This window comes from Streptomyces sp. NPDC030991 (genome assembly GCF_055571235.1).
Genome location: NZ_JBVIFR010000016.1, coordinates 1 through 55,103, shown reverse-complemented (window position 1 = coordinate 55,103; position 55,103 = coordinate 1). Strand labels below are relative to the sequence as shown.

General features: G+C 71.6%; 53 protein-coding genes (1 of these 53 running past the window's edge). 21 read left to right on the top strand and 32 right to left on the bottom strand.

Annotated elements, in window-relative coordinates; translation table 11 throughout:
- From ACZ45E_RS27385 to ACZ45E_RS27370, 4 genes are all read left to right on the top strand, one after another.
- Positions 1 to 331 carry the 3' end of an urease accessory protein UreF gene (locus ACZ45E_RS27385; protein ID WP_468225222.1) on the top strand. It extends 344 nt beyond the left edge of the window, so only the last 331 of its 675 coding nucleotides appear in the window; the start codon falls outside the window, past its left edge; its stop codon occupies positions 329 to 331.
- A gap of 61 nt (positions 332 to 392) precedes the next feature.
- A complete protein-coding gene (gene ureG / locus ACZ45E_RS27380) occupies positions 393 to 1,082 on the top strand; it encodes an urease accessory protein UreG (RefSeq protein ID WP_468225219.1) in 690 nt (229 codons plus the stop codon).
- On the top strand, positions 1,070 to 1,858 hold the full coding sequence (locus tag ACZ45E_RS27375) for an urease accessory protein UreD (RefSeq protein ID WP_468225218.1): 789 nt from the start codon (positions 1,070 to 1,072) through the stop codon (positions 1,856 to 1,858). Before ureG ends, ACZ45E_RS27375 begins: the two co-directional genes overlap by 13 nt.
- Positions 1,859 to 2,024: 166 nt before the next feature.
- Entirely contained in the window at positions 2,025 to 3,641 is a 1,617-nt protein-coding gene (locus tag ACZ45E_RS27370; protein WP_468225216.1) for an alpha/beta hydrolase, read from the top strand.
- 66 nt (positions 3,642 to 3,707) lie between these two features.
- Here ACZ45E_RS27370 and ACZ45E_RS27365 read toward each other — a convergent pair whose 3' ends face one another.
- From ACZ45E_RS27365 to ACZ45E_RS27335, 7 genes are all read right to left on the bottom strand, one after another.
- Positions 3,708 to 4,730, bottom strand: a complete 1,023-nt coding sequence (locus tag ACZ45E_RS27365) for an NAD-dependent epimerase/dehydratase family protein (protein WP_468225536.1) — start codon at positions 4,728 to 4,730, stop codon at positions 3,708 to 3,710.
- A 73-nt stretch (positions 4,731 to 4,803) separates the two neighbouring features.
- Entirely contained in the window at positions 4,804 to 5,520 is a 717-nt protein-coding gene (locus tag ACZ45E_RS27360; protein WP_468225215.1) for a lysophospholipid acyltransferase family protein, read from the bottom strand.
- A 136-nt stretch (positions 5,521 to 5,656) separates the two neighbouring features.
- Positions 5,657 to 5,815, bottom strand: coding sequence for a hypothetical protein (locus tag ACZ45E_RS27355; protein ID WP_468225212.1), 159 nt, complete (start codon positions 5,813 to 5,815; stop codon positions 5,657 to 5,659).
- Positions 5,816 to 5,912: 97 nt separating this feature from the next.
- On the bottom strand, positions 5,913 to 6,866 hold the full coding sequence (locus tag ACZ45E_RS27350; RefSeq protein ID WP_468225210.1) for a cytochrome c oxidase assembly protein: 954 nt from the start codon (positions 6,864 to 6,866) through the stop codon (positions 5,913 to 5,915).
- Between the two features lie 118 nt (positions 6,867 to 6,984).
- On the bottom strand, positions 6,985 to 8,010 hold the full coding sequence (locus ACZ45E_RS27345) for a 6-phosphofructokinase (RefSeq protein ID WP_468225208.1): 1,026 nt from the start codon (positions 8,008 to 8,010) through the stop codon (positions 6,985 to 6,987).
- Positions 8,011 to 8,171: 161 nt separating this feature from the next.
- Positions 8,172 to 8,903 (bottom strand): type 1 glutamine amidotransferase, encoded by a 732-nt coding sequence (locus ACZ45E_RS27340; RefSeq protein WP_468225206.1) that lies wholly within the window; start codon positions 8,901 to 8,903, stop codon positions 8,172 to 8,174.
- A 36-nt stretch (positions 8,904 to 8,939) separates the two neighbouring features.
- A complete protein-coding gene (locus ACZ45E_RS27335) occupies positions 8,940 to 10,178 on the bottom strand; it encodes a MurT ligase domain-containing protein (protein ID WP_468225204.1) in 1,239 nt (412 codons plus the stop codon).
- Between the two features lie 139 nt (positions 10,179 to 10,317).
- On the opposite strand from ACZ45E_RS27335, the gene def reads away from it, so the two are divergent.
- Positions 10,318 to 10,872: a peptide deformylase gene (def, locus tag ACZ45E_RS27330; RefSeq protein WP_468225203.1), complete on the top strand. Its 555-nt coding sequence runs from the start codon at positions 10,318 to 10,320 to the stop codon at positions 10,870 to 10,872.
- A 43-nt stretch (positions 10,873 to 10,915) separates the two neighbouring features.
- Here the strand turns inward: def and ACZ45E_RS27325 are convergent, their stop codons facing one another.
- Complete coding sequence (locus ACZ45E_RS27325; RefSeq protein ID WP_468225202.1) at positions 10,916 to 11,569, bottom strand: TetR/AcrR family transcriptional regulator; 654 nt, start codon at positions 11,567 to 11,569, stop codon at positions 10,916 to 10,918.
- Between the two features lie 163 nt (positions 11,570 to 11,732).
- On the opposite strand from ACZ45E_RS27325, the gene ACZ45E_RS27320 reads away from it, so the two are divergent.
- A complete protein-coding gene (locus ACZ45E_RS27320; protein ID WP_399065640.1) occupies positions 11,733 to 12,959 on the top strand; it encodes an acyl-CoA dehydrogenase family protein in 1,227 nt (408 codons plus the stop codon).
- A 17-nt stretch (positions 12,960 to 12,976) separates the two neighbouring features.
- Here the strand turns inward: ACZ45E_RS27320 and ACZ45E_RS27315 are convergent, their stop codons facing one another.
- Positions 12,977 to 14,347 (bottom strand): SWF or SNF family helicase, encoded by a 1,371-nt coding sequence (locus tag ACZ45E_RS27315; RefSeq protein WP_468225199.1) that lies wholly within the window; start codon positions 14,345 to 14,347, stop codon positions 12,977 to 12,979.
- Positions 14,344 to 17,211, bottom strand: a complete 2,868-nt coding sequence (locus ACZ45E_RS27310) for a DEAD/DEAH box helicase (RefSeq protein ID WP_468225535.1) — start codon at positions 17,209 to 17,211, stop codon at positions 14,344 to 14,346. The genes ACZ45E_RS27315 and ACZ45E_RS27310 overlap by 4 nt, the downstream gene beginning before the upstream one ends.
- Positions 17,212 to 17,485: 274 nt before the next feature.
- On the opposite strand from ACZ45E_RS27310, the gene ACZ45E_RS27305 reads away from it, so the two are divergent.
- Together ACZ45E_RS27305 and ACZ45E_RS27300 are read left to right on the top strand one after the other, a co-directional pair.
- On the top strand, positions 17,486 to 18,553 hold the full coding sequence (locus tag ACZ45E_RS27305) for a fatty acid desaturase family protein (RefSeq protein ID WP_468225197.1): 1,068 nt from the start codon (positions 17,486 to 17,488) through the stop codon (positions 18,551 to 18,553).
- A 170-nt stretch (positions 18,554 to 18,723) separates the two neighbouring features.
- Entirely contained in the window at positions 18,724 to 18,906 is a 183-nt protein-coding gene (locus tag ACZ45E_RS27300; RefSeq protein WP_468225195.1) for a hypothetical protein, read from the top strand.
- Positions 18,907 to 19,032: 126 nt separating this feature from the next.
- Here ACZ45E_RS27300 and ACZ45E_RS27295 read toward each other — a convergent pair whose 3' ends face one another.
- The 3 genes from ACZ45E_RS27295 to ACZ45E_RS27285 form a co-directional block, all read right to left on the bottom strand.
- Positions 19,033 to 19,908, bottom strand: a complete 876-nt coding sequence (locus ACZ45E_RS27295; protein WP_468225192.1) for a hypothetical protein — start codon at positions 19,906 to 19,908, stop codon at positions 19,033 to 19,035.
- A gap of 220 nt (positions 19,909 to 20,128) precedes the next feature.
- Entirely contained in the window at positions 20,129 to 20,377 is a 249-nt protein-coding gene (locus ACZ45E_RS27290) for a hypothetical protein (protein WP_468225189.1), read from the bottom strand.
- Between the two features lie 213 nt (positions 20,378 to 20,590).
- Entirely contained in the window at positions 20,591 to 21,124 is a 534-nt protein-coding gene (locus ACZ45E_RS27285; RefSeq protein ID WP_468225187.1) for a PadR family transcriptional regulator, read from the bottom strand.
- 115 nt (positions 21,125 to 21,239) lie between these two features.
- On the opposite strand from ACZ45E_RS27285, the gene ACZ45E_RS27280 reads away from it, so the two are divergent.
- On the top strand, positions 21,240 to 21,992 hold the full coding sequence (locus ACZ45E_RS27280) for an alpha/beta fold hydrolase (RefSeq protein WP_468225184.1): 753 nt from the start codon (positions 21,240 to 21,242) through the stop codon (positions 21,990 to 21,992).
- A gap of 9 nt (positions 21,993 to 22,001) precedes the next feature.
- Here ACZ45E_RS27280 and ACZ45E_RS27275 read toward each other — a convergent pair whose 3' ends face one another.
- The gene (locus tag ACZ45E_RS27275; protein ID WP_468225183.1) at positions 22,002 to 22,601 is read right to left on the bottom strand and encodes a class I SAM-dependent methyltransferase; all 600 of its coding nucleotides are present in this window, start codon (positions 22,599 to 22,601) and stop codon (positions 22,002 to 22,004) included.
- 216 nt (positions 22,602 to 22,817) lie between these two features.
- Between ACZ45E_RS27275 and ACZ45E_RS27270 the strand changes: the two genes are divergently transcribed.
- From ACZ45E_RS27270 to ACZ45E_RS27250, 5 genes are read left to right on the top strand one after another with little or no spacing between them, the layout of a single operon-like run.
- Positions 22,818 to 23,591, top strand: coding sequence for an MHYT domain-containing protein (locus ACZ45E_RS27270; protein WP_468225181.1), 774 nt, complete (start codon positions 22,818 to 22,820; stop codon positions 23,589 to 23,591).
- 41 nt (positions 23,592 to 23,632) lie between these two features.
- A complete protein-coding gene (locus ACZ45E_RS27265) occupies positions 23,633 to 26,140 on the top strand; it encodes a sensor histidine kinase (RefSeq protein ID WP_468225178.1) in 2,508 nt (835 codons plus the stop codon).
- Positions 26,137 to 26,574 carry a roadblock/LC7 domain-containing protein gene (locus ACZ45E_RS27260; RefSeq protein WP_468225176.1) on the top strand — a complete coding sequence of 146 codons (438 nt, stop codon included), beginning with the start codon at positions 26,137 to 26,139 and terminating at the stop codon, positions 26,572 to 26,574. Before ACZ45E_RS27265 ends, ACZ45E_RS27260 begins: the two co-directional genes overlap by 4 nt.
- A gap of 29 nt (positions 26,575 to 26,603) precedes the next feature.
- On the top strand, positions 26,604 to 27,068 hold the full coding sequence (locus ACZ45E_RS27255; RefSeq protein ID WP_468225532.1) for a DUF742 domain-containing protein: 465 nt from the start codon (positions 26,604 to 26,606) through the stop codon (positions 27,066 to 27,068).
- Positions 27,049 to 27,657, top strand: coding sequence for a GTP-binding protein (locus tag ACZ45E_RS27250; RefSeq protein ID WP_468225174.1), 609 nt, complete (start codon positions 27,049 to 27,051; stop codon positions 27,655 to 27,657). The genes ACZ45E_RS27255 and ACZ45E_RS27250 overlap by 20 nt, the downstream gene beginning before the upstream one ends.
- A 12-nt stretch (positions 27,658 to 27,669) precedes the next feature.
- Here ACZ45E_RS27250 and ACZ45E_RS27245 read toward each other — a convergent pair whose 3' ends face one another.
- A complete protein-coding gene (locus tag ACZ45E_RS27245; protein WP_468225172.1) occupies positions 27,670 to 28,098 on the bottom strand; it encodes a PPOX class F420-dependent oxidoreductase in 429 nt (142 codons plus the stop codon).
- Between the two features lie 120 nt (positions 28,099 to 28,218).
- Between ACZ45E_RS27245 and ACZ45E_RS27240 the strand changes: the two genes are divergently transcribed.
- Both ACZ45E_RS27240 and ACZ45E_RS27235 read left to right on the top strand, forming a co-directional pair.
- Positions 28,219 to 28,641: a roadblock/LC7 domain-containing protein gene (locus ACZ45E_RS27240; protein ID WP_468225170.1), complete on the top strand. Its 423-nt coding sequence runs from the start codon at positions 28,219 to 28,221 to the stop codon at positions 28,639 to 28,641.
- A 145-nt stretch (positions 28,642 to 28,786) separates the two neighbouring features.
- Positions 28,787 to 29,659, top strand: a complete 873-nt coding sequence (locus tag ACZ45E_RS27235) for a DUF6397 family protein (protein ID WP_468225168.1) — start codon at positions 28,787 to 28,789, stop codon at positions 29,657 to 29,659.
- Here the strand turns inward: ACZ45E_RS27235 and ACZ45E_RS27230 are convergent.
- The 3 genes from ACZ45E_RS27230 to ACZ45E_RS27220 all read right to left on the bottom strand — a co-directional run bounded on the left by ACZ45E_RS27230 (position 29,639) and on the right by ACZ45E_RS27220 (position 33,652).
- The gene (locus tag ACZ45E_RS27230) at positions 29,639 to 30,187 is read right to left on the bottom strand and encodes a tetratricopeptide repeat protein (RefSeq protein ID WP_468225166.1); all 549 of its coding nucleotides are present in this window, start codon (positions 30,185 to 30,187) and stop codon (positions 29,639 to 29,641) included. The two genes, ACZ45E_RS27235 and ACZ45E_RS27230, sit on opposite strands and share 21 nt — an antisense overlap.
- Complete coding sequence (locus tag ACZ45E_RS27225) at positions 30,184 to 31,056, bottom strand: acyl-CoA thioesterase (RefSeq protein ID WP_468225164.1); 873 nt, start codon at positions 31,054 to 31,056, stop codon at positions 30,184 to 30,186. Before ACZ45E_RS27225 ends, ACZ45E_RS27230 begins: the two co-directional genes overlap by 4 nt.
- 82 nt (positions 31,057 to 31,138) lie before the next feature.
- Positions 31,139 to 33,652 (bottom strand): DEAD/DEAH box helicase, encoded by a 2,514-nt coding sequence (locus tag ACZ45E_RS27220; protein WP_468225162.1) that lies wholly within the window; start codon positions 33,650 to 33,652, stop codon positions 31,139 to 31,141.
- A 157-nt stretch (positions 33,653 to 33,809) separates the two neighbouring features.
- On the opposite strand from ACZ45E_RS27220, the gene ACZ45E_RS27215 reads away from it, so the two are divergent.
- The gene (locus ACZ45E_RS27215) at positions 33,810 to 34,604 is read left to right on the top strand and encodes a metal-dependent hydrolase (RefSeq protein WP_468225160.1); all 795 of its coding nucleotides are present in this window, start codon (positions 33,810 to 33,812) and stop codon (positions 34,602 to 34,604) included.
- Between the two features lie 173 nt (positions 34,605 to 34,777).
- Here ACZ45E_RS27215 and ACZ45E_RS27210 read toward each other — a convergent pair whose 3' ends face one another.
- Together ACZ45E_RS27210 and ACZ45E_RS27205 are read right to left on the bottom strand one after the other, a co-directional pair.
- Positions 34,778 to 36,571 carry an ABC transporter ATP-binding protein gene (locus ACZ45E_RS27210; protein WP_468225158.1) on the bottom strand — a complete coding sequence of 598 codons (1,794 nt, stop codon included), beginning with the start codon at positions 36,569 to 36,571 and terminating at the stop codon, positions 34,778 to 34,780.
- Entirely contained in the window at positions 36,568 to 38,460 is a 1,893-nt protein-coding gene (locus ACZ45E_RS27205; protein ID WP_468225530.1) for an ABC transporter transmembrane domain-containing protein, read from the bottom strand. Before ACZ45E_RS27205 ends, ACZ45E_RS27210 begins: the two co-directional genes overlap by 4 nt.
- 190 nt (positions 38,461 to 38,650) lie before the next feature.
- Here ACZ45E_RS27205 and ACZ45E_RS27200 point away from each other — a divergent pair, with 190 nt between their 5' ends.
- On the top strand, positions 38,651 to 39,400 hold the full coding sequence (locus ACZ45E_RS27200) for a L,D-transpeptidase family protein (protein ID WP_468225156.1): 750 nt from the start codon (positions 38,651 to 38,653) through the stop codon (positions 39,398 to 39,400).
- Here ACZ45E_RS27200 and ACZ45E_RS27195 read toward each other — a convergent pair.
- The 4 genes from ACZ45E_RS27195 to ACZ45E_RS27180 all read right to left on the bottom strand — a co-directional run bounded on the left by ACZ45E_RS27195 (position 39,390) and on the right by ACZ45E_RS27180 (position 44,849).
- Entirely contained in the window at positions 39,390 to 39,596 is a 207-nt protein-coding gene (locus ACZ45E_RS27195; protein WP_468225153.1) for a hypothetical protein, read from the bottom strand. The genes ACZ45E_RS27200 and ACZ45E_RS27195 overlap by 11 nt on opposite strands.
- A 105-nt stretch (positions 39,597 to 39,701) precedes the next feature.
- Positions 39,702 to 41,159, bottom strand: a complete 1,458-nt coding sequence (locus tag ACZ45E_RS27190) for a Gfo/Idh/MocA family oxidoreductase (protein ID WP_468225150.1) — start codon at positions 41,157 to 41,159, stop codon at positions 39,702 to 39,704.
- 164 nt (positions 41,160 to 41,323) lie between these two features.
- Positions 41,324 to 44,245 (bottom strand): FAD-binding and (Fe-S)-binding domain-containing protein, encoded by a 2,922-nt coding sequence (locus ACZ45E_RS27185; protein WP_468225148.1) that lies wholly within the window; start codon positions 44,243 to 44,245, stop codon positions 41,324 to 41,326.
- Between the two features lie 136 nt (positions 44,246 to 44,381).
- Complete coding sequence (locus ACZ45E_RS27180; RefSeq protein ID WP_468225146.1) at positions 44,382 to 44,849, bottom strand: MarR family winged helix-turn-helix transcriptional regulator; 468 nt, start codon at positions 44,847 to 44,849, stop codon at positions 44,382 to 44,384.
- A gap of 114 nt (positions 44,850 to 44,963) precedes the next feature.
- Between ACZ45E_RS27180 and ACZ45E_RS27175 the strand changes: the two genes are divergently transcribed.
- The gene (locus ACZ45E_RS27175; protein WP_468225144.1) at positions 44,964 to 46,775 is read left to right on the top strand and encodes an ABC transporter ATP-binding protein; all 1,812 of its coding nucleotides are present in this window, start codon (positions 44,964 to 44,966) and stop codon (positions 46,773 to 46,775) included.
- Positions 46,776 to 46,842: 67 nt separating this feature from the next.
- On the top strand, positions 46,843 to 47,673 hold the full coding sequence (gene mltG, locus ACZ45E_RS27170; protein WP_468225142.1) for an endolytic transglycosylase MltG: 831 nt from the start codon (positions 46,843 to 46,845) through the stop codon (positions 47,671 to 47,673).
- A gap of 66 nt (positions 47,674 to 47,739) precedes the next feature.
- Here mltG and ACZ45E_RS27165 read toward each other — a convergent pair whose 3' ends face one another.
- The 6 genes from ACZ45E_RS27165 to ACZ45E_RS27140 all read right to left on the bottom strand — a co-directional run bounded on the left by ACZ45E_RS27165 (position 47,740) and on the right by ACZ45E_RS27140 (position 53,046).
- On the bottom strand, positions 47,740 to 48,852 hold the full coding sequence (locus tag ACZ45E_RS27165) for an NAD(P)-binding domain-containing protein (RefSeq protein ID WP_468225139.1): 1,113 nt from the start codon (positions 48,850 to 48,852) through the stop codon (positions 47,740 to 47,742).
- Between the two features lie 59 nt (positions 48,853 to 48,911).
- A complete protein-coding gene (locus tag ACZ45E_RS27160) occupies positions 48,912 to 50,075 on the bottom strand; it encodes an LLM class flavin-dependent oxidoreductase (RefSeq protein WP_468225137.1) in 1,164 nt (387 codons plus the stop codon).
- A 4-nt stretch (positions 50,076 to 50,079) separates the two neighbouring features.
- Complete coding sequence (locus ACZ45E_RS27155) at positions 50,080 to 51,138, bottom strand: ABC transporter substrate-binding protein (RefSeq protein WP_468225134.1); 1,059 nt, start codon at positions 51,136 to 51,138, stop codon at positions 50,080 to 50,082.
- Between the two features lie 29 nt (positions 51,139 to 51,167).
- Positions 51,168 to 51,974: an ABC transporter ATP-binding protein gene (locus ACZ45E_RS27150; protein WP_468225132.1), complete on the bottom strand. Its 807-nt coding sequence runs from the start codon at positions 51,972 to 51,974 to the stop codon at positions 51,168 to 51,170.
- A complete protein-coding gene (locus ACZ45E_RS27145) occupies positions 51,947 to 52,861 on the bottom strand; it encodes an ABC transporter permease (protein WP_468225131.1) in 915 nt (304 codons plus the stop codon). The genes ACZ45E_RS27150 and ACZ45E_RS27145 overlap by 28 nt, the downstream gene beginning before the upstream one ends.
- Positions 52,862 to 52,977: 116 nt before the next feature.
- Positions 52,978 to 53,046 carry a putative leader peptide gene (locus ACZ45E_RS27140; protein ID WP_351286961.1) on the bottom strand — a complete coding sequence of 23 codons (69 nt, stop codon included), beginning with the start codon at positions 53,044 to 53,046 and terminating at the stop codon, positions 52,978 to 52,980.
- Between the two features lie 279 nt (positions 53,047 to 53,325).
- Here ACZ45E_RS27140 and ACZ45E_RS27135 point away from each other — a divergent pair, with 279 nt between their 5' ends.
- A complete protein-coding gene (locus tag ACZ45E_RS27135; RefSeq protein WP_468225128.1) occupies positions 53,326 to 53,748 on the top strand; it encodes a secondary thiamine-phosphate synthase enzyme YjbQ in 423 nt (140 codons plus the stop codon).
- 33 nt (positions 53,749 to 53,781) lie between these two features.
- Here ACZ45E_RS27135 and ACZ45E_RS27130 read toward each other — a convergent pair whose 3' ends face one another.
- Entirely contained in the window at positions 53,782 to 54,213 is a 432-nt protein-coding gene (locus ACZ45E_RS27130) for an ANTAR domain-containing protein (protein WP_468225126.1), read from the bottom strand.
- A gap of 55 nt (positions 54,214 to 54,268) precedes the next feature.
- Positions 54,269 to 54,946, bottom strand: a complete 678-nt coding sequence (locus ACZ45E_RS27125; RefSeq protein ID WP_468225124.1) for a helix-turn-helix transcriptional regulator — start codon at positions 54,944 to 54,946, stop codon at positions 54,269 to 54,271.
- Positions 54,947 to 55,103 lie beyond the last annotated feature (157 nt).

The following is a 55,103-nucleotide window of genomic DNA, read 5'->3' as shown; positions in this document are numbered from 1 at the left end:
CCCCAAGGGCGCGCACCAGCCGGTGGTCCTCGGCCTCACCGCCCGCGCGGCCGGACTCGGACCCGAGGACGCCGCGTACTGCTCCGCGTACGAAGGTGTCAGCGGGCCCGCGACCGCCGTCGTACGCCTGCTGAGCCTCGACCCGTTCGACGCGACCCGGGCCCTCGCGCGGCTCGCGCCCGAACTGGACCTCGCCGTGCGGGCCGCCGTGGACGCGGCGAGACGCGCCGTCGACGAGGGGACCGACGCGCTGCCCGCCGGGTCCGCGCCGCTGCTGGAGATCGCCGCGGAGGCGCACGCCGCCTGGCCGGTCCGGCTGTTCGCGTCGTAGGACCCGGTCCTTTCCCGAGCCCCACCGGCTCACCCCGCTCACGAACCTGGAGCCGCAGACCATGCACCTCGACCACAGCCACGACGGCCCCGCCGCCGTCTCCGCCGACGCCCACCGCCCCGACGGCACCCGCCGCGCCCTGCGCATCGGCCTCGGCGGGCCCGTCGGATCCGGCAAGACCGCCACCGTCGCCGCGCTCTGCCGCGCCCTGCGCGACGAGCTCTCCCTCGCCGTCGTCACCAACGACATCTACACGCGGGAGGACGCCGAGTTCCTGCTGCGCGAAGCCGTGCTGCCGCCCGAGCGGATCACCGCCGTGGAGACCGGCGCCTGCCCGCACACCGCGATCCGCGACGACATCTCCGCCAACCTCGAAGCCGTCGAGGACCTGGAGACCGAGCTGGCCACCGGCGCCGGGCCGCTCGACCTGATCCTCGTCGAGTCCGGCGGCGACAACCTCACCGCGACCTTCTCCAAGGGCCTCGTCGACGCGCAGATCTTCGTCATCGACGTCGCGGGCGGCGACGACATCCCGCGCAAGGGCGGGCCCGGCGTCACCACCGCCGACCTGCTCGTCATCAACAAGACCGACCTGGCCCCGTACGTCGGCTCCGACCTGGCGCGGATGGCGGCCGACGCGAAGCAGGCGCGGGCCGAACTCCCCGTCGTGCTCCAGTCGTTGCGCTCCGATGCCGGGGTCGGGGAGGTCGCCTCCTGGGTGCGGGCACAGTTCACGGCATGGACCGCGTGAGCGTCCCCGACGAGGCGCGGGCGGGCGTTCGTTCCACCGCCCGTGTCACCGCGCGCGACGACGGCCGCGGCGGCACCGCCCTGCCCGTCCTGGAGAGTGAGGGTTCGGTCGCGCTCCGACGCGTCCGGGCCACCGGCCCGGAGGCCGCCGTCATGCTCGTCGGCGCCATGAGCGGCCCGCTCGGCGGCGACCACTTCACCGTCGAGGCGCGCGTGGAGCCGGGGGCCCGGCTGCGGATCGGTTCGGCCGCGGCCACGCTCGCCCTGCCCGGACAGGCCAAGGGCGAGGCCCGCTACGACGTCCGCCTCACCGTCGCCGACGGAGCCCGCCTCGACTGGCTGCCCGAGCAGCTGATCTCGGTGGACGGCAGCGATCTGCGCGTCACCACCCGCGCCGATCTCGCCGAGGGCGCCCGCCTCGTGCTGCGCGAGGAACAGGTGCTCGGCCGCGTGGGGGAGCAGCCGGGCCGGCTCTCCAGCCGACTGACGCTGTATCGCGCGGGCCGCCCGCTGCTCGACCAGGAGGTCGCCTGCGGTCCGGGCGCACCCGGCGGCTGGGACGGCCCCGCGGTCCTGGCCGGTCACCGGGCCCTGGGCCAACTCGTCGTCGTACGACCGGAGTTCGAGGACGATCAGCCGTCCGCCGCCGTGTTCGACGCGGACGGCACCGCCGCGCTGACCCCCTTGGCGGGGCCCGCCGTGCTGGTCACCGCGGTCGCGCCCGACGCGCTGCGCCTGCGCCGAACGCTGGACGCCGCCCTGGCTCGGCTGATCTGACCACCGAGACGGTCCTGACCGCTGAACGGGACGAGTCATACCGTTTATCGGATTGGTAAAGAACGTCCGCCATCCCTGTTGTCAGGGACCCTCCACACGACAGGATCCGCGTACCGATCGGCAACACGATCGGCGGAACGTCCGAACCGATGTGCGGAGGCCTCACTTGAGAGAGACTCGACAGACGAGTCGCGGCAGCCGGAAGGTGGTGATCGGCTCCGCCGGTGCGTTCGCAGCGGCGGCGCTGATAGCGGGCGCGATCGCCGCCCCTGCCGCCAACGCCGAGCAGCGCACGACCGGCGGCCACAGCCAGGACCGTGAGGCCAAGGGCGCCGCCGTCGCCGCGGCCCGGGCCGAGAAGAAGGGCGTCGACTGGCAGGACTGCCCCGCCGACTGGGGCTTCGCCAAGCCCATCCAGTGCGGCTGGGTCACCGTCCCGCTCGACTACGCGAAGCCCTACGGCAAGCAGATCAAGCTCGCCGTCGACCGCGCAGTCTCCACGGGCACCACGAGCGAGCGCCAGGGCTCCCTCGTCTACAACCCGGGCGGCCCCGGTGGCTCCGGCATGCGCTTCCCGACCCGGGTCACCACCAAGAACCCGCTGTGGACGAAGACCTCGAAGGCGTACGACTTCGTCGGCTTCGACCCCCGCGGCGTGGGCCACTCGGCGCCGATCTCCTGCATCGACCCGCAGGAGTTCGTCAAGGCTCCCAAGGCCGACCCGGTCCCGGACGACGAGGCGGACAAGCGCGCCCAGCGCAAGCTCGCCGAGGAGTACGCGGACGGCTGCTACGAGCGCAGCGGCGAGATGCTGCCGCACATGACGACGCCGAACACCGCGCGCGACCTCGACGTCATCCGCGCCGCCCTCGGTGACAAGAAGCTCAACTACCTGGGCGTCTCCTACGGCACGTACCTGGGAGCCGTCTACGGCACGCTCTTCCCGGGCCACGTCCGCCGCATAGTCGTGGACAGCGTCGTCAATCCCGCCAAGGACAACATCTGGTACGAGGCCAACCTCAACCAGGACATCGCCTTCGAGGGGCGCTGGAAGGACTGGCAGGACTGGGTCGCCAAGAACGACGCCACCTTCCACCTCGGCGACACGCGCGCCAAGGTGCAGCAGCAGTGGCTCACCTTGCGCGCCGCCGCGAAGAAGAGCCCCATCGGCGGGATCGTCGGCCCGGCCGAGCTGATCAGCTTCTTCCAGAGCGCCCCGTACTACGACTCCTCCTGGGCGCCCGTCGCCCAGACGTGGAGCAAGTACGTCGCCGGTGACACGCAGGCCCTGGTCGACGCCATCGCGCCCGACCTGTCGGACACCGCGGGCAACGCGGCCTCGGAGAACAGCAACGCGGTCTACACCGCCGTCGAGTGCGCCGACGCCAAGTGGCCCACCAGCTGGAAGAAGTGGGACAAGGACAACACGCGGCTCCACAAGGACTACCCGTTCATGACGTGGGCCAACGCGTGGATGAACCTGCCCTGTGCCACCTGGAGCACCAAGCAGCAGACGCCGATCGACGTCAAGACCGGCAAGGGCCTGCCGTCGGTCCTGATCGTGCAGTCCACGCGTGACGCCGCCACCCCCTACGAGGGCGCCGTCGAGCTGCACAAGCGCTTCAAGGGCTCCCGCCTGATCACCGAGAAGGACGCGGGCTCCCACGGTGTCACCGGTCTGACCAACCCCTGCATCAACGACCGTGTCGACACCTACCTGCTCACCGGAGAGACCGACAGCAAGGACGTGACGTGCGCCCCGCACGCCACCCCGAAGCCGTGACATCCGTCTGAGCGCACCAGCGAGGCCCGGCCCCTCCTCCGTGAGGGCCGGGCCTCGCTCACGTGGTCAGCCGCGTGAGGCCAGCCACGCGTCCTCGGCCGCGTAGTCGAAGAGACCGGGCGTGTAGTTCGCGACCATCTTCGGGAAGCCGTCCACCCAGTCCTGCTGCCGCAGTCGCTCGGCCAGCCACTCGACCGTCTCCGGCAGCGCGTCGGCGTACGTCGTGACGGGCCGGTACCCGAGCTCCCGCTCCGCGGCGGACATGTCGGCGACGACCGGGTACGGCAGCGACCACGGAGTGTCCCCGACCGTCGGCGCCGGAGGCTCCCCGTCGACCAGGACCGTCTCCACCTCGACACCCATCAACGCGTCGATCATGGCGCCGATCTCCGAGACCGTGGGGCTGTCGGGATCCGCGCCGTTGAGCACCCGCGAGCCCGGCCGGGCCGCCGCGAGTCGCACCAGCTCCGCCAGGTTCCCGACGCTCGTCGGATGGAGGCGGCTCCGCCCGCCGTACGCGAGCACGCGCGTGCGCCGCCCGTCGAGGTTGCGCTTCACGAAGTACAGCTCGCGCGGGGTGCGGCAGTGCGGTCCGTGCACCGCGCCCGCCCGCAGCAGCGTCGTCGGCAGCTTCTCGCCGAGCGCCAGCAGATCCCGCTCCAGCTGTATCTTCCGCGTCCCGTACGTCGCGTCACCCGCCGCGACCGTCCGCCAGGTCTCCGGCACCGGCACCGGGAAGCGCGGCTTCCCGTCCGGCTCCTCCTGCGTGTCGAAGCTGCGCCCCCGCTCGTCCTCGTACACGGCGACGCTGGATATCGCGACCGCCGAACCGATCCGGTCGGCGAACCGCGCGAGCTGCCGCCCGTGCGGCCGGGCGAACGCCACCATGTCCACGACGAGGTCGACACCGTCCCCGACCAGCGCCGCGAGTGCCGCGTCGTCCTCCCGGTCGAGCCGTACCGAGCGCACCTCGTCGGGCCAGGACGCGTCCCGGTGCCCGCCCCGCGAAGCCGCCGTCACCGTCCAGCCGTCCTCCGCGAGCGCCCGTACCGAAGGGCGCCCGATCTGCCCCGCTCCACCGATCACCAATGCCGTCTTCATGCCACGGACCGTACGTCCGTCCACGGGGCGGGTCCGGCGGATTCTGCTCAGCGCAGAGCGGTCAGCTCAGCGGCAACCTCGGGAACTTTCTCGCCTTCGCCCGCTCGGCCTCCGCCTTCACGAGCGCCGCGTACGCGTCGACGTACTCCTGCCCGGACAGTTCGAGGATCGCGTACATGATCTCGTCGGTGACGGCACGCAGGATCGCCTTCTCGTCGTCCATCCCCGCGTACCGCGAGAACTCCAGCGGCTTGCCGAACCGGATCGTCACCCGCCGCATGTTCGGGATCTTCTGGCCCGGGGGCTGCGCCTCGAACGTCCCGATCATCGCGCACGGGACGACCGGCGCCTGCGCCTTCAGCGCCATCGCGGCGACGCCGACCTTGCCCTTGTAGAGCCGCCCGTCGTGCGAGCGCGTGCCCTCCGGATAGATGCCGAGCAACTCGCCCCGGCCCAGCACCCCGAGACCCTCGCGGATCGCGGCCCGCCCGGCCTCCTTTCCCGAACGGTCGACCGGGATCTGTCCCGCGCTGCGGAAGAAGGCGGCCGTCAGCCGGCCCTTGATGCCGGGCCCGGTGAAGTACTCGGCCTTCGCCAGGAACGTGATCCGTCGCTTGATGATCGCCGGCATCAGGAAGTGATCGGAGAACGACAGATGATTGCCCGCGACGATCGCCGCGCCCTCGTCCGGGATGTGTTCGAGCCCCTCGATCCGGGGCCGGAACATCAGCCGCAGCAGCGGCCCGAGGATCACGTATTTGAGCAGTCGGTAGAACATGCCGGTCAGCCTTCCCCCATGCAGCGCCCATCGAAGCGCGCGGAGCCCGTGAACCGCGTCAACGGCCTGAACGCGATGCGTGCGCACAGTAATCAATCGCTCGCTCGCTCGCGCGTGAGCGAACGATCGGGCCGCGTCAGGCGCCGCGAGAGGCCACCATCCCCACCGTGAGCAGTCCGAGCACCACCCAGCCGAACCAGAGCCAGCCATTGCTGCCGAGCGCCACCGTGTAGGCGGTGACGGCCACCAGGCCGCCGACGGTGAACACACCCATCGTCTTCGTGGATCCGGGCATCACGCACGCTCCTCCCGGCAGCCGGACGGCGTACAGCGATGTACGGCGCCCGAACCGCGACCAGAAGGCCATAGTCACCCGTGAGGGGCCGGTGGCGCTACTGTCCGCGCGCGTTCAGCGAGGCCAGGTAGGCGTTGTAGGCCGCCAGCTCCTTGTCGCCGTCCCGGTCCGCGGCCCGGTCCTGGCGGCGCGCCTGGCGGTCGTCGGACTTCTTCCACTGGAAGAGCAGCGCGAGCAGCACCAGGACCGACGGCACCTCGCTGAAGGCCCACGCGATGCCGCCCGCCGCCGTCTGGTCGGAGAGCGGATCGATACCGAGCGAAGCCGGCGGATTGTCGAACGTACCGACCATCGAGGTGCTCGCCATCATCAACGCGATCCCGAAGAACGCGTGGAACGGCATGCCCGCGAACAGTTCCAGCATCCGCATCACATAGCCGGGACGGTGCGGACCCGGGTCCACACCCATGATCGGCCAGAAGAACACCACGCCCACGGCGAGGAAGTGCACCATCATCGCGATGTGCCCGACCTTCGACCCCATGAGGAAGTCGAACAGCGGCGTGAAGTAGAGCGCGTACAGGCTCGCGATGAACAGGGGGATCGTGAACGCCGGGTGCGTGATGATCCGCATGTAGTGGCTGTGCAGCAGCATCAGCAGCAGTTCGCGCGGCCCCTTGTCGCCACGCTGGGCCGTCACCGGCAGCGCCCGCAGGGCGAGCGTGACCGGGGCGCCCATGAGCAGCAGGATCGGCGACAGCATGCTGATGACCATGTGCTGCACCATGTGCACGCTGAACATGACCATCCCGTAGTCGTTCAGCTTGGTGCACATCACGAGACCCACGGTCAGCACACCCACCACGAACGCGATGGTGCGCGTCACCGGCCAGGAGTCGCCGCGCCGTGCGAGCCGGACCACGCCCCACCCGTAGAGCGCGAGCGCCAGGATGCAGCCGACGAGGAAGAAGGGGTCGGCCGACCATTCGAGGCCGCGCCCCAGCGTGAACGGCGGCAGATCCATGTTCATGCCGTGCCCGCTGTGATCCATCCGCCGGCTCCTGTTGCTCGTTTCGTACGGATTGTGCGCCCCCAGACTAGAGCTGCCCCCGGCCGAGGTGTCGGCCGGGGGCAGCTCTCGGGAAAGAGCGTCTGAAAGGCGCGGGCCGCTACAGGACGCACTCCGCCTCGGCGTAGCGCTCCGCCGGCACCGTCTTCAGCGTCTCGACGGCCTCGGCCAGCGACACCATCACGATGTCGGTGCCGCGCAGCGCGGTCATCCTGCCGAACTCGCCCCGGTGCACGGCCTCCACGGCGTGCCAGCCGAACCGCGTCGCCAGCACCCGGTCGTACGCGGTCGGGGTGCCGCCGCGCTGCACATGGCCGAGGATCACCGGGCGCGCCTCCTTGCCGAGGCGCTGCTCCAGCTCGATGGAGAGCTGCCGCGCGATGCCGGCGAAGCGCTCGTGGCCGTAGACGTCCTTGCCGCCCTCGTCGTACTCCATCGAGCCGGCCCGGGGCTTGGCGCCCTCGGCGACGACGACGATGGCGAACTTCTTGCCGGCCTCGAACCGCTCGCCGACCTTCGTGGCCAGCTCCTCGATGTCGAAGGGGCGCTCGGGCACGACGACCGCGTGCGCGCCCGCCGCCATGCCGGAGTGCAGCGCGATCCAGCCGGTGTGCCGCCCCATGACCTCGACGATCAGCACCCGCTGGTGCGACTCGGCGGTCGTCTTCAGCCGGTCGAGCGCCTCGGTGGCGACCCCGACGGCCGTATCGAAGCCGAAGGTCACGTCGGTGACGGCGATGTCGTTGTCGATGGTCTTCGGTACGCCGACGATCGGCAGGCCGCTGTCGGAGAGCAGACGGGCCGCCTTCAGCGTGCCCTCACCGCCGATCGGGATGATCGCGTCGAGGCCGAGGTCGGCCACGTGCCCCTTGGCCCGCTCGACGCCGTCCCGCAGATGCGCGGGCTGCACCCGGGACGAGCCGAGGATGGTGCCGCCGCGGGCCAGGATGCCGCCCACCGCGTCCAGGTCCAGCTTGCGGTAGTCGCACTCGAGCAGGCCCCTCCACCCGTCGTGGAAGCCGATGACCTCGTCGCCGTGGTCGACGACGGCACGGTGCACGACCGAACGGATCACCGCGTTCAGACCGGGACAGTCACCGCCGGAGGTGAGGACACCAATACGCATAAGCCCGGAATACCTTTGCAAACGTGGGCCGGTGGCCGGACCACGTCGTCCGGCTGAATTGCCCGTACCCTATCGGCGCCCGGGGGGCCCACCGTAAGGGCCGTCCGCCAGGTGGACAGCCCCGCTCACATGGGCGCGAGAGCGCCCGAAAGGGACAGGTCCTAGGCGGGCTGCGAGGTCGCGGCAGCAATCCGCTCGTTGCGGAGGGCTTCGTACCACCGGTCGTCCACCGGGGGCAGCGCATTGACGTCCAGCGCAAGCTTCAGCAGCAGATCGGCGATCAGCGGGTTACGTGCCAGCACGGGTCCGTGCATGTACGTGCCGAACACGGTGTCGTTGAAGGCGCCTTCGGTGCCGTCCCCCGTGCCGTTGCCCTTGCCGATCCGGGTGCGGGCGAACGGCCGCGCCGACGGACCGAGGTGCGTGACGCCCTGGTGGTTCTCGAACCCGGTCAGCGGCGGCAGCCCCAAGTGCGGGTCGATGTCGCCCAGTACGTCACCGACGCACCGCTCGCCCTCGCCGCGGGTGGAGACGACGTCGAGCAGGCCGAGCCCGGGCTCGCGCTCGCCGAGGTCGTTGATGAACTCGTGGCCGAGGATCTGGTACCCGGCGCACACGGAGAAGACGATCGCGCCGTTGGCCACGGCGCGCTGCAGACCGCCGTCGCGGCGCAGCCGCTCGGCCGCGAGGCGCTGCGGCCGGTCCTCGCCGCCGCCGATCAGGTAGATGTCGCCCGAGGTGGGCACCGGCTGGTCGCTGCGCACGTCGTGGCGCTCGACCTGGAGGCGGCGCTGGCGGGCCCGGCGCTCCACCACGAGGGCGTTGCCCTGGTCGCCGTAGGTGCTCAGCAGGTCGGGGTAGACCCACACCAGACGCAGGCTGTTGTCGCTCATGCTCATGATCCTTAGCTGGTCCTCGTGCGGATCCGGTCAGTTGCCCACGCGGCGGCGGACGTCCTGGAACGCGGTGTAGTTGGCGATGAGCTCGATCCGTCCCTGCGGGGACATCTGCACCGCTTCGTCGAGCGTCTCGCAGACACGGAAGTCCAGGTTGGCGACCTCCAGGCGGACCGCGAGGTCGAGCTTGCGGTCACCGATCACACAGATCGGGTGCCCGGCGAGCCGCGTGTAGTCGACGTCCCACAGCCAGGAGGTGTCGGTGCCGTCGGCGCCTCGCGCGTTCACCGAGAGAATCACGGGGGTGGGCGGCGGGTCGATCAGAGTAAACGTTTCGAGCCAGCCCGCCGGGTTCTTGGCGAGCAGCAGCCGCAGGTCCCGGTTCTGGAACTGCACGACGTCGTAGCGACCGGCCACGGCCTGCACCTGGTACATGCGCTCCAGGGCGACCTGCGGCGGCACGCCGAAGCAGGCGGCGACGGCGGCCGACGAGGCCGCGTTCGCCTTGTTGGCGCGGCCGGGCAGCTGGAGGTGGATGGGCCAGGCGGAGCCGTGCGGGTCCAGGACGTAGTCACCCTGGAGCGCCCAGCTGGCGGTGGGGCGCCGGAAGCCGCACTCGCCGCAGAACCAGTCGTCGCCGGGGCGCTGCATCACGCCGCCGCACGCCGGGCAGGACCAGGCGTCGTCCTTCCACTCCTGGCCGGCGGCGACCCACACCACGTTCGGCGAGGAGGAGGCGGCCCACACCACGAGCGGGTCGTCGGCGTTGGCGATCACGATGGCCTTCGAGCCGGCGAGCCCCTCCCGCCACTTCTCGGCGAGCATGCGCGTCTCGGCGGCGCGGTCGAGCTGGTCGCGCGACAGGTTGAGCAGGGCGATCGCCTTGGGGGCGGTGTCCCGGGCGACCCCGGCCAGGTACTTCTCGTCGACCTCGATGACACCGAACTTGGCGTCGGAGCCGCCGGCCAGCGCGGAGGTGATACCCGCCGGCATGTTCGCGCCCAGCGCGTTCGACACGACCGGGCCGCTGGCCCGCAGGGCCTCGGCGATCAGGCGCGTGGTCGTCGTCTTGCCGTTCGTGGCCGAGACGAGCACCACGTCGAGGTGCTGGGCGAGCCGTCCGAGCAGCTCGGGGTCGAACTTGAGCGCGACCTTGCCGCCGATCACCGATCCGCTGCCGCGGCCCGCGGCCCGCGACACCGCGGCCGCGGCCTTTCCGGCCGTCACGGCCAGCTTGGCCCGCGGAGTCATCGACTCCGAGTTGCCTGACATTGTTGGGTCCTCCTTGCGTACGGCGCCGCGCCTGCCCGGGCATCGCTCTCCGGCCTCAGCCTATCGAGATCCTCCGACAAGCCCGAACCGCGGCACCACCAGCGGATCGGGGTACTGCTCGGACCGTACCCTTACGGCCATGCGACACGGCTCGATCCCGGGCGCCTCCGGGCGCGTACGACCCCTGACCCTGCTCGGTGATCCCGCGCTGCACCAACCCTGCGCGGACGTCACGGATTTCGGCCCCGCGCTCGCGCGCCTGGTGCAGGACATGTTCGCCACGATGTACGCGGCCCGGGGCGTCGGCCTCGCCGCCAACCAGGTCGGTGAAGCGCTGCGGGTCTTCGTCTATGACTGCGAGGACGACGACGATGTGCGCCACGTCGGCCATGTCGTCAACCCCCGGCTGGTCGAGGCGGACGGCGTCGTGGTCCGGGGCCCCGAGGGCTGTCTGTCGTTGCCCGGCCTGGAGGCGGGCACGCCGCGCTTCGACCACGCGCGCGTGGAGGGCCTCGACCTGACGGGCGCTCCGGTGGTGATCCACGGCACGGGCTGGTTCGCGCGGTGTCTCCAGCACGAATGCGACCACTTGGAGGGCCGTACCTACACGGACCGGGTCACGGGCTGGCGGCGGCGCAGGGTGCTCCGCCAGGCGGCGCGGGCGCCGTGGTCGCACGCCGCGCCGGCTCGCTAGTACAGGTCCTGGGGCAGGCACTGGACGGCCCTTGGGACGGTGTTCAGAACCCGGGGCCGCCCGCCTTGTCGCCCGCCGCGGCGAGCCGCCCCCACAGGAGGTCGGCGAGGCACCGCACCAATTCGGCCCGGGTGCACGGCCGGTCGCCCAGCCACCAGTCGCCGGCGGCGTGCATCATGCCGACGATCCCGTGGCCCCACACGCGGGCGAGCTGCTGACTGCCCGGTCCGAGGTCCACCCGCTCCTCGATGACCTCGGCCAGCTCCTCGCCCATGCGCCGCAGCAGCGGGGCGGAGTGGCGTCCCACGTCGAACCCGGTGTCGGCGGGGGAGACCTCCGCCGGATGCATCAGGAACCGGTAGACCTGGGGCCGGGCCTCGATCGCCGCCAAGTAGGTGTCCAGCGTCGCCTCCACGCGCTCACGGCGCTCGGCGGGCGCGTCGAGGGCGGCCCGCAACGAGGCGAGCAGGGCGTCCGTGTGGCGCGTGGCGAGCGCCGCGTAGAGCCCGCCCTTGTCGCCGAAGTGCCGGTAGAGGATCGGCTTGGTGATCCCGGCCTCGGCCGCGATCGCGTTCATCGAGGCGCCGGGGCCGTCCCTGAGCACCACGCGGTCCGCGGCCTCGAGCAGCTCGCGTCGGCGCCGCTCGGCGGCGGACTGCTGTTCCGCGCGCTGCTCGGTCCGCTGTGTGGTCTCCATGAGGATCTCCCCGCCCGTGCCATTGCTTGACGCACGCGAAAGGTAACACCCGTCGGCTGCCCGGTATCGAACGCGTACTCGGAGGTTGACATGGGCTACTGGTCGGTAACAGACTCTCGTTACCGTAAGTAACATATGCAGTGTACGCAGCCCTGGAGGGGTCATGGCCGAGTTCACGATGGATCTCAACGACGAACAGAAGGAAGTACGTGACTGGCTTCACGGCTTCGCCGCCGATGTGATCCGCCCCGCGGCCGCCGAATGGGACGAGCGCGAGGAGACGCCCTGGCCGGTCATCCAGGAAGCGTCCAAGCTCGGAATCTACTCCCTCGACTTCTACGCGCAGCAGTTCTTCGACCCGACCGGCCTCGGCATCCCGATGACCATGGAGGAGCTGTTCTGGGGCGACGCGGGCATCGCCCTGTCGATCGTGGGCACGGGCCTCGCGGCGGTGGGCGTCCTCGCCAACGGCACCGAGGAGCAGATCGGCACCTGGATCCCGCAGATGTACGGCGACGTGAACGACGTGAAGGTGGCCGCCTTCTGCTCCTCCGAGCCGGACGCGGGCTCCGACGTCGCCTCCATGCGCACCCGGGCCGTCTACGACGAGGCCAAGGACGAGTGGGTCCTGAACGGCACCAAGACGTGGGCGACCAACGGCGGCATCGCCAACGTCCACGTGGTCGTCGCCTCCATCGACCCCGAACTCGGCTCGAAGGGCCACGCCTCCTTCATCGTCCCGCCGAACACGCCGGGCCTCTCCCAGGGCCAGAAGTTCAAGAAGCACGGCATCCGCGCCTCGCACACCGCCGAGGTCGTCCTCGAGAACGTCCGGGTGCCAGGCTCCTGCCTGCTCGGCGGCAAGGAGAAGCTCGACGAGCGCCTCGCCCGCGCGCGTGAGAAGGCCAGGAAGGGCGGCGAGCGCGTGAAGAACGCCGCCATGGCCACCTTCGAGGCATCCCGCCCGGCCGTCGGCGCCATGGCGGTCGGCACCGCCCGCGCCGCCTACGAGGAGGCGCTGGAGTACGCGAAGACGCGCGAGCAGTTCGGCCGCCCCATCATCGACAACCAGGGCGTGGCCTTCCAGCTGGCCGACATGCGTACGCAGATCGACGCCGCGCGGCTGCTGGTGTGGCGTGCCTCCTGGATGGGGACCACGGGCAAGAAGTTCGAGAACGCCGAAGGTTCCATGTCGAAGCTGTTCGCGAGCGAGACCGCCAAGAAGGTCACCGCGCAGGCGATCCAGATCCTGGGCGGCAACGGCTACACGCGGGAGTACCCCGTGGAGCGCATGCACCGCGACGCGGCGATCTACACGATCTTCGAGGGCACGAGCGAGATCCAGCGCCTGGTCATCGCCCGCACCCTGTCCGGAATGCCGATCCGCTAGCGGTACCGACCTCCAGGTCAGCGGCGGGGATCTTGTTCCTCGCCGCTCTCCAGAGCTGCGGCCAGGGCGGACGCCGGGTCGGAGGCGGCCGGCCCCGCCGGGGCCCAACGGCCCCGCTCCTTACGGTAGGGCCACCAGCGGCCGTCGCGTCCCAGGCGCAGCTGCGCGGCGGTCGCGGCGACGGTCCAGCGGGCGCGGGAGGCCCGCAGCGCGGGCCGCTCGTCCGGCTCCCAGGCCGCCGACAGCGCCGCACGCGCGCGTGCCGCGGATTCCGGGTCCGGGACCCACTCCTCCTCCAGGACGGCGAGGGCGCTCGCGCCCCCGTGCTCCCAGGCGCGCACGACCAGCGTCAGACCTTCGCGGTCCCGGCCCGACCCCTGCGCGAGCCGTTCGGCGATGTGCCGCTCCGGCAGGGCGGCCGCCAGCCGTACGGCGTCCTGCGACGCGGTCGACTCCGGCCACGGGGCGCGCTGTTCGTGTCCCGAGGCAAGCGCGTCCGCGAGGAGCCGGTGCGCCTCCGCGGCGGCCTGCGTGCCCAGAAAGGCCAGCGCGGCGACGTCGACACCACCGGGCGGCGGTGTCTCCGTGTCCAACGACGGCGGCAACCCCGGCTCCGGCGGCAGTCCGGGCGGGTCCGGCAGCGGCGGCAGCACGAGTGCGGACGCGTACGCCTCCGCCGCGTCCACGCTCTCGGCCTCCCGGGGCGGCACGGCCTCCGGCTCGGCGTGAGCGGCGCTGCGCACCTGGAGCTCGTCGAGCAGCGCCCGCTCGCCCCGCCCACGCAACAGGAGCAGCACGAACGGATCCCGGTCGAGCAGCCGCGCCAGCTGATAGCTCAGCGCGGCCGTGTGCGCGCAGTGGTCCCAGGCGCCACAGTCGCAGTGCGGCTCCAAGTCGCCCAGTCCGGGCAGGAGTTCCACACCGGCGGCGGCCGCGTCCTCCACCAGATGCGGCGGCATGTCACGGTCCAGGAGGGCCGCGATGTGCCCGGCCCGTTCGACGGCCATGCCCAGGAAGCGGTCCCAGTCGTCCTCGCCGAGACACTGCAGCAGCACGTCCGCGCGGTGCAGGGTGCCCCCGCGGTCCCCCACAAGGGCGGTGACGCGCCCCGGCCGGACCGAGACGGCGCCGACCGCTCCGGCGCGCGCCAGCTTGCGCCCCGCTTTGAGCTGCGCGAGGTCGAGCGCCGTGTCCTCCAGCGCCTTCAGCCAGGCCTGCCCCCACCAGGTCCCGGCGAAGCCCCGGCCGGGCGCGGCCGGTAGCGCCGCGAACGTGCGCTCCTCCGTGGCCGCGCCCGTTCCCGCGGAGAGACCCGGGTCTGTGCCCGTCCCCGGTTCCGGGTCCGGCTCCTCGGCATACGGGTCGTGCTCGTCGTACCTGTCACTCATCGGGCGCCCCCTCGCAGCTCGACCAGATCGGCCAGTTCGGCATCGGTCAGTTCGGTCAGTGCCGCCTCGCCCGCGCCGAGCACGGCGTCCGCCAACTCCTTCTTGCGCAGCAGCATCTCGGCGATGCGGTCCTCGACGGTGCCCTCGGCGATCAACCGGTGCACCTGTACCGGCCGGGTCTGCCCGATGCGGTACGCGCGGTCGGTGGCCTGCGCCTCCACTGCCGGGTTCCACCAGCGGTCGTAGTGCACCACGTGCTCCGCGCGCGTGAGGTTGAGCCCGGTGCCCGCGGCCTTCAAGGAGAGCAGAAAGACCGGCACCTCACCGTCCTGGAAGCGCCGCACCATGGTTTCGCGCCCCGCGACTGACGTGCCCCCGTGCAGGAACTGCGACGGAACGCCCCGGCGCGCCAGATGCCGCTCGACCAGACGCGCCATCTGTACGTACTGGGTGAAGACCAGCACGCTCGCGCCCTCGGCGAGGATCGTGTCCAGGAGTTCGTCGAGGAGTTCCAGCTTCCCCGAGCGGCCGGCGATGCGCGGCTTGTCCTCCTTCAGGTACTGCGCCGGGTGGTTGCAGATCTGCTTGAGGGCCGTCAGCAGTTTGACGATCAGGCCGCGCCGCTCGAAACCGTCCGCCCCGGAGATCTCCGCGAGCGTCTCCCGCACCACGGCTTCGTAGAGGGCCGCCTGCTCCTTGGTGAGCGTCACGGCCCGGTCGGTCTCGGTCTTCGGCGGCAGTTCGGGGGCGATGCCCGGGTCCGCCTTGCGGCGGCGTAGCAGGAAGGGGCGCACGAGCTTGGCCAGACGCTCCGCGGCAGCCGGGTCCTTGCCGCTCTCGACGGCCTTCGCGTAGCGGGTACGGAAGGTGCCGAGCCGGCCCAGGAGGCCGGGGGTGGTCCAGTCGAGGATCGCCCACAGCTCGGACAGGTTGTTCTCCACGGGGGTGCCGGTGAGCGCCACGCGCGCGCGGGCGCCGATGGTGCGCAGTTCCCTGGCCGTGGCCGAGTGCGGGTTCTTCACGTGCTGCGCCTCGTCGGTGACCACCAACCCCCAGTCCGCTCCGGCCAGTTGGGCCGCGCCCAGGCGCATGGTGCCGTAGGTGGTGAGCACGAACTCCCCGTCCACCAGGGCCTCCAGGGAGCGGCGGCCGCCGTGGAAGCGCCGCACCGGAGTGCCGGGTGCGAACTTCTCGATCTCGCGCTGCCAGTTGCCCATGAGCGACGTCGGGCAGATCACGAGAGTGGGGCCCGCGCTCTCCCGGGCGGTCTGCCGGTGCAGGTGCAGCGCGATCAGCGTGATCGTCTTGCCGAGGCCCATGTCGTCGGCGAGGCAGGCGCCGAGACCGAGCGAGGTCATGCGGGCCAGCCAGTTCAGGCCGCGCAGTTGGTAGTCGCGCAGTTCCGCCGCGAGCGCGGCCGGCTGCCCGACCGGATCCATCCCCTCGGGGTCCGCGAGGCGATCCCTGAGCCCCGCCAGCCAGCCGGTGGGACGCACCTCGATCCGGCGGCCGTCGACCTCGGCGGAGCCCGTCAGAACGGCGCTCAGCGCGTCGACCGGCGTCACCTTGCGGTCCTGGTGGGCGCGGGCGCGACGGACCTGCTCGGGATCGACGAGCACCCACTGGTCGCGCAGCCGCACCACGGGCCGGTTCGCCTCGGCGAGCCGGTCCAGTTCCGCGCGGCTCACCTCCTGGTCGCCGACGGCGAACGACCAGTCGAACGCCAGCAGCGCGTCGGGGGACAGGAAGGACGGGGTGTCCGAGGAGAGCGCGTCCGGGCCGTCACTTGGCGGTGGGCCGATCACCGCACGCGCCGTCAGCCTGCGGGCCATCTCCCTGGGCCAGTGCACCTCGACCCCGGCCGCGGACAGCGCTCGCGCCCCCTCCCCGAGCAGTTCGGCGACATCGTCGTCGGCCAGCTCGACCGCGTCCGGGACGGTCGCGGACAACAGTGGGGTCAGCGGCGCCCACGCGCGCGCGGCGCGGCGCAGCGCCAGGAGGGCGTCCATCCGGGCCTGGGCCCCGAACGCCTTGCCGGACGTACCGCTGCCGGCCCACACCTCGGCCGCGTCCGCGACCAGTGCGGGGTCGCTGACATTGTGCATCTGCAGCACGGCGTGGAACGGCAGGCGGGTCTCGCCGTCCGTGACCCGGGCGAGGCCGGGCACCTCCACGCGCAGCGAGATCCGCACACCCGCGTCGTGCCCGGCCGCCGCCTCCGCCGCCCAGGCGCGCAGCTCGGGCGCGCGGTGGGGGGCCCGAGCCGCGAATGCCCGGCCGCCCGCCGCGAGCGCGGCGGCGGGGGAGCGGGGCAGGGTGTCGGCCACCGCGTCGAGGAAGGCGCGCAGCAGCCGCTCGGGAGCGTGCAGCCGGGGCGGCTCGTGACCGTCCAGCGGGACCGCGTGCGCCTCGGGAGGCATCGCGGCGGCCAGCTCCCGCACCCGCTCCAGGTCCTGGTGGCGCAGCGGCCCGGCGCGCCAGGCGTCGTGGTCGTCGGCGCTCAGGCCGGGCAGGAGGAGCCCCCGGGCGGCGAGTTGCAAGGCGAGCAGTGCGGCCGCGCCCCAGAAAGCGATCGTCGAGTCCGCCTGGGCGGCGCCACGCGCGCGGGTGAGGACCGGCAGCGCGGCCCGCACGGGCAGCGCCACCGCGGCGACCGTCACCACCTCGACGCCGTCGTCCCCGGGCAGCGCCAGCGGCAGCTCGGCGCGGGCTCCCGCGTCCACACGAGGCGGTTCGCCGCCGTCGGGCCGCCAGAAGGCGACGGTCGAGGTACGTGCCGGGTCACCCGGCAGGAACGTGGCGCGACAACGGGCGAGTTCGACGGTCTCGGCGGGAGTGGGCGCGGGATGCGTGTACTCGGAGATGGCGGCTTCCTCGTATTCCTCAATTTTGACTACTCGCCCTGGAGTCGGCGAGGGTACACGGCCGCCGGTGCCGGACGGACCTCCTCCGGACGTGGCCCAGGTCACCCGACCCCTAAGGGTGTGGCTAGCCCCCGTTCCAACGCGGGCTGGCCCCCTGCGGTGCTCGGGTGGTGGCGCCATGGCCGGACAAGGTCGCTGATCCATAGGTTTTCAAGGCCGGGCCGAGGACGCGGCCCGCCGTAGCGAAAACCCTTACAGAGACCGGAGAACTGCCATGGCCCTGGCTGTCGGAACCCTCCCGGAACACGCCACAGGAGCCGCGGCGCGGCAGTCCTCCCCCGAAACGGCAAGCGAGTTCACGCCACTGCTGCGCGACATCAAGGGGAAGGGTCTGCTCGACCGGCGCACCGGCTGGTACGTGCGCACCATTGTGGTCAACGCCCTCGGCCTGGCGGCCGTCGTCACCGGCATGGCGCTGGTCGGCGCCTCATGGTGGGTCCTCGCCCTGGCACCCGCCCTGGCGGCCTTGTGCGCGCGCACGGCGTTCATCGGCCACGACGCGGGCCATGCCCAGATCACCGGCAACCGATCCGTGAGCCGGGCCATCGGACTGGTTCACGGCAATCTGCTGCTCGGCATGAGTTACGCGTGGTGGAACGACAAGCACAACAGGCACCACGCCAACCCGAACCACATCGAGAAGGACCCCGACGTCGCCGCCGACGTCCTGGTCTTCACCAGCAAGCAGGCCGCGACCCGCGTGGGCTTCCGCGGCTGGCTCACCCGTCACCAGGCCTGGCTCTTCTTCCCGCTCACCCTGCTCGAAGGTCTCGCGCTGAAACTGTCGGGCTTCCAGGACCTGCGTCGGCAGAGCGGACGGGAACGCGTGGTGGAGGGCGCGCTCCTTGTCGCTCACATCGCCGGCTACGTGACACTGCTGCTGACCACCATGCCGCTCGGCCACGCCCTCGCCTTCGCCGCACTGCACCAGGCCCTCTTCGGGCTGCACCTGGGAATGGCCTTCGCCCCCAACCACAAGGGCATGGAGATGCCCGACCCCGAGGGTGACAAGTGGGGTCATCTGCGGCGCCAGGTCCTCACCTCGCGCAACATCAAGGGCGGCATCGTGACCGACTGGTTCCTCGGCGGCCTCAACTACCAGATAGAACACCACCTGTTCCCGAGCATGCCCCGCCCCCATCTGCGTCTCGCACAGCCCATGGTGAAGGCCCACTGCCGCACGCTCGGCGTCCCCTTCGCCGAGACCGGCCTCATCGACTCCTATCGCCAGGCCCTGCGCCACATGTATGAAGTGGGAGAGCCGCTGCGTGCCGACTTCTGACGCACGTCCCGCCGATGGCACGCCGACCCCGGAGTTCCTCCGAGGCGCGGGATCAGGGTCATCTCAGGGTCGGGCGCCGGAACCGTGGACGGCGCAGGCCCGTTTCTCAGAGCAGAGGCGAACTCGCCCCACCCAGCCGAGGGCGAGCCGCCCCGAAGGAGGCCACACACATGTCGAGGAACGCGAAGATCGCCGCGGGAGGCGTGGCTGCCGGGATCATCCTGCTGATCTGGCTGCCATGGTGGGCGGCCCTGCTCATCATGCTCGGAGTGCCCACCGCGGCGTACCTGATGCTCGATCCCTCGCAGCGGCGCAGGCTCCGCCGCGCATCGCGCAAGGAGCTCGGCCGTTAAGGAGCCCGCACCGGGCACGAGTTGACGACGTCACCGCCCGCGGGCCGTTCGACGGCCCGGTCCGCGGGTGGCTCCGTCGCGCTCCGCACCCACCGGGTCAGCGTGTCGAACGCGTCCCGGCCGCGGTCAGGCCGGCCGCACGGCCATCTTGTCGAGCGCTTCGAGCAGGCCGGGCAGTTCCGCGCCCCGGCCGACCGGCAGCACCTCGCCCGGCTCGTCGTCGAGCAGGACGAAGGCGATGTCGTCCGTGCGCGCCACCATCGACCAGCCGGGCCCGTCGGCGCGCAGCGTACGCGCGTCGCCCGACGCGAACGCGGACCGCACCCGCCCCAGCGGCGGGGGAGCGTCCACATAGGCGCGCGCCTCGGCCAGCACACGCCGGATGCCGTCGTGCGAACTGCCCGACGAACCCGACGAACCCGACGAACCCGACGCACCCGCCGCACCGCCTGCGCCGGAGCCGTCCTCGCGCTCCTCGGAGCGCGATCGCGTGGCGAAGTCGGCATCGTCGAGCTGCCCGCGCCATGCCGCCCACTGGAGCGCTATCTCGTCCGCCCCGAGCCGTCGTTGCGCCGGCCCCCAGGCCTCCGTGTCCGGCGGGCGGAGCACCGGCAGGTCGGCGCTCTCCGGATCGGGCTCGGGGTCGTGCGGCGCGGGCACGCCCGGTGCCGCCACCGCCAGCGCGAGCGGCCAGCCCGCCAGCGCGGCCACCATGCTGTTCTCGTCGGGCGAGAGCTCGTACTCCATGCCGCAGTCCCAGGACGCGATGGCCACGGCGACCAGGGACACGTCGTCGACGACCACCGTCCAGCGGGCACCCTGCGCGTCCTGGCCGAGAACCAGGCCGTAGCCGTCGGCCGCCGGCGCGAGCCCCAGCGCGGCGCAGGCCTCGGGGTAGTCGTCGCCCAGCACGCTGGGGAACTTCGCCGGCGTGAGCAGTACCGCCGTCAGTACGTACAGCGCGTCGTCCCCGGTGGCGACAGCGTCGTCCGTCCCGGCCATGCCAGCCTCCCCTGAGCTTCGTTCCGTCGGCGTGACCTTAGCCAGTCGCGCACGATGTCGTACAGGGTCGATGACCAGGAAATCAATGGTCACCCCGGTCGCTCACCCCCGAGGTGGGCGGCGTGTCGACATACCGTGTGCACTTCGTGCGCCTCGTGTGTCTGGCGGCGATCGAGGGGCAGGACCGGTGCCGTGGTGCGCCGACCCGGAGGCGTGGACGTCAGGCGGCGGGCAGGCCGAGGAGGCTTCGCGCCACAGCTCTCGGTGACTCGTCGCGCTCCCGCGCGAGGACGATGACGGCCCGGCACGCCAGTTCGTTGACGCCGAAGACCAGGGCGTTCGGTTCCACCCAGCCCACGGCCTCGTCCATCCGCTCCTGATCGTCCTCCGCACAGGCCGCCACGTAGGCCGCTGCCGCTTCGAACAGGTTGTACGGGCGCCGCCGTCCGTCGGCCGAGCGGCCGCCCACGCGTGGGGAGCGCTCGTCGGTCGGGCGCTCCTGGTGCCGAGTGACCTTCTAGCGCCAGGTGCTCCAGGATTTCCGGACTTTGTCGAGCATGCGCGTTGCCGCCCCCTGTCGATGGCCCTGGACCGCCACCGGTCCGCCAACTGACCTCACATGCCGTGAAGTTGCCACCATCGTGGCAGAGGTGGGGCAAGGTGGCGCCGCTCCGGCACAGGGTCAGCGGCCCGCCGGTGCCAGGCCCGCGAGCGTGTCGCGCAGCCAGGCGAGCTCGGCGCGGCTCGTGGCCCGCGCGATGGTGAGAATGCCGCGCCGGAAGGGGTCCTTCAACTCCTCCGCCCGCAGCGGCCGGTCGCCCTCGTAGAAGAAGCTCGCGGGCTCCTCCAGGAAGTCGAGGCGCCGGCGCAGTACGTCCGCCTGCTCCTGGGGGTCGTCCAGATGGCGCAGGAAGGCGAGCAGGGTGAACCAGCGGTTCTCGTCCGTGATGTCCGACCGGGCCGGTTCGCGCAGTCTGCGCCGCAGCTCCTCGCGGCCTTGTTCGGTGAGGCTCAGCATGTGCCGGGGTGCCGCGGCGACCCCCGGCTGCGTCTCGCGCGCGAGCAGCCCCGCCTTCTCCAGGCGCTTGATCGCCGGATAGAGGGTGCTCTCGGCCACCGGGCGGACGTGCCCCGTCAGCGCGGTGATGCGCTTGCGCAGCTCGTAGCCGTGCAGGGGGGCGTCGTGGAGGAATCCGAGGATGGCGAGTTCGAGCATGCCGCCATTCTGAACCACGGGAGCGCATACGTGGTACATCGTTGACGTAGTACTACGTGACCGATGTATGGTCTGCGCAAAGAATGCAGGCGGGGATGCGCACGAGGAGGACGTCATGCGGCAGGCACAGTTCGACGCGCGGGGAAGTCTGATCCGGTGGACCGAGGTGGCGGGCGAGGAACCCGCGCGCGTCTACGTCCACGGCCTCGGATCGGCCTCGACGGTGTACCACGCGCACATCGCGGCCCGGCCCGAACTGGCGGGTCGCCGCTCGCTGTTCGTGGATCTGCCCGGGCACGGCATCAGCGATCGCCCCGCCGACTTCGGATACACCCTGGAGGAGCACGCCGACGCGCTGGCCGCGGCGCTGGACGCGGCGGGGGTCAGCGGCGCCGAGCTCGTCGGTCACAGCATGGGCGGTGCGGTGGCCATCGTCCTGGCGCATCGGCGGGCCGACCTCGTCTCGCGTCTCGTCGTCACCGAGGGGAACCTCGACCCGCAACCCCCTTCCACGGCGGGCAGCAGTGGGATCGCGAGCTACGAAGAAGGCGCGTACGTGACGGGAGGCGGCCACGCGCGCGTGCTCGCGAAGGTCGGCCCGCTGTGGGCCGCCACCATGCGCCTCACCGACCCGCTCGCCCTGCACCGCTCAGCCGTGGGCCTGGTGCGCGGCACGCAACCCACGATGCGGCAGATGCTCACGGACGCCAAGGTCGACCGGGTCTATCTCCAGGGCGTACGCACCGGGGAACTAGTGGGCAAGGAAGACCTGTCGGCCGCCGGAGTCCGGGTGGTCGATGTGGCGGACGCGGGGCACAACGTCATGTTCGACAACCCGGACGCCTTCGCGGCGGCCGTCAGGGGATAGCCGGCCGGCTCAGCTCTCGCGTACGGCCAGCGCCAGGAAGCGCGCGTCCTCGTCCGCGTACGAGGTCATGCGCCAGCCCGAACCGGCCAGCAACGGCCGCAGATTGGGCTCGGCCCGTAGATCCTCGGGGGTGATGTGCCGCCCCTGGCGCGCGGCGAGAGCCCTGCGCCCGATCGGATGGAAGAGCGCGAGCAGTCCGCCGGGCCGCACCACGCGCGCCAGTTCCCGCAGGTTCTCGGCCGGTTGCGGGAGATGGGAGACGAGGCCCGCCCCGAACACCGCGTCCAGCGCCCCCGTGCGCAGCGGCAACCGTCCCACGTCCGCGTGGAGCAACTGCCCCGCACGGTCCCGTCCGGCCCGCGTGGCGGCCTCCAGCATGGCCGCCGTCAGGTCGGCTCCGAGCACCACCCCCGAAGGCCCCACGGCCGCCCGTAGCGGCGTCAGCGCGCGACCCGTGCCGCACCCCGCGTCGAGCACCCGGTCGCCCGGGCGCAGCCCCAGGGCGGCGACCGCCGCGGCATAGGCCGGACCGTCGTCGGGAAAGCGGGAGTCCCAGTCGGCGGCCCGGGCCGCGAAGAACTCCTGCACGCGTGTGGGGTCATCGCTCATGTGCTCCATGATTGCGCAGCCCCGCCGCCGGGTGGAACGACACGAACGAGGGAAGCGCGGTCGAAAGCTCCTTGTCCGAACCGAAAGCGTCGCATGCGCGTGCGGTGCACATGTTCGAGCCTGATGCGATCGTTCAGAAAGCATCTCCGCCAGATTGCGGCAGCTTTCGAAATGCGCCCCGGTGGTGCGCCCCCATCAGGACTAGCTTCCCGGGCCATGGGACACCTGGACCACGCCGCATTCGGCTGGCTTACCCCCGTGCTGTCGTACGCCATGGCGTGCATCGGCGCCGCGCTCGGACTGCGCTGCACCGTACGCGCGCTGGGTGCCACGGGACGGGCCCGCCGCAACTGGCTCATCACGGCGGCCTCCGCCATCGGTACCGGCATCTGGACGATGCACTTCGTCGCGATGCTCGGATTCGGCGTCAGAGGCACCGAGATCCGCTACCACGTGCCCTTGACGATCCTCAGCCTCGTCGTCGCCGTGGTCGTGGTCGGCGTCGGGGTCTTCGCCGTCGGTCACGGCCGAGACCGGGGGAGCGCCCTCGCCGTCGGGGGCCTCACGACCGGACTGGGCGTCGCCAGCATGCACTACCTCGGCATGGCCGCCCTGCGCCTGCACGGCCGCGTCGACTACGACCCGCTCCTGGTCACGCTCTCCGTGGTCATCGCCGTCGTCGCCGCGACCGCCGCTCTGTGGGCCGGGCTCAACATCAAGTCACCGGCGGCCGTCGCGGTCGCCTCCCTGGTGATGGGTGGCGCCGTGAGCAGCATGCACTACACCGGGATGCTCGCGGTGAGCGTGCGCGTCGCGCCCTCCTCCGCCGCGCTGCCCGGGGCGACGGCGATGCAGTTCATCTTCCCGCTCGCCGTGGGGCTCGGCTCCTACCTGTTCCTGACATCGGCGTTCGTCGCGCTCTCCCCGACCGAGGGCGAGCGGGGGCCCGCCGCCGCGGCCCCGCCGCCCGTCGAGAGCCTGACCCGTTGACGGACCGTGCCACCCGCCCCAGACCCCGGATCGAGGAGGCCATGCGCCCGCCACGTGCAACGCCCGGTTCCGGCCCGCCGCAGATATCCGCGCCCTCTCCGCGCGGACGTCGCGCGCACGCCGGGCCGCCCGCCGAAGAGGACACCGAGTCGGACGAGACAGGGGTGACGACAGCCCGAACCATGCCGCCCACGCGCGTGGGCGCCGGCCATCTGCGTCCCCGCACCATCCGGGCGAAGATCATCTGCCTCCTCATGGTGCCCGTCGTCTCCCTCCTCGCGCTGTGGGCCTACGCCACCGTGAGCACCGCGCAGGACGTCGCACGGCTCACACAACTGCGGCGCGTCGACGCCTCGGTCCGCGAACCCGTGACCGCCGCGGTCACCGCCCTCCAGACGGAGCGCACGGCCGCGGTCGGATACGCGACGGACCCCGCCCCCGAGCGCGGCGACGACCTCAGGAGACTCGCGGCCGCCACCGACCACGCCGTCGCGGCCCTGCGCCTCGGCAGGGACAACACCGTCGCGGACGGCGCGGACCTGCCCCACGCGGTGGCCGGACGGCTCGGTGCCTTCGTCGGCGACGCCGAAGAGCTGCGCACGCTGCGCACCGCCCTGCTGGAACGGCGCGCGGGCTGGGACACCGTGTACGGCCAGTACACGAGGACCATCGGCCGCGCCTACGCGGTGAGCGGAGCACTGACCGGCATACAGGACAGCCGACTCGGCTCCGACGCGCGCGTGCTGCACGAGTTCGGCCGCTCCGCCGAGATGCTCTCCCGTGAGGACGCCGTCGTGACGAGCGCCCGGCTCGCCGGAACACTGGACAGCGAGCGGCTGCGGCTGCTCACCGGTGCCGTCGACACTCGCAGGGCCCTCGCCGACACGGCCGCCGCCGATCTGCGCGGGCCCGAACGGGCCGCCTGGCGCCACCTGGTGGAGGGGAGCGCGTACAGCGACGTACGCGCCGTCGAGGACCGGACGCTCATCGCGCGGCCAGGACGCCAGGCGCTCGCCGCGGCCCCCGCCGGGACGTGGGACACGGCGCACACGGCCGTGCAGGACGGCATGCGCGCCATCGCGTCCGACGCGGCGCGCGGCGCCGCCGGCCGGGCCGATCCGTTCGCCCGGGGACTCCTGACGCCCGCGGGCGCGGCGGTGCTGTTCGGCCTCGTCGCCGTCGCCGCCTCGCTGATCATCTCCGTGCGCATCGGACGCGACCTCGTCGTCGAACTGGTCGGCCTGCGCAACACCGCACTGGAGATCGCCGGCCGCAAACTCCCGCACGCCATGCGGAAACTGCGCGCCGGTGAGGAGATCGACGTACAGGCGGAGGCGCCGTCGGGGCCGAGGGCCGACGACGAGATCGGCCAGGTCTCCGAAGCGCTCACCACCGTGCACCGCTCGGCCCTGCGGTCCGCCGTCGAGCGTGCCGAACTGGCCGGCGGCATCTCCGGTGTCTTCGTCAACCTCGCCCGCCGCAGCCAGACCCTCGTCCACCGGCAGCTCGGCCTCCTGGACACCATGGAGCGCCGTGCGGAGGACCCGAACGAACTCGGTGACCTGTTCCGCCTCGACCACCTCACGACTCGCATGCGGCGCCATGCCGAGAGCCTCATCATCCTGTCCGGAGCCGCGCCCGGCCGGGCCTGGCGGAAGCAGGTCCCGCTGACCGACGTCGTCAGGGCCGCCGTCTCCGAGATCGAGGACTACGCGCGCGTGGAGGTACGCCATCTCGCCGCCGTCGGCGTGACGGGTGCCGCGGTCGCCGACCTCACGCACCTGATGGCCGAACTCGTCGAGAACGCCACCCAGTTCTCACCACCGCACACCAAGGTGCGCATCAGTGGCGAGCCCGTCGGCAACGGATACGCGATCGAGATCGAGGACCGCGGCCTCGGCATGGGCAAGGAGACCCTGGCCGAGGCGAACGACCGCATCAAGCACTCGGAGGCCCTCGACCTGTTCGACAGCGACCGGCTGGGCCTCTTCGTGGTCAGCAGGCTCGCCAATCGGCACGACATCAAGGTACACCTGCGTACCTCGCCGTACGGGGGCACCGACGCGGTCGTCCTGCTGCCCACTTCCTTGCTGGACAAGGACAGTGCGCCGCAGGAGAGCGGCGAACCTTCCCCGTCCGAACAGGAGCGCCGCTACGCGCGCGTGCCCGAGCCCGAGGCAGCGCCCATGAACGGCAACCCCGTCCCCGCACCCGCCCCCCGCCCCGCACTGTCCCCCTCGCCGGGCCCCGGCCCCGAGGAGACGCGACACCCTCCGGGCGTCACCGCTCTGCGACTACACCGAGAACCGGCCGCGGAGCAGGACGAGGAGCCACCGGGGGACGGCCTCCCGCGCCGGGTGCGCCAGGCCAGCCTCGCGCCTCAGCTGCGCGAGCGCCCCGACACGCGGGCCCCGCTCACGCGCGCCCACGAGCCGGGCGAACGCACCCCCGAACAGGTCCGGGCCCGTATGACGTCCTTCCGGGACGGCTGGGTCAGGGGCGGCGGACGCCCGCCCGGCAGCGACAGCAGCGAAGGAGACCCGACATGATCAAGGACCCGACCACGGGCACGGCCCGCGGCTCAGGTGAACTCGACTGGCTCCTTGACGACTTGGTGCTCCGTGTACCCGAACTGCGCCATGTCGTCGTCCTGTCCAACGACGGTCTGGCCGTCAGCGCGTCCACCGGGCTCGGCCGGGAGGACGCCGAGCACCTGGCGGCTGTCGCCTCCGGGTTCAACAGCCTCGCCAAGGGGACAGGGCGACACTTCGGCACCGGCGGAGTGCGGCAGACGATGGTCGAGATGGATGACGGCTTCCTCTTCGTGGCCGCCGCGGGCGACGGTTCCTGCCTCGCCGTCCTGAGCACCGTCACCGCAGACATAGGACTCGTCGCCTACGAAATGGCGCGCCTGGTCAAGCGGGTCGGCGAACACCTCTACACAGCGCCCAGGTTCGCCGGACAGCCGCCCACCGCGGGCTGACGGAAACGGCCGACCCCATGGACGAGGAGATGTTCGAAGAGACGTACCGGGACGCGGCAGCGCACGACAGTGGCCCCCACCAGGGGCACGAGACGCGCGGCAGCCCCCACGAGCAGGGCAGTCAGTGGTTCGACAACGAGGCAGGACCCCTGGTCCGGCCCTATGCGCTGACGGGCGGACGGACCGCGGCGGGTCCCCAGGCGGCGCGCTTCGACCTGATCGCCCTGGTGTCGCTCGACCCCGCCGCGCCCGCCGCCGATGACGACACCGCCCTCGGGCCCGAGCACCGCTCGATCATCGAGCTGTGCCGGACCGAGACGCAGACGGTCGCCGAACTCGCCGCCGACACCGACCTGCCCGTCGGGGTGGTCCGGGTGCTCCTCGGTGACCTGCTGGAACTGGCCTGCGTCAAGGTCAGCAGGCCGGTGCCGCCGGCCCGACTACCGGACGAGAAGATCCTGAGAGAAGTCATCGATGGACTGCGAGCACTCTGACTCCACGGCTACCGGCGAGTCCGCCGACCTGGCCCTGAAAATCCTGGTCGCGGGCGGATTCGGGGTAGGCAAGACCACCCTGGTCGGCGCGGTCAGCGAGATCCGTCCCCTGCGCACCGAGGAACAGCTCAGCGAGGCGGGCCAGGCCGTGGACGACACGGCTGCCGTGGAGCGCAAGACCACCACGACCGTCGCCATGGACTTCGGCCGCATCACGATCAGGTCCGGTCTGTCGCTCTACTTGTTCGGCACCCCGGGGCAGGACCGCTTCTGGTTCCTGTGGGACGAACTGTCCCAGGGAGCACTCGGCGCCGTCGTCCTCGCGGACACCCGACGGCTCGAGGACTGCTTCCCCGCCGTGGACTACTTCGAGCACCGGGGCATCCCGTTCGTCGTGGCGGTCAACTGCTTCGCGACCGCCAGGGCGCACGGTGCGCAGGACGTAGCACGAGCACTCGACCTCGACCGCGGGACGCCGGTGGTGCTCTGCGACGCGCGCGACCGTGACTCCGGTAAGGAGGTGCTGATCAGGCTGGTCGAGTACGCCGGGCGGATGCACACCGCCCGGCTGCTCGACTCGGTCGGCTGAGTAACGGCCGGCTCAGTCGGCGACGTCACCCATGGCCACGACCTTCTCGACCCGTACGCGTACGAGGAGTTCGCCCGGTACGGCATTGCGCCGGCCGAACTCCTCGGCGCGGTCCGCACCCATGTACCGGCCGCCGATCCGGGTGGCCGAATCCAGCAACTCGGCCGGGTCCTCACTGAGTTCGACGCGGCCCTGGATCGTCACGAACGAGAACGGCGGCCGCTCGTCATCGACGCACAGGGCCACCCGCCCGTCACGCTCCAGATTGCGGCCTTTGACCGTGTCCTTACCGGTGTTGAACACGATGTCGTCACCGTCCAGCACGAACCAGACAGGTGCGATGTGCGGGCTTCCGTCGGCCCGCACCGTCGACAGCTTCGCGGTGCGGGTGCCCTCGGAGACGAAGGTATGCCATTCCTCATCGGTCATCTTGTGTGCCATGAGTCCATCCTGCTTGCCCGGACGCCGACCGTGGGGAAGGCTGGCGAGAGAGATCCTCCGGGCAGGGGAGCGGTCCCCTCCGGGGCACTGGGGAGCCAGAGGAAGCGGGGAGACGGGATCATGGTGCAGAACGCAAGACTCGGGTGGCTGCTGGACGACCTGACACAGCGCGTCGAACATGTGCGGCACGCGCTGGTCCTGTCCAACGACGGCCTCGTGACCGGGGCCAGTACGGGCCTGCGCCGTGAGGACGCCGAGCACCTCGCCGCGGTCTCCTCCGGCCTGCACAGCCTCGCCAAGGGGTCGGGTCGGCACTTCGGCGCCGGAGGTGTGCGCCAGACGATGATCGAGTTCGACGACGCGGTGCTCTTCGTCACCGCCGCGGGCGACGGCAGCTGCCTGTGTGTGCTCAGCGCCGCCGAGGCCGACATCGGTCAGGTCGCCTACGAGATGACCTTGCTCGTCAGCCGGGTCGGGGAACATCTGGCCGTCGACGCCAGACAACCCGATAGGACTAACGTGATCGACCCTGAGCTGCGGTAACGCCGGAGATCGGCGCGCGCTCGGCAGAGTTATCCACAGGCTCGGACGCGAATCTCCGCTGCGGGCTACGGTTTTCCCGAGCGGTCACGGAGTGTGACCGCAGGTCATCGACCGACGGGGGAGAACCATCGTGCAAGGCTCCATCATGACCAGGCCCCAGGGCAGCGCGGCCCGCGAACTGGGGTTGAAGCGAAGCGAGTTCGACCTCGCCGTACGCCTCGGCCGGATCCGTACGGTCGCGGCGTCGGACGGCGGCCGCCGCCGCGTGCCCCACGAGGAGATCGAGCGGATCCGCGACACCGAGGGCTTCCCCGACGCGCTGCGCGAGCAGGTCAGGGTCGTGGGGACCGCGGAGGGCGCGCTCCTCATGGACATCCCACCGACCCGGTTCACCCGCCTCGCCCGCGCCGGTCTGCTCATCCCGGCCAAGTTCTACCTCAACCGGTACCGGACGGTGGTGTGGCTCTACCTCGCCGCGGAACTGCGGGAGTTCGCGGCCTCCGAGCTCCACGCGCCGCTCCTCACCGGCCGTGCGCCGGCCAAGATGCGCGCCCGCCTCTCGGCCGGTGAGGATCTCAGGCCGCGCCGGTGGCGGGCACGGCACGCGGGCTATCTGCTGGGACAGAGCCGCGATCCATGGGACCGGGCCGCCGCGATGGCCACGCTCCTGGACCCGGCCGAGCTCGCCGAGCTCGTCGAGAACCCGTACGAGCGCGCCCACCTGCGTCGGCTCCGACCCGAGGAGTCCTGGTACGGGGCGCCCGATTCGCCGACGGCCCAGGTCGTCGAGCGCGTCCTGATCGCCGACGACCCGGACGAGATCAGCTGGCTGCGGGCGAACCTTCTGCTGAGCCTGGCGGAGGCGCGGCGCCTACGACCCGCTCCGCGGCCCACGGTGCCGGAAGCAGCAGCCGTACCGGTGGCCGGGCCCGGGACCGAGAGCGCACCCGATCCACAGCTCGTGACCGTCGAAGCGGCACGCGGACTGTGGGGGAGGCTATTCGGCAGACGGGGCTGAAGCGCGGCCGGGCCGCGTGGCGCCCTCCACCGCGTCCAGGTCCTGGGCGTAGTGCTCGATCGCCCGCCGGTACCCCACGATGTCCGGATCGGCGCTGGTCCCGGCCACCACCGTGAGCAGCAGCCGCATCCCGTCGTGCGCACGGCCCACGTTGTACAGCGCCATCGCCAGGAACGTCTTGAGCGCGTTGTCGGCCGGGAACTCGGCGGTCGCGTCGCTCAGCGTCGTCACCGCCTCCGCGTACCGGCCCAGCGTGCGGTAGGTGCTGCCGAGACCGAGCAGCGCGCCCCTGCGCTCCTCCTCGCGGAGCCCGGTGCCGGAGAGCGCACCGACGTAGTGCTCGACAGCCTCGGCCTCGAGACCGAGCGCGTCGTGGACCCAGGCGGTCTGGTAGGCGACCCGGGCGTCGTCGGGATACCGGTCACGGAGGGCGAGGAGCCGCGCACGCGCCTCCTCGCGGTGCCCCGACTCCCGCAGTCGCACGGCCTGTGCGAGCAGCGTGTCGAGGTCGCCGACCGGACCGGTCACCCTTCGAGCTTTCGGAACAGCCCCTCCTGGACCACGGAGACGAGCAGCCGCCCCTCGAGGTCGTAGATGCGGCCGCGGGCCAGCCCCCGGCCGCCCGTCGCGATCGGCGACTCCTGGTCGTAGAGGAACCACTCATCGGCACGGAAAGGACGGTGGAACCACATGGCGTGGTCGAGCGAGGCCATATCGAAGCCGCGCGGTCCCCAGAGCGGTTCGACCGGCAGACGCACCGCGTCGAGCAGCGTCATGTCGCTCGCGTACGTCAGCGCGCAGGTGTGCACGAGCGGGTCGTCACCCAGCGGGCCGACGGCGCGCATCCACACGGCGCTGCGCGGCTCGGCGGACTCGACCTCCTCGGGGGTCCAGCGCAGCGGGTCGACATACCGGATGTCGAAGGGCTGGCGGCGCGCCATGCGCTCCAGCGCCTCGGGCAGGGCGCCGAGATGGCCCTTGATCGCGTCGGCGACCGTCGGCAGCGACTCCGGATCCGGTACCTCACGGGCCGGCGGCAACTGATGCTCGAAGGCCCCTTCCTCGGGCTTGTGAAAGGAGGCGGTGAGATTGAAGATCGTGCGACCCTGCTGGACGCCGGTGACCCGGCGGGTGGTGAACGAGCGGCCGTCACGGACCCGTTCGACCTGGTACACGATGGGCACGCCCGGGCGCCCCGGACGCAGGAAGTACGCGTGCAGCGAGTGCACGGGACGGTCGCCCTCCGTGGTGCGTCCCGCGGCGACCAGGGCCTGGCCGGCGACCTGCCCGCCGAAGACCCGCTGCAGGGACTCCTCCGGACTGCGTCCGCGGAAGATGTTGACCTCGATCTGCTCCAGGTCGAGCAGGTCGACGAGCCGCTCCGCAGGATTCGTCATGCGTGGTTCTCTCTCGTGTGCGCGGCCGGACGACTCCGGCGCGTGGACGCGGGCGGACACGACCGTCCGCCCTGTCCTGGATCTACAACTGACCGACGTCCGTGACCCGGACGATGGCACGGCCTTCGGTATCGGAGGCTACGAGGTCGACTTCGGCGCTGATGCCCCAGTCGTGGTCGCCGTTGGGGTCGGCGAAGGTCTGCCGCACCTTCCACAGCCCGTGCTCAGGGTCCTCCTCGATCATGAGCAGCTTGGGGCCGCGAGCGTCGGGGCCCGTGCCGAGGTCCTCGTACTCGTCCCAGTACTTGTCCAGGGCGTCACCCCAGGCGTCCGCGTCCCAGCCGGACTCGGCGTCCAGCTCGCCCAGCTCCTCGACGTGGTCGAGGGCGGCGAGTTCGACGCGGCGGAACATGGCGTTGCGGACGAGGACACGGAAGGCCCTGGAGTTCGCCGTGACCGGCTTGACCTGGTCGGCCTTCTCCTGTGCCTCCTCGGCCGTCATCACCTCGGGGTTGGCGAGCTGCTCCCATTCGTCCAGGAGGCTGGAGTCGACCTGGCGCACCATCTCGCCGAGCCAGGCGATGAGATCCTCCAGGTCCTCCGACTTGAGGTCGTCGGGCACGGTGTGATCGAGGGTCTTGTACGCGTTCGCCAGGTACCGCAGGACGATGCCCTCGGTGCGCGCGAGTTCGTAGTAGGAGACGAACTCGGTGAAGGTCATCGCCCGCTCGTACATGTCACGGATGACGGACTTCGGCGACAGCGGGTGGTCGCCGACCCACGGATGGCTCGTCCGGTACGTGTTGTACGCGTGGAAGAGCAGATCCTCCAGCGGCTTCGGGTAGGAGATGTCCTGGAGACGCTCCATCCGGTCCTCGTACTCGACCCCGTCCGCCTTCATCAGGGCGACGGCCTCGCCGCGCGCCTTGTTCTGCTGGGCGTGCAGGATCTGCCGCGGGTCGTCGAGCGTGGACTCCACGACCGACACCATGTCGAGCGCGTACGACGGCGACTCCGGGTCGAGCAGGTCGAACGAGGCGAGGGCGAACGTCGACAGCGGCTGGTTCAGCGCGAAGTCCTGCTGCAGGTCGACGGTCAGACGCACGATGCGGCCCGACGCGTCCGGCTGGTCGAGCTTCTCGACGATGCCGCCGTCCAGCAGCGAGCGGTAGATCGCGATGGCCCGGCGGATGTGCCGCAGCTGCGCCTTGCGCGGCTCGTGGTTGTCCTCCAGCAGCTTGCGCATCGCCTCGAACGCGTTCCCCGGGCGGGCGATGACCGACAGGAGCATGGTGTGGGTGACGCGGAAGCGGGAGGTCAGCGGCTCGGGGTCGGAGGAGATCAGCTTCTCGAAGGTGCTCTCCGTCCAGCCGACGAAGCCCTCCGGGGCCTTCTTGCGCACGACCTTGCGGCGCTTCTTCGGGTCGTCGCCGGCCTTGGCGAGCGCCTTCTCATTCTCGATGACGTGCTCGGGTGCCTGCGCGACGACGAAACCGGCCGTGTCGAAACCGGCGCGCCCGGCGCGTCCGGCGATCTGGTGGAACTCGCGGGCGCGCAGTGTGCGGACGCGGTTGCCGTCGTACTTGGTGAGGGCGGTGAACAGCACGGTACGGATGGGGACGTTGACACCCACGCCGAGGGTGTCGGTGCCGCAGATGACCTTCAACAGACCGGCCTGGGCGAGCTTTTCGACGAGGCGGCGGTACTTCGGCAGCATGCCGGCGTGGTGGACGCCGATGCCGTGCCGTACGTAACGGGACAGGTTCTGGCCGAACTTGGTGGTGAAGCGGAAGTTGCCGATCAGCGCGGCGATCTTGTCCTTCTCCTCGCGCGTGCACATGTTGATGCTCATCAGCGCCTGGGCCCGTTCGACGGCCTGCGCCTGCGTGAAGTGCACGATGTAGACCGGCGCCTGCTTCGTCTCCAGCAGTTCGGTCAGGGTCTCCGTCAGCGGGCTGAGCCGGTACTCGTAGGAGAGCGGGACCGGGCGGGTCGCCGAGCGGACCACCGAGGTCGGACGGCCGGTGCGCCGCGTGAGGTCCTTCTCGAACATCGAGACGTCGCCGAGCGTGGCCGACATCAGGATGAACTGTGCCTGCGGGAGCTCCAGCAGCGGGATCTGCCAGGCCCAGCCGCGGTCGGCCTCGGCGTAGAAGTGGAACTCGTCCATGACGACCTGGCCGATGTCGGCCCGCGCGCCGTCCCGCAGCGCGATCGACGCGAGGACCTCGGCGGTACAGCAGATGACGGGCGCGTCCGCGTTCACCGACGCGTCGCCGGTCAGCATGCCGACGTTCTCGGTGCCGAACAGCTTGCACAGCTCGAAGAACTTCTCGGAGACCAGTGCCTTGATGGGAGCCGTGTAGAAGGTGACCTCGTCGCGGGCGAGGGCCGCGAAGTGCGCGCCGGCCGCGATCATGCTCTTGCCGGACCCGGTGGGCGTCGAGACGATCACGTTCGCCCCCGACACCGCCTCGATCAGCGCCTCCTCCTGGTGGGGGTAGAGGGTGAGACCGCGCTCCACGGCCCACGACTCGAAGGCGTCGTAGAGGGCGTCCGGATCGGCGGTCTTCGGAAGCTGATCGATAAGGGTCACGTCACCATCTTGCCTGCCTTCCGTCCCGATCAGGGAATCGGATGCCCGTACGAAGATCACGAACGCTACGCTGAGTCGCCGACGGAGCGTCAGGACGCGCACGGCCCGACGGGGGCAACTGGACGTCGACACAAGAAGAACGGGGCGGGACACCACCATGATGGGACCGGCACACTCGCTGTCAGGAGCGGCGGCCTGGCTGGGGGTGGGGGCGGCGGCGGCCGCCGCCGGGCACCCGATGCCGTGGACGGTGGTCCTCGTCGGAGCGCTGATCTGCGCGGGAGGGGCGCTCGCCCCCGACCTCGACCACAAGGCGGCGACCATCTCGCGCGCCTTCGGCCCGGTCTCGCGGGCGATCTGTGGCATTGTCGACAAATTGTCGTACGCCGTCTACAAGGCGACCCGCAAACAGGGCGACCCGCGCCGCTCCGGCGGGCACCGCACACTCACCCATACGTGGCTGTGGGCGGTCCTGATAGGGGCGGGCGCCTCCGTGGCGGCGATCACCGGCGGGCGCTGGGCCGTCCTCGGGATCCTCTTCGTGCACATGGTGCTGGCCATCGAAGGGCTGCTGTGGCGGGCCGCACGCGGTTCCAGCAGCGACGTCCTGGTCTGGCTGCTCGCGGCGACCAGCGCCTGGATCCTGGCCGGGATCCTGGACAAGCCGGGCAACGGATCGGACTGGCTCTTCACCGCGCCGGGCCAGGAGTACCTGTGGCTGGGCCTGCCGATCGTGCTGGGCGCGCTGGTGCACGACATCGGGGACGCGCTCACCGTCTCGGGCTGCCCGATCCTGTGGCCCATCCCGATCGGCCGCAAGCGCTGGTACCCGATCGGGCCGCCCAAGATGATGCGGTTCCGGGCCGGCAGCTGGGTCGAGCTGAAGGTGCTCATGCCGGTGTTCATGCTGCTCGGCGGCGTGGGCTGCGCGGCCGCGCTCAACTTCATCTGAGGGCTCCCTGCGCACTTCCGAGGGCTCTCCGCGGGCTTTCTTCGGCGCCGCCCCCTTCCCCTCCCTCTCCGGAACCGGATCCTCCAGAACTCCCTGCTTCGGCCCTGCCCAGGGCGGGAGGCAGGGCGCACCGGCCGGCTCCGAAGCCCGCCGCGCCCCGCCTCCGCGGACAGCTACCCGTGCCAGGAGCGCCACAGGGCCGCGTACGCCCCGTCGGCGGTGACCAGTTCGTCGTGGCTGCCGAGCTCACGGATCCGCCCGTCCTCGACGACGGCGATGACATCCGCGTCGTGCGCGGTGTGCAGCCGGTGCGCGATGGCCACGACCGTCCGGCCGTCGAGGACACGGGCCAGCGAGCGCTCCAGATCGCGGGCCGCGCGCGGGTCCAGGAGCGATGTCGCCTCGTCCAGGACCAGAGTGTGCGGGTCGGCGAGGACCAGCCGGGCCAGCGCGATCTGCTGGGCCTGCGCCGGAGTGAGCGCCACGCCGCCCGAGCCGACCTCCGTGTCCAGCCCGTCGGACAGGCCGCGTGCCCATCCGTCGGCGTCGACCGCGCCGAGGGCAGCCCACAGCTCGGTGTCCTCGGCGCCGGTCCTGGCCAGCCGGAGATTGTCCCGCAGCGAACCCACGAAGACGTGGTGCTCCTGGTTGACCAGGGCGACGTGTGCCCGCACCCGTTCCGCCCGCATCCGGGAGAGCTCCGCACCACCGAGCGTGACCTGCCCGAGCCGGGGCGCGTAGATCCCGGCGAGCAGCCGGCCGAGCGTCGACTTGCCCGCGCCGGACGGGCCGACCAGGGCGAGCCGGGTACCGGGAGCGACGTCGAGGGTCACCTGACGCAGCACGTCGACGCCCTCGCGGTAGCCGAAGTGCACGTCGTCGGCCTGGACGTCACGGCCGTCGGGCCGTACGGAGGCGTCGCCCGCGTCCGGCTCGATGTCACGCACCCCGACGAGGCGGGCCAGGGACACCTGGGCGACCTGGAGCTCGTCGTACCAGCGCAGGATCAGGCCGAGCGGATCCACCAGCATCTGCGCGATCAGCGCCCCCGTCGTCAGCTGGCCCACCCCGATCCAGCCCTGGAGGACGAAGGCACCGCCGATCAGCAGGACGGACAGCAGGACCAGGACGTGCACGGCGTTGATCACCGGGAAGAAGACAGAGCGCAGATAGAGCGTGTAGCGCTCCCAGGCCGTCCACTCCTTGACGCGGCGCTCCGACATCTCCACGCGCCGGTCGCCGAGCCGGTGCGCCTCGATGGTGCGTCCGGCGTCCACGGTCTCCGCGAGCGCCGCCGCCACCGCCGCGTACCCGGCGGCCTCCGAGCGGTAGGCCGAGGGTGCCCGCTTGAAGTACCAGCGGCAGCCGAGCACCAGCACCGGCACGGCGACGAGGACCGCCGGGGCCAGGGGCGGCGCGGTCACCGCGAGACCACCGATGAGCAGAGCGGCCCACACGACGCCGATGGACAGCTGGGGGACGGCCTCCCGCATCGCGTTCGCGAGCCGGTCGATGTCGGTGGTGATACGGGACAGCAGATCACCCGTGCCGGCCCGCTCCAGGACACCGGGCGGCAGTCCGACGGAGCGCACGAGGAAGTCCTCGCGCAGGTCCGCCAGCATCCGCTCGCCCAGCATCGCGCCGCGCAGCCGCACCTGCCGGACGAAGACGGCCTGGACCACCAGGGCGAGCGTGAACAGGGCGATGGTCCGCTCCAGATGGAGGTCGCGCAGGGCGCCGTCGGTGCCGTCCGCCACGTCCTGGATCACGCCACCCAGCAGATAGGGGCCCGCCATCGAGGCGATCACGGCGACCGTGTTGACGCCGATCAGCAGCAGGAAGGCGCGCCGGTGGCGCTGGTACAGCTCGCGCACATAGGCGCGGACCGTGGCCGGGGCGCCGACCGGCAGAGTGCTCGCCGTGGTGGGGGCCGCCGGGTCGTAGGCCGGAGGCGCTACGCCGATCATGCCGTCTCCTCGATCTCGATCTCGATGTCGGACTCGGTGAGGGACGCGGTGGGGGACGCGATGTCGTGCCCGGTACCGGACGGAGTGCGCGCCCCGCCACCGGGACGGGCGGCGGCCGCCTCCTCGTCGGTCTCGCGCGTGACCACGGCGCGGTACCGGGGCTCGGTGTGCACCAGTTCGCGGTGCTCGCCGACCGCGGCGACCTCGCCCTCGTGCACGAACACGACACGATCGGCACGGTCGAGCAGCAGCGGTGACGAACTCAGGACCACGGTCGTGCGGCCCCGCCGCAGAGCGCGGACACCCTGCGCGATGCGGGCCTCCGTGTGCGAGTCGACGGCGGACGTCGGCTCGTCCAGGACCAGCACCTCCGGGTCGGTGACGAGGGAGCGCGCCAGAGCCAGGCGCTGGCGCTGCCCCCCGGAGAGGGACCGGCCGCGTTCGGTGATGCGGGCGCTCAGCGGATCGTCGTCCAGGGACGCCTGGGTGAGCGCGTCCAGGATGTCGGAGCACTCCGCCGCGGCCAGCGCCTCGTCCGGCCGGACGGATCCGGTGGACGGCACGTCGAGGAGCTCGGCCAGCGTGCCCGACAACAGCACCGGGTCCTTGTCCTGGACGAGTACCGCCGTGCGCGCCACGTGCAGCGGCAGTTCGTCGAGCGGCACCCCGCCCAGTAGCGCGGACGGCGTCAGCGCTGCCCCACCGGCGCCGTCACGGTCGCCGTCGTCGGAGGTCGCGTGGCCACCGAGCCGGTCGGCGAGGCGTCCGGCCAGATCCGGGTCGCCGCACACCACGGCGGTCAGCCGACCGGCCGGGGCGAGCAGACCGGTCGCGGGGTCGTACAGATCCCCGTGCGGCGCCGCCGCCGCGCGCAGCCCGCCCGACGGCTCGACGACGCGTTCCAGGGCCAGGACCCGGGCCGCGCGCTGCGCCGAGGGACGGGAGAAGGAGTACGCCATGGCGATCTCCTCGAAGTGGCGCAGTGGGTAGTTGAGGGTCATCACCGCGCTGTACACGGTGACCAGTTCCCCGACGCTGATCCGGCCCTCGCGCGCGAGATGGACGCCGTACCAGACGATCACGATGAGCAGCAGACCCGGGAGGAGGACCTGGACCGAGGAGATCAGCGACCACATGCGGGCGCTGCGCACGGCGGCCTTGCGGACCTCCTGCGAGGCGTGGCGATAGCGGTCGAGGAAGAGTTCCTCACCACCGATGCCGCGCAGGACGCGCAGCCCGGCGACGGTGTCCGAGGCGAGTTCGGTGGCCCGGCCCGCCTTCTCGCGCTGGTGGTCCGCGCGCCGGGTGGCGCGGGGCAGCAGCGGCAGCACCGCCAGGGCGAGCACCGGCATGCCGATCGCGACGACGACGCCGAGCGCGGGTTCGTAGACGACCAGGCTGACGCAGACGAGGACGACGGTGAGGGCGGCGGCGGCGAAGCGGGAGAGGGCTTCGACGAACCAGCCGATCTTCTCCACGTCGCCGGTGGAGACCGCGACGACCTCACCGGCGGCGACGCGTCGGGTCAGGGCGGCGCCGAGCGCGGCGGTCCTGCGGGCCAGCAGCTGCTGCACGCGGGCGGCAGCGGTGATCCAGTTCGTGACCGCCGTGCGGTGCAGCATCGTGTCGCCGCAGGCGATGGCAACACCGAGCAGCACGATCAGGCCGCCCGCCGCGGCGAGGCGGGCGCCGGAGCCGTCGACGACGGCCTGTACGGCGTAGCCGACGGCGTACGGCAGTCCGGCGACCGACGTGAAGTGGAGCAGTCCCCAGGCGAGGGATCGGAGCTGGCCGTCGAGCTGGTTGCGGCCGAGCCAGAACAGGAACCGGGGGCCGGAGCGTGCGTCGGGCACGCCCGGGTCGGGATACGGAAGGTCGGAGATCTGCATGACGTCCCAGAGCTCGAGGGCGTACGGGAGCAAGGCATTCGGGTCGGCGGAACAAACCGTGAAAGGTTCGCGCCCCACAGTGACCGGAGGCAAACGGTTTTCCGGCGCCGAGCAAAGATTCGGGCCGGATCGTCGGCGCTCCCCGGGCCCGCCACCGGGGTTCACGACGCGTGGTGCGACCATGGAGCGCATGCGTAGTGCGGGAGCGGTTCGAGCGGGTGTCGCCATGGCGGCGTGTGGGGTCCTTCTGACGACGGTGGCGGCCTGCGGTGCCGACAGCGGGGGCGGGAAGCGGTCCTCGGCGAGCGGCCGCAGCCCCGTGGACGACGCGCACGGCGACGAGGCCCGTGCCGCCGACCTCAAGCGGATCCCCGGCGTCGGCGACCGCTACCAGAAGCAGATCCCGGCCGACGCGCGTCAGGTCGTGGCCGTCTACGGCGCCGGTGTGGACTCCGCCGACTCGACCATCGCCCTGTACACCAAGACCGGCGACACCTGGAAGAAGGAGCGCGGCTGGTCCGGGCACAACGGCAAGAAGGGCTGGACGACGGATCATCAGGAAGGTGACAAGCGCAGCCCCGTGGGCGTGTTCACGCTGAGCGACGCCGGTGGCGTCCTCGCCGACCCGGGGGCGAAGCTGCCCTACACGCAGACCGCGTCGATCCAGGCCCCGCACTATTGGGCCAAGTCGCACTGGCACGATTTCGACTACGTCATCGCCATCGACTACAACCGCGCCAAGGGCACCCCGCCCAACGACCCGACCCGCCCCCAGGGCCAGTCCAAGGGCGGCAGCATCTGGCTGCACATGGACCACGGCAGTGGGACGTCGGCCTGCGTGAGCCAGTCGAAGACGGACATGGAGTACCTGCTCAGGACGCTCGACCCCAAGCAGCACCCGGTCGTCGTGATGGGGGACAAGGCCGATCTCAAGGCGTGACCGCGAGCGGGAGAGCGGGCCCCGTCAGTAGGCGTGACGCGGCGCCGGCCACAGCGCCGACCACTCGCGCGCCGGGCCCGTGCCACAGGACGATCGCCGCGCTCTGTTCCTCGTTGTCCACGCCGTGGCCGTTGTCGACGCGGTCGACCGTGCGGCGGCCGATGAAATGCCGCTCGATGCCGGAGGCGTCGGCCATCCGGACGAGCAGGGCGGGCCCGTCCGCCGAGTCGGGCGGCGGACCCCGGTCGGCGTAGCTCGTACGGCCGGAGTACGGGGCGGGCAGACCGCGCGCCCACCCGGCTCACTCCTCGGCGGGCTTCGGCGAGTCCACGCCGCCCCGTTGCTTGCGCCACTCGCCGCGGGTGAAGTCGGGGATCTGCTGCGGCGCACCCTTCGCCTTGATGGAGAGGTGGCTCAGCGGAACCGGCGACGTCCACGTCGCGGCGTCGTACACGTCGAAGTCGGGTACGAGTCCGAGTCGCATCGTCTGCGTCAGCCGGTACACCATGATGTAGTCCATTCCGCCGTGGCCGCCGGGCGGGTTGGCGTGCTCCTTCCACAGCCAGTGGTCCCAGTCGGCGTACTCCGTGAAGTCACCCCAGGCGTCGTCCTTGTGGTCGGGCTCGATGTAGATGCGCTCCGGGTAATCCTCGAACACGCCCTTGGTGCCGCCGAGTTGGTTGATCCGTGAATACGGGTGCGGGGTGCTGACGTCGTGCTCCAGACGGATCACCCGCCCCTGCGCCGTCTGGACCAGGCTGATCGTGCGGTCCGACTCGATGTACGACTCCTTCCAACTCGGGTCGTCCTTGGGCATGTTGGCCGTCCGGTACTCGGCGAGACCCAGGGACGGCGTGCCGAAGCTGGAGATGTGGGTGACCCGGTCGCCGCGATTGATGTCCATGTAGTTGGCGACCGGCCCGAAGCCGTGGTTGGGGTACAGATCGCCGCGCAGCCGCGTGTGCCACAGACGGCGCCACGGCCCCTCGTAGTAGTCGGGGTCGAACATCAGGCCCCGCAGATCGTGGTTGTACGCGCCCGCACCGTGCAGGAGTCGGCCGAACTTGCCCGCGTGCGCCATCCGCAGCACCCGCATCTCGTTGCGGCCGTAGCAACAGTTCTCCAGCTGCATGCAGTGTCGGCGCGTGCGCTCGGAGAGGTTCACCAGCTCCCACAACTGGTCGAGCCGGAGCGCGACGGGGCATTCGACGCCGACATGCTTGCCGTTGAGCATCGCCGTCCGCGCCATCTCGAAGTGCCAGTCCCACGGCGTCGCCGCGTACACGAAGTCGATGTCACCGCGCTTGCAGAGGTTCTCGAAGTCGTGATCGCCCTTGGTGTACGTCGCCGGGGCCGGCTGGCCCGCGGCCGTCACCTTGGCCGCAGCCTTCGCCGTCTTCTCCTTCACCGGGTCGCACAGCGCGACGACCCGGACGCCGGGCATCGCCAGGAACAGGTCGATCATGCTGCCGCCGCGGTTGCCGAGCCCGATGATCCCCACGCGTACGGTCGAGCGCCGCTCGAACGGCACGCCGATCATCGTCCGGCCCTGCCGCGCCGGTACCTCGGCCGCGACGGGCCCGGCGTCCGGCTCGGCGGCGCCCGCCGGGCCGGAGCCGAACGCGGCGAGACCGAGTCCGGCGCCCGCGACGCCGGCGGTGCGCAGGACGTCGCGGCGCGAACGGCCCCCGGGCCCGGTCGCGTCGTTCTCGTGGGACGCGGACTCGGACTCGGGCAGGGGCAGGTGGTCGTCGTGCATCGGACCTCCAAGGCTGGCGGGTGCGGTGCCGGGCAAACGCTTGCCACCTTGGGGGTGCCGAGTCGAGGGACGCAAGGGACGGGACGGGTCAGGGAGTTGGACTTCCTTTACCGACCTTTTGGACTGACGTGACGCGTCGGCGCCCCGCCCCGCGCTGTCCGGGCCTACGCGGGGCGCGTCGCGCGCTCCAGCTCCATCAGTACGGAGTGGTACGAGCGGCCCGTCGCGTGGTCCATGCCCACCTCGCACATCCGGTTCGCCGACAGATGCGCGTCGTAGGCGCGGGAGGTGACCTCCGCGGCCTCCTTGCGGGTCGCGGTCTCGGTCAGCTCCTTGTGAAGCATGCCGCGATCGCCCGCGAAGGCACAGCAGCCCGCGTCGTCCGGGATCACCACCTCGTCGGCGCAGGCCTCCGCGACGGCCTTCAGCTGGGCCACGTCGCCGAGGTGCTCCATGGAACACGTGGGGTGCAGCACGGCCGAGCCGATCGTGCGCTCGATCGTGAGGCGCGGCAGCAACTCCTCGGCGGCCCACACCAGGGAGTCGACGACCGTCAGCTCCGCGTGCAACGCCCGGTTGTCGTCGGTCAGATACGGCACCACCTCGTGGGCGATGCCCAGGGTGCAGGACGACGCGTCGACGACGAGCGGGAGGCGGCCGCCCGCGGTCCAGCCCCAGGCGGCCTCGACGATCCGGTTCGCCATGACGACATTGCCCTCGTCGTAGCCCTTGGAGTGCCAGATCGTGGCGCAGCACGTGCCCGCGACGTCGGTGGGGATCCACACCGGCCTGCCAGCGCGCGCGGAGACCGCGACGACGGCCTGGGGAAGCGACACATCACCGGGGGTGCCGAAGATGCGGTTCACGCACGCCGGGTAGTAGACGGCCGCGGCGCCCCCGCGCGCGGTGCGCGGCAGCTTCCGCGCCGCCGCGCCCGGGATCTCCGGCAGCCACTCGGGCACCAGATCCGGGCGGATCGCTTTACGGGCGGTGCGCGTCACAGAGGCGAGCAGCCGGTCGCCGATCTTGTCGGCGGCCGCCACCGCGAGTCTTGCGGCCGCCTCGACGGCCTTGAAGTTCTTCGCGGTGAGCGCGGCCACCTTCTCCTCGCGCGGCGAGTGGCGGGCGTGCCGGAACCCCTTCATGAAGGCCCCGGTGTCGATGCCCACCGGGCAGGCCAACTTGCAGGTGGAGTCCCCGGCGCAGGTGTCCACCGCGTCGTACCCGTACGCGTCGATCAGCGCGTCCTCGACCGGTGAACCAGGGGACTGGCGCATCATCTCGCGGCGCAGCACGATGCGTTGACGCGGTGTCGTGGTCAGATCCTCGCTGGGGCAGGTGTCCTCGCAGAAGCCGCACTCGATGCACGGATCGGCGATCAGCTCCACCTTGGGGATCGTCTTGAGGCCGCGCAGATGCGCCTTCGGGTCGCGGTCGAGGACGATGCGGGGCGCGAGGACGCCGTCCGGGTCGATGATCTGCTTCGTACGCCACATCAACTCCGTGGCCCGGGGGCCCCATTCGAGCTCGAGGAAGGGCGCGATGTTGCGGCCGGTGGCGTGCTCCGCCTTCAAGGAGCCGTCGAACCGCTCCACCGTCAGACGGCAGAACTCGTCCATGAAGGCCGCGTACCGGTCCACGTCCGAGGGCAGAGCCGCGTCGAACGCCAGCAGGAAGTGCAGGTTGCCGTGTGCCGCATGGCCGGCCACGGCGGCATCGAAACCGTGCCGCGTCTGCAGTTCCAGGAGCGCCTCGCAGGCCTCCGCCAACCGCGACGGCGGTACCGCGAAGTCCTCGGTGATGAGGGTCGTGCCCGACGGGCGCGTGCCGCCGACCGCCGTCACGAACGCCTTGCGGGCCTTCCAGTACCCCCCGATCGTCTTCGCGTCGCGCGTGAAGGCATTGGTCACCGAGGCGACCGGCGCGACGAGTTCGAGTCCTTCGAGCGCCTTCGCGGCCGCCTCCTCATAGGCGGCCTGCCGCTCCTCGTCGGGCGCCCGGAACTCGACGAGGAGCGCCGTGGTCTCCTTCGGCAGCTCGGCCCAGTCCTGCGGTACACCCTGCACACTGACCGACGCCCGCAACGTGTTGCCGTCCATCAGCTCCACGGCGATCGCCCCCGCCGCGTTGAGGACCGGCACCGCCGCGGCGGCCGCGGGCAGCGACGGGAAGAAGAGCAGCGCCGTCGAGACCCGCCGGTCCAGTGGCAGTGTGTCGAAGACGACCTCGGAGATGAAGCCGAAGGTGCCCTCCGAGCCGACCATCAGGCCGCGCAGGATCTCGACCGGCGTCGCGCCGTCGAGGAAGGCGTCCAGCCGGTACCCGTTGGTGTTCTTGATCTCGTACTTGGCGCGGATCCGGCGCGTCAGCTCCGCGTCCGCCTCGATCTCCCGCTTGATCGCCGTCAGGCCCTCGCACAGCGCGGGTTCGGCGTGGGCGAGCTCCTCGTCGGCCGCCGGATCGGCGGTGTCCACGACCGTCCCCGACGGCAGGACGAAGGTGAGCGAGGCGACCGTCCGGTACGAGTTCCTGGTAATTCCGGCCGTCATGCCCGACGCGTTGTTCGCCACGACGCCGCCGATCGTGCAGGCGATGGCGCTCGCCGGGTCCGGGCCGAGGACGCGGCCGTGCCGGGCCAGCGCCATGTTGGCCCGCACGACGGTGGTGCCGGGGCCGATGCGGGCGCGCGAGCCGTCGCCGATGACCTCGACGCCCGACCAGAACGTGCGGACGTCCACCAGGATGTCCTCGCCCTGCGCCTGCCCGTTCAGCGACGTGCCGGCCGCGCGGAAGACGACCTCGCGGCCCTTGCCGTGCGCGTAGGACAGGACGGCCGAGACGTCGTCGACGTCCTCGGCGACCACCACGACCTGGGGCACGAAGCGATAGGGGCTCGCGTCCGACGCGTACCGCACCAGGTCCGAGATCTTCGTGAGGACCTTGTCCGGGCCGAGCAGCCGCGTCAGCTCCGAGCGCAACGGCTCCGGCGTGCCGTCCGCCTGCCGGTCCGGGACCCGGTCGGGCGCCGGGCCCGACGACCGGGATCCGGGGCGCAGGGCTTCCGGCTTCGGCTCCAGCAGCGGCATGGCCTCTCGCCTCTCCTCGTTCCGTCCGAGCTCTGTCCGAGCTCGGTCCGCGGTACCGCTCGGGGCCCACTCGGGTCCGCTCAGGGGCCGTCCGGGTTCCGTCCGGGGCCGTCCGAACCCGGTCCGGTGGGCTCGGTCAGTTCTCGTGTTCGCGCGGGCACTCGGCTCTTATGTCCCGTGGCGCCTCGAACAGCGCGTTCAGCAGGACCGTCAGCTGGGCGCGCTGCTGCGTGTCCAGTGGAGCCAGGATCTCCTCTGCCGCCGCGCGGCGCGCGCTGCGCAGCTCCCACAGGGCGGCGCGCCCCTTGCCGGTCAGCTCGATCCGGATGACCCGCCGATTGGTGGGGTCGGGCACGCGACGCACCAGGTCACCGGCTTCGAGGCCGTCCACGACACTGGTCACGGCGCGCGGCACGACCTCCAGCCGCTGGGCGAGATCGGCCATGCGCGGCGGCGTCTCGTAATGCACCAGCGTGCGCAGGAGCCGGGACTGGGCGGGGGTGATCCCGACCGGCTCCAGCTGGCGCTTCTGCATGCGGTGCAGGCGGCGGCTCAGCCGCAGCAGCTGCTCGGCGAGGAAACCGTCGGCGTCCGGAGTGCTCATGCCGGGAACATTAGCAGGACTTTGTGCATTGTGAGTAGAGGTAACAATGAGCTATGCTCCTCAAAGTCGAGCCCGGCCTCCTGTCCGCCGAGCTCTCCCGCGCCTAGGAGGCCCATGCCCCGCGACGAAATCGCCTGGACGCCGCCGCCCGATGCCCGGTCATCGGACCAGCCGCGGCAGATCCGCCGCATCCTGTCCCTCTTCCGCCCCTACCGCGCCCGGCTGGCCCTCGTCGGGCTGCTCGTCGGCGCCGCATCGCTGGTCACGGTCGCGACGCCGTTCCTGCTCAAGGAGATCCTCGACGTCGCCATTCCGCAGGGCCGCACCGGGCTGCTCAGCCTGCTCGCCCTCGGCATGATCCTCAGTGCCGTCGTCACCAGCGTCTTCGGTGTCCTGCAGACCCTGATCTCGACGACCGTCGGGCAGCGCGTCATGCACGACTTGCGCACGGCCGTCTACGGCCGGCTGCAGAGCATGTCGCTCGCCTTCTTCACCAGGACCCGCACCGGCGAGGTCCAGTCCCGCATCGCCAACGACATCGGCGGCATGCAGGCGACCGTGACCTCCACCGCGACGTCCCTCGTCTCGAACCTGACGAGCGTCATCGCCACGATCGTCGCCATGGCCGCCCTCGACTGGCGCCTCACGGTCGTCTCCCTGCTCCTGCTGCCGCTCTTCGTCTGGATAGCCCGGCGCGTCGGCCGCGAGCGCAAGAAGATCGCCACCCAGCGGCAGAAGCAGATGGCCGCGATGGCCGCGACCGTCACCGAGTCGCTCTCCGTCAGCGGCATCCTGCTGGGCCGCACCATGGGCCGCGCCGACTCCCTCACCAAGTCCTTCGCCGACGAGTCGGACCAGCTGGTCGACCTCGAGGTCCGGTCGAACATGGCGGGGCGCTGGCGCATGGCCGTCATCAGCATCGTCATGGCCGCCATGCCGGCGGTCATCTACTGGGCGGCCGGCGTCGCCTTCCAGCTCGGCGGCCCGAGCGTCTCCATCGGCACGCTCGTCGCGTTCGTCTCGCTCCAGCAGGGGTTGTTCCGGCCGACGGTGAGTCTGCTGCAGACCGGCGTGCAGATCCAGACCTCCCTCGCCCTGTTCCAGCGCATCTTCGAATACCTCGACCTGCGGGTCGACATCACCGAGCGCGAGGACGCGGTCCACCTGGACACCGTCAAGGGCGAGGTCCGCTTCGAGGGCGTCGAGTTCCGCTACGACGCCGACGACCGTCAGGGCCCGATCCTCGACGGCATCGACGTGACCGTCCCCGCCGGCGGCAGCCTCGCCGTCGTCGGACCCACCGGCTCCGGCAAGTCCACGCTCAGCTATCTCGTGCCGCGTCTGTACGACGTCACGGGCGGCCGTGTCGCGGTCGACGGCGTGGACGTGCGCGACCTGGACTTCGACACCCTCGCGCGCGCGGTCGGCGTCGTCTCCCAGGAGACGTACCTCTTCCACGCCTCGGTCGCCGAAAACCTCCGGTTCGCCAAGCCCGACGCCACCGACGAGGAGCTCCACGCGGCTGCGGCGGCCGCCCAGATCCACGACCACATAGCCGCCCTGCCCGACGGGTACGACACCGTGGTCGGCGAGCGCGGACACCGCTTCTCCGGAGGCGAGAAGCAGCGCCTCGCCATCGCCCGCACCATCTTGCGCGACCCGCCGATCCTCATCCTCGACGAGGCGACCAGCGCCCTGGACACCCGTACCGAACACGCGGTGCAGGAAGCCATCGACGCCCTGTCGGCCGACCGCACCACGCTCACCATCGCGCACCGCCTCTCCACGATCCGCGGCGCCGACCAGATCGTGGTCCTGGACGGCGGCCGGATCGTCGAGCGCGGTACGCACGAGGAGCTGCTGGACGGCGACGGCCGGTACGCGGCCCTCGTCCGGCGCGACGCCCGGCTGGAGACGGCAGCGTGAGGAGCGGCGTGAGGAGCGGCGGGAAGATATGCCAGTGATGCCCTGATCTGCGGGCTATCGTGCTCATATGGTGAACGAGACTCCGCGCCGGCGCAGGACCCGGTTCACGCGCAAAGGGCGTGTCGCCCTGATCGCGCTCGGGATCGTCGCGGTGGCCACCGCCGTCGTGGTGCCGCTGGTCACGTCCGGCGACGAGGAGCGGCCGACCGCCCTGACCGTCCCGGAGGGGTGGCGTTCCGCCCAGGTCTACGACGCCGTCGACAAGGCGCTCGGACTTCCCGCCGGCAGCACGAAGAAGGCGGTGCCCAAGGCGGACCTCAATCTTCCGGACGAGGCGGACGGCAACCCCGAGGGGTACCTCTTCCCGGCGACGTATCCCCTCGATGCCAGGACGACACCGCGGTCGCTGCTGGCGTACATGGTCGATACGGCCATCAAGAGGTTCGGTGCCGGCCGGCCCGCGGGCGCCGACCGGGACGGGGCGGACCTCTACCGGACGGTCACCATCGCGAGCATCGTCGAGGCGGAGGCGGACAACGCGCAGGACATGGGCAAGGTCGCCCGTGTCGTCCGCAACCGGCTCGACCGTGGGATGCCGCTGCAGATGGACTCCACGATCAACTACGCGCTCGCCCGTTCCACGCTGGACACCAGCGCCGAGGAGACCAAGGTCGACAACCCGTACAACACCTACGCGCGCAAGGGGCTGCCGCCCACGCCGATCGGCAACCCGGGCGAGGCGGCGCTGAAGGCGGCGATCAGCCCGGCGCGGGGCGACTGGCTGTACTTCGTGACGGTCGAGCCGGGCGACACCCGCTTCACCGCCGACTACGACGAGCAGAAGAAGAACGTGGAAGAGTTCAACAGGAACCGGAGCCAGGCCCAGAAGGACGGCTGAGCACTCCGGAGGACCAGTGGGGTGAGCGCAGGGGCGAGCGCGAACTCCGCATGCTTCAGGGGGAGTTCAGGCAGCCATCGGTGAGTCCTGGGTCAGCAGCCGCTGGACATCGCGCACTGCCGCCCGTCCCGCACGGTTGGCGCCGATCGTGCTCGCCGACGGCCCGTACCCCACCAGATGCACCCGTGGATCGAGGGCCGCGCGGGTGCCCTCCATCCGGATCCCGCCGCCGGGCTCCCGCAGCTTCAGCGGTGCCAGATGGTCGATGGCCGCCCGGAACCCGGTGGCCCAGAGGATCACATCGGCCTCGATCTCCCGGCCGTCGTCCCAGGCCACGCCCTTCGGTGTGATCCGGTCGAACATCGGGAGCCGGTCGAGGACCCCGTCGGCCCGGGCCGCGCGGATCGCGTCGTTCACCGGCAGCCCCGTCACCGAGACGACGCTCAACGGCGTCAGCCCCTGTCGTACCCGCTCCTCGACCATCGCCACCGCGGTCCGCCCGAGGTTCTCGTCGAAGGGGCCCTCCCGGAAGACCGGCGGCCGGCGCGTCACCCAGGTCGTCCCGGCGGCGTACGGAGCGATCTCCATCAGGTGCTGGGTGCCGGACGCCCCGCCGCCGACCACGACGACCCGCTGCCCCGCGAACTCCTCGGGGCCCGGGTACTGGGCGGTGTGCAACTGCCGCCCCCGGAAGGTCTCCTGGCCGGGGTAGCGCGGCCAGAACGGCCGGTCCCAGGTCCCCGTCGCGTTGATCAGCGCGCGCGTCGACCACACCCCGTCCGAGGTCTCGACGAGCAGTCGGCCACCGTCCCCCTCACGGACCCGCCGCACCTCGACCGGGCGGCGCACGCGCAGATCGAACCGCTTCTCGTACGCGTCGAAGTACTCCCCGATCACCTGCGACGAGGGGCGCGCGGGATCGGCGCCGGTCAGCTCCATGCCGGGCAACGCGTGCATGCCGTGCACCTTGCCGTACGTGAGCGACGGCCAGCGGAACTGCCAGGCGCCGCCGGGCCGGGGCGCGTGGTCGAGGACGACGAAGTCCCGCTCCGGTTCGAAACCCACCCGGCGCAGATGATGGGCGGCGGACAGGCCCGCCTGCCCGGCGCCGATGACCACCACGTCGACCTCGTGCACGTCCGCCGTGGTGGTGCCGTCCCCTGCCCCGATCTCGTTCACGCTTCTACCAACTCGATCGGGGCCCAGGATCTTCCCGTCCGCAGCGACCCGCCTCGCGCTCAGCGGCCGCCCGCGACCAGCAGCGGAGCACCCCGCCCGACCGGCGCACCCGCGGGCAGCAGTCCGCGCGCCGCGAGATCGGGGATCACGCCCTCGCCGAACCAGTACGCCTCCTCCAGGTGCGGATAGCCGGAGAACACGAAGTGCTCGATGCCGAGTGCGTGGTACTCCTCGATCCGGTCGGCGACCTCCGCGTGGCTGCCCACGAGGGCGGTTCCGGCGCCGCCGCGCACGAGGCCCACCCCGGCCCACAGGTTCGGGGAGATCTCCAGCCCCTCGCGCGTGCCTCCGTGCAGCGCCAGCATGCGCTGCTGCCCGACCGACTCGCTGCGGCCGAGCGCGGCCTGCGCCGCGGCGACCGTCTCGGGGGTGAGGTCGTCGAGGAGCCGGTCGGCGGTGGCCCAGGCGTCGCGCGCCGAGTCGCGGGAGATCGTGTGCAGCCTGATCCCGAACCGCACCGTGCGTCCCTCCTGCTCGGCGAGCGCGCGAATCCAGTCGATCTTCTGCTTGACCTGCTCGGGCGGCTCGCCCCAGGTCAGGTAGACATCGGTGTGCCGCGCCGCGACCGGCCCCGCGGCGGGCGACGAACCGCCGAAGAAGATCTGCGGCAGCGGGTCCGGCGGCAGTGCCGTGAAGCCGCCGTCGATCTGGTAGTGCTCGCCCCGGAAGTCGTACGGCTCGCCGCCCCATACGCCGCGGACGACGGAGAGGAACTCGTCGGTGCGGGCGTAGCGGTGGTCGTGGTCGAGGTGATCACCGTAGCGCCGCTGCTCGGCCGAGTCCCCGCCGGTGACGACGTTGAGCAACAGCCGCCCCCGGGTGAGGCGTTGGTACGTCGATGCCATCTGCGCGGCCAGCACGGGGGAGATGACACCCGGCCGGAACGCCACGAGGAACTTGAGCCGCTCGGTGTGCTGGGCGAGCGCCACGGTCGTCAGCCACGCGTCCTCGCACCACGTGCCGGTCGGCGTGAGGACCGCTTCGAAGCCCAACTGCTCGGCGGCCTTGGCGATCTGGACGAGATAGTCGAGGTCGGGTGCGCGCACCCCGGCGATGGCGCGGCCGGGCGTGTTCCCCAGCGCGCCCTGGCTGAAGGCGTGCCGGTCCACGAGGGTGCGGCCGTCGCCGCCGGTCGGCAGGAACCAGTGCAGGTGAACGGTCATGACGTCAGGACTCCTTGCCGTACGTGCGGGGGGCGGTGGTGGAGGCGGGCAGCTCGCCGTTGAAGCGCGGGTCGACGAACGAGGCGAAGTCGACCTTGCCCGGGATGAGCTCCAGGCTTGCGAAGGTGTCGGCGATCTCCTGCTCCGAGGCGACCGCGCCCTTGTCGACGGCGACGGTCACGCGCGTGCCGTTCGTGCGCTTCACCGCGTCGAGCGCGACGTCGTAGGGGAGCCCGGTGTCCTTCGCCCAGACCTTGGCCCACTCCTCGGGGTGCTTGAAGACCCAGTCCTGGGCGCGGCGCAGCCGGTCCAGGTAGTCCTTGATCGCGGCGGACTTCTTCCCGTCGGCGAGGGCGGTGGGGGAGGCGACCTGGAAGGCGAGACCGTTGGTGACGCCGTCGCCGTCGGTCAGTACCCGGCCCTTCTTCCCGCGCAGCACCTGCGAGGTGTACGGGTCCCAGACGGCCCACGCGTCGACTTTGCCGCTGGTGAACGCGGCCAGGGCGTCGGCCGGTTGCAGGTACTTGACCTTGACGTCCTTCAGGTCGAGCCCCGCTTTTCGCAGTGACGCGACGAGTTGGTAGTGGGCCGAGGAGCCCTGGGTGACCGCGACCGACCTGCCCTTCAGGTCCGCCGGGCTCTTCAGCGAGGAGTCGTCGGGGACGAGGATCGTGTCGCCCTTCGCGGCGCCGTGACTGGCCGCCACGACCTTGATCTTCGAGTGGGCGCCGGCTGCGAAGACGGGCGGTGTGTTGCCGACGCCGCCGATGTCCACGGCCTTGGCGTTGACGGCTTCGAGGAGTGGTGGGCCCGAGGTGAACGTGGACCAGCGGATCTTGTAGTGCAGATCGTCGAGTTCGCCGGCGGCCCGCAGAATCGCCTCCGAACCGCCTTTCTGGTCACCGACGTCGAGGGTCGTCGACCCCTTCCCGTCGGTGGAGCCGCCGGCCCCCGCCGCCGAGGTGCCGGCGGTGGAGGCGCCGGAGCAGGCGGTGAGGAGCAGAGCGAGGGGCACCAGGAGAGCGGGGAGGGCGGGAAGTGCGGGGGAGTGGGGGCGTCGCATGGTGGATCCGTTCAGGGGTCGGGGCGGGCTCAGGCCGCCGGCTGCTTCTCGACGAGGGGTGGCTGTTCGGACGGGTCGGCGGCCTGGTCGTGGGCCCGGTCGTCGTGGTCGACCCCGAGGCGGTGCAGCAGTTCGGCGCGGAGTTCGGCGAAGCGCGGGTCGGTGATGTCACGTGGACGGTTCAGGTCGACGCGCGTCTCGTACGCGATGACGCCGCCGTCCATGACGAGCACCCGGTCCGCCAGGAGCACGGCCTCCTCGACGTCGTGTGTGACCAGGAGGACGGCGCAGCCCCGTCGCTGCCACAACTCACCGACCAGACGCTGGGCCTTGATCCGGGTCAGCGCGTCGAGGGCGCCGAACGGCTCGTCGAGCAGCAGCAGATCCGGCTCGCGCACCAGGGCGCGGGCGAGCGAGGCGCGCTGGGCCTCGCCCCCGGAGAGCGTCTTGGGCCAGGCGTCCGTCCGGTGGTCGAGTCCCACTTCGTGCAACGCCCGTTCGGCCAGGGCTCGTTCGGGTTTGCCGGGCAGTCCGAGCAGGACGTTGCGCCAGACCCGCTTCCAGGGCATGAGCCGGGGCGCCTGGAACGCGACCGCCTTGCGGCGCGGCACCAGGACAGTGCCCTCGATGTCGCGGTCGAGGCCCGCGAGGACACGCAGGAGGGTGGACTTCCCACAGCCGCTGCGACCGAGCAGTGCCACGAACTCGCCCGGTCGCACGTCGAGTTGGAGGTTGTCGATGACGGCGCGACCGTCGAAGGAGCGGGTCAGGCCCGCCACGCGCACGGCGAGCCCTTCGGTGGTGGGGGTCACCGGCCGGTGAACGTCGGTCGCCATTGCAGCAGCAGCCTTTCGAGGGAACGGACGACGAAGTCGGCGAGCAGGCCGAGGAACGCGTAGACGATCAGGCACACGACGATGACGTCGGTGCGCAGGAAGTCCCGCGCCTGCACCATCAGGAAGCCGATCCCGGAGTCCGCGTTGACCTGCTCGGCGAAGACCAGGGCGAGCCAGGCGATCCCGAGCGAGTAACGGAGCCCTGTCATCGCCCCCGGGAGCGCTCCGGGCAGCACGACATGGCGGACGAGACCCCACCGGCCGAGCCCCAACGACTCGCCCGCTTCGACGAGTTGGGAGTCGACGCCGCGAATGCCCGCGTACACGTTGAGGTACAGCGGGAAGGAGACGCCGAGCGTGATGATGGCGACCTTCGGTGCCTCGCCGATCCCGAACCAGATGATGAACAGCGGGATGAGCCCGACGAACGGCACGGTCCGCAACATCTGCACGCCGGCGTCGACCAGGTCCTCGCCGATGCGGAACAGGCCGGACACGAGCGCGAGCCCGACACCGACGACGACCCCGCACAGCAGGCCCAGGGCGACGCGTTGCAGGGAGACGCCCATCGCGCTCGTCAGGGACCCGTCGGCGACGAGGTCCCGGCCGACCCGCGCGATCGTGCCCGGCGAGGCCAGCACGTCGGGCGTCAACACCCCTGCCGAGCTGAGGAGTTGCCAGGCGAGCAGCAGCAGGAGCGGGCCGGAGGTGCGGCGCAGCCAGCGCGGGACGCGGGCGCGGCGGGCGGAGAAGGGGACGAGGGCTTCGAGCTCGGGCGAACGGATCGCGGTGTCCGGTGCGTCAGGCGCCCCCGAAATGCCTGATGCGTCGGGGGTGTCGGGGGTGTCGGGTGAGGGGGTCTCGGGCGGGGCATGACTGATGCTCATGGCGCTCCACGGCAGGGGAAGGCGCGCCCCGGCGTCAGCGGGCGCGCGTCAACGGCGCGCCGGCGCAGAAGGCAGCCGGGGCGGCGGGGAAGAACAGGTGAGGGTTCGAGAGGGCGTCAGCAGCCGCGGCGACACGCGGCGGAGGCCACCCGCAGCAGGTCGATGTGACCGCGCGTGGTGAGCATGGCTGAACGCAACATGCGGCAGAACGTAGCCAGTTTGTCGACACGTGGTCAATACCGTCTCACCGGGTGGACCGGGCGTCTCACCGCCCGGGGCGCCAGGCCCGGACCAGCCGGTCGTGCCGCGGACGGATGCGGATACGGGCACGTCGGGGCGACAGTCGTGCCGCGGGCCGACGCGGGTGCGCCGGGGTGACAGTCGTGCCGCGGGCCGACGCGGGTACGCCGGGATGACAGTCGTGCCGCGGGCGAATACGGGCACGTCGGGGCGACAATGGCCCCATGTCCGACGCATTCACGACCCGAGTCCTGAACATCTCCACCGGATCCGACGAGCAGATCGTCGACCTCACACGCGACTGCGAGTCCTTCCTGCGCGAGGCCGCCGGGGGCCGCGACGGCCTGCTCAACGTCTTCGTGCCGCACGCCACGGCCGGTATCGCCGTCATCGAGACGGGTGCGGGCAGCGACGACGACCTCCTCGCGGCCCTGCACACCCTGCTCCCCGCGGACGACCGCTGGCAGCACCGTCACGGCAGCCCCGGCCACGGCCGCGACCACGTACTGCCGGCGTTCGTGCCGCCGCACGCGACGCTGCCGGTGGTCGGGGGAGCGCTGGAGCTGGGGACGTGGCAGTCGGTGTGCCTCGTCGACACGAACCGGGACAACCCCCGGCGGCAGGTCCGGTTGTCGTTCCTCGGCTGACGAGGCGCCGGCCGCGGCGGGGAGCCCGGGCCTCTACTCCGCGGACGGTGGGCGGACGGTCTTCGCCGGTCCGTTCCTCGCCGGCCGGTGGGCGTCGTGGGGCTTCGCGCGCGCCTGGTGGGGGAGGCGGGATCCGGTGAGATGGCGCGCCAGCTCCGTGCGGACAGCGGCCGGCAGTTCGCCGGAGCGCGGGTACGCGACGAGATGCCGCGCGACCTCCCGCAGCGGGATGCCCACCTGCATGGACGCCTCGCGCAGGACGTCCCACGCCTCGGCCGGTGTCGCGCGGCCCAGCGCGATGAGGACGCCGACCGCCTGGTCCACGACGGCGCGGCTGTGCACCACCTCGCGGAGATGGGCGACCTGGGCCTCCAGCTCCGCCTTCCGCCGGGCCGCCGCGGACCCGTTCTCGTCCCCTTCGGGCCCTTCGGGGGCGGGGAGCGGGTGCGGATCATGGGACGTCAAGACATTCCTCCGGGGGCTGGGGAGAAAAGGGGGCGGGTGGTGCGGCCGGCGTGTGTCAGGTGCCGGTGAGCGTGCGGTGGGGCGCGTACCCGTAGGCCGCGCGGTAGAGGGACGCGAACCGGCCGGGATGGTAGAAGCCCCAGTCGGCCGCGATCGCCGTGACGGTGGCGCCCTCGGACGGGTCGGCGTCCAGCAGGTCCTGATGCGCGAGCGAGAGCCGGACCCTGCGCAGGTACGCGAGCGGTGTCGTGCCCAGATGGCGGCGGAACGCGTACTGCAGGCCGCGGACCGTGACATGCGCCACGCTCGCGATCTCGGCCACGCTCAGCGGCTCGTGGGCGTGCTCCTCGATGAAGGTGACCGCGCGGCGCAAGGACACGGGATGTGCGTCGTTGCGGTCCGCGGCGGTCGGCTCGGTGAGCGCCGTGTGCGGGAACGCGGCCAGGACGGCGGCCGCCAGATGCTGGCCCGCGGTGGCGGCGACCAGCGGCTGCGCCGCCACGTCCGGGTCGGCCAGGACGTGATCACGTACGTGGATGATGGTGCGCTTGAGGTGCTGGGCCGCCGCCGCGGAGGTGGGCCGGTGCCCGGTGAGGCGTACAGGGCCCGGCGCGCTCCGCGGATCGGTGGCGGCGACCTGGCTCAGAAGGGCCGGGTCCAGCATCGTGATGTTGTAGCGGGCGCCGCAGATGCGGCCCTGATAGGGCAGTTCGGGCGGGGCGAAGGAGACCACGTCGCCGGGGCCGAAGGCGTCCTCGACCCCCGCGTAGCCGTGGTCCTGGATCGTGCCCTAGTTGTATTGCCCTGTGAGGTTGGGGACGCGGCTGGCGGGTGGTTTGCCTGCGAGTGCGGTGTGTCCGCGGTGGTGATTGTAGGTGTGGAGCCACTGT

What these genes read in the sequence shown, in the direction of transcription:
- ureG (WP_468225219.1), top strand. Translation starts at nt 393, where the DNA reads ATGCACCTCGACCACAGCCACGACGGCCCCGCCGCCGTCTCCGCCGAC.
- ACZ45E_RS27375 (WP_468225218.1), top strand. Translation starts at nt 1,070, where the DNA reads ATGGACCGCGTGAGCGTCCCCGACGAGGCGCGGGCGGGCGTTCGTTCC.
- ACZ45E_RS27360 (WP_468225215.1), bottom strand. Translation starts at nt 5,520, where the DNA reads ATGTTCTACCGACTGCTCAAATACGTGATCCTCGGGCCGCTGCTGCGG.
- ACZ45E_RS27355 (WP_468225212.1), bottom strand. Translation starts at nt 5,815, where the DNA reads ATGCCCGGATCCACGAAGACGATGGGTGTGTTCACCGTCGGCGGCCTG.
- ACZ45E_RS27350 (WP_468225210.1), bottom strand. Translation starts at nt 6,866, where the DNA reads ATGGATCACAGCGGGCACGGCATGAACATGGATCTGCCGCCGTTCACG.
- ACZ45E_RS27345 (WP_468225208.1), bottom strand. Translation starts at nt 8,010, where the DNA reads ATGCGTATTGGTGTCCTCACCTCCGGCGGTGACTGTCCCGGTCTGAAC.
- ACZ45E_RS27340 (WP_468225206.1), bottom strand. Translation starts at nt 8,903, where the DNA reads ATGAGCGACAACAGCCTGCGTCTGGTGTGGGTCTACCCCGACCTGCTG.
- ACZ45E_RS27335 (WP_468225204.1), bottom strand. Translation starts at nt 10,178, where the DNA reads ATGTCAGGCAACTCGGAGTCGATGACTCCGCGGGCCAAGCTGGCCGTG.
- def (WP_468225203.1), top strand. Translation starts at nt 10,318, where the DNA reads ATGCGACACGGCTCGATCCCGGGCGCCTCCGGGCGCGTACGACCCCTG.
- ACZ45E_RS27325 (WP_468225202.1), bottom strand. Translation starts at nt 11,569, where the DNA reads ATGGAGACCACACAGCGGACCGAGCAGCGCGCGGAACAGCAGTCCGCC.
- ACZ45E_RS27320 (WP_399065640.1), top strand. Translation starts at nt 11,733, where the DNA reads ATGGCCGAGTTCACGATGGATCTCAACGACGAACAGAAGGAAGTACGT.
- ACZ45E_RS27315 (WP_468225199.1), bottom strand. Translation starts at nt 14,347, where the DNA reads ATGAGTGACAGGTACGACGAGCACGACCCGTATGCCGAGGAGCCGGAC.
- ACZ45E_RS27305 (WP_468225197.1), top strand. Translation starts at nt 17,486, where the DNA reads ATGGCCCTGGCTGTCGGAACCCTCCCGGAACACGCCACAGGAGCCGCG.
- ACZ45E_RS27300 (WP_468225195.1), top strand. Translation starts at nt 18,724, where the DNA reads ATGTCGAGGAACGCGAAGATCGCCGCGGGAGGCGTGGCTGCCGGGATC.
- ACZ45E_RS27295 (WP_468225192.1), bottom strand. Translation starts at nt 19,908, where the DNA reads ATGGCCGGGACGGACGACGCTGTCGCCACCGGGGACGACGCGCTGTAC.
- ACZ45E_RS27285 (WP_468225187.1), bottom strand. Translation starts at nt 21,124, where the DNA reads ATGCTCGAACTCGCCATCCTCGGATTCCTCCACGACGCCCCCCTGCAC.
- ACZ45E_RS27280 (WP_468225184.1), top strand. Translation starts at nt 21,240, where the DNA reads ATGCGGCAGGCACAGTTCGACGCGCGGGGAAGTCTGATCCGGTGGACC.
- ACZ45E_RS27275 (WP_468225183.1), bottom strand. Translation starts at nt 22,601, where the DNA reads ATGAGCGATGACCCCACACGCGTGCAGGAGTTCTTCGCGGCCCGGGCC.
- ACZ45E_RS27270 (WP_468225181.1), top strand. Translation starts at nt 22,818, where the DNA reads ATGGGACACCTGGACCACGCCGCATTCGGCTGGCTTACCCCCGTGCTG.
- ACZ45E_RS27265 (WP_468225178.1), top strand. Translation starts at nt 23,633, where the DNA reads ATGCGCCCGCCACGTGCAACGCCCGGTTCCGGCCCGCCGCAGATATCC.
- ACZ45E_RS27260 (WP_468225176.1), top strand. Translation starts at nt 26,137, where the DNA reads ATGATCAAGGACCCGACCACGGGCACGGCCCGCGGCTCAGGTGAACTC.
- ACZ45E_RS27255 (WP_468225532.1), top strand. Translation starts at nt 26,604, where the DNA reads ATGTTCGAAGAGACGTACCGGGACGCGGCAGCGCACGACAGTGGCCCC.
- ACZ45E_RS27250 (WP_468225174.1), top strand. Translation starts at nt 27,049, where the DNA reads ATGGACTGCGAGCACTCTGACTCCACGGCTACCGGCGAGTCCGCCGAC.
- ACZ45E_RS27245 (WP_468225172.1), bottom strand. Translation starts at nt 28,098, where the DNA reads ATGGCACACAAGATGACCGATGAGGAATGGCATACCTTCGTCTCCGAG.
- ACZ45E_RS27240 (WP_468225170.1), top strand. Translation starts at nt 28,219, where the DNA reads ATGGTGCAGAACGCAAGACTCGGGTGGCTGCTGGACGACCTGACACAG.
- ACZ45E_RS27235 (WP_468225168.1), top strand. Translation starts at nt 28,787, where the DNA reads ATGACCAGGCCCCAGGGCAGCGCGGCCCGCGAACTGGGGTTGAAGCGA.
- ACZ45E_RS27225 (WP_468225164.1), bottom strand. Translation starts at nt 31,056, where the DNA reads ATGACGAATCCTGCGGAGCGGCTCGTCGACCTGCTCGACCTGGAGCAG.
- ACZ45E_RS27215 (WP_468225160.1), top strand. Translation starts at nt 33,810, where the DNA reads ATGATGGGACCGGCACACTCGCTGTCAGGAGCGGCGGCCTGGCTGGGG.
- ACZ45E_RS27210 (WP_468225158.1), bottom strand. Translation starts at nt 36,571, where the DNA reads ATGATCGGCGTAGCGCCTCCGGCCTACGACCCGGCGGCCCCCACCACG.
- ACZ45E_RS27205 (WP_468225530.1), bottom strand. Translation starts at nt 38,460, where the DNA reads ATGCAGATCTCCGACCTTCCGTATCCCGACCCGGGCGTGCCCGACGCA.
- ACZ45E_RS27200 (WP_468225156.1), top strand. Translation starts at nt 38,651, where the DNA reads ATGCGTAGTGCGGGAGCGGTTCGAGCGGGTGTCGCCATGGCGGCGTGT.
- ACZ45E_RS27195 (WP_468225153.1), bottom strand. Translation starts at nt 39,596, where the DNA reads ATGGCCGACGCCTCCGGCATCGAGCGGCATTTCATCGGCCGCCGCACG.
- ACZ45E_RS27190 (WP_468225150.1), bottom strand. Translation starts at nt 41,159, where the DNA reads ATGCACGACGACCACCTGCCCCTGCCCGAGTCCGAGTCCGCGTCCCAC.
- ACZ45E_RS27185 (WP_468225148.1), bottom strand. Translation starts at nt 44,245, where the DNA reads ATGCCGCTGCTGGAGCCGAAGCCGGAAGCCCTGCGCCCCGGATCCCGG.
- ACZ45E_RS27180 (WP_468225146.1), bottom strand. Translation starts at nt 44,849, where the DNA reads ATGAGCACTCCGGACGCCGACGGTTTCCTCGCCGAGCAGCTGCTGCGG.
- ACZ45E_RS27175 (WP_468225144.1), top strand. Translation starts at nt 44,964, where the DNA reads ATGCCCCGCGACGAAATCGCCTGGACGCCGCCGCCCGATGCCCGGTCA.
- mltG (WP_468225142.1), top strand. Translation starts at nt 46,843, where the DNA reads ATGGTGAACGAGACTCCGCGCCGGCGCAGGACCCGGTTCACGCGCAAA.
- ACZ45E_RS27160 (WP_468225137.1), bottom strand. Translation starts at nt 50,075, where the DNA reads ATGACCGTTCACCTGCACTGGTTCCTGCCGACCGGCGGCGACGGCCGC.
- ACZ45E_RS27155 (WP_468225134.1), bottom strand. Translation starts at nt 51,138, where the DNA reads ATGCGACGCCCCCACTCCCCCGCACTTCCCGCCCTCCCCGCTCTCCTG.
- ACZ45E_RS27150 (WP_468225132.1), bottom strand. Translation starts at nt 51,974, where the DNA reads ATGGCGACCGACGTTCACCGGCCGGTGACCCCCACCACCGAAGGGCTC.
- ACZ45E_RS27145 (WP_468225131.1), bottom strand. Translation starts at nt 52,861, where the DNA reads ATGAGCATCAGTCATGCCCCGCCCGAGACCCCCTCACCCGACACCCCC.
- ACZ45E_RS27135 (WP_468225128.1), top strand. Translation starts at nt 53,326, where the DNA reads ATGTCCGACGCATTCACGACCCGAGTCCTGAACATCTCCACCGGATCC.